General features: G+C 39.9%; 39 protein-coding genes (2 of these 39 only partly in view). 18 read left to right on the top strand and 21 right to left on the bottom strand.

Annotated elements, in window-relative coordinates; translation table 11 throughout:
- A protein-coding gene (locus tag BUA96_RS09435) for a metallophosphoesterase family protein (protein WP_072982533.1) crosses the window boundary here: on the bottom strand, window positions 1-2,445 show its 5' portion. It extends 1,227 nt beyond the left edge of the window; the window shows 2,445 of its 3,672 coding nt (coding positions 1-2,445); its start codon is at window positions 2,443-2,445; its stop codon lies beyond the left edge, outside the window.
- Window positions 2,446-2,641: 196 nt separating this feature from the next.
- Between BUA96_RS09435 and BUA96_RS09430 the strand changes: the two genes are divergently transcribed.
- The 5 genes from BUA96_RS09430 to BUA96_RS09410 all read left to right on the top strand — a co-directional run bounded on the left by BUA96_RS09430 (window position 2,642) and on the right by BUA96_RS09410 (window position 5,701).
- A complete protein-coding gene (locus BUA96_RS09430; protein WP_072982532.1) occupies window positions 2,642-2,833 on the top strand; it encodes a hypothetical protein in 192 nt (63 codons plus the stop codon).
- Window positions 2,826-4,163: a 2TM domain-containing protein gene (locus BUA96_RS09425; RefSeq protein WP_072982530.1), complete on the top strand. Its 1,338-nt coding sequence runs from the start codon at window positions 2,826-2,828 to the stop codon at window positions 4,161-4,163. The genes BUA96_RS09430 and BUA96_RS09425 overlap by 8 nt, the downstream gene beginning before the upstream one ends.
- Window positions 4,164-4,266: 103 nt before the next feature.
- The gene (locus BUA96_RS09420; RefSeq protein WP_072982529.1) at window positions 4,267-4,581 is read left to right on the top strand and encodes a 2TM domain-containing protein; all 315 of its coding nucleotides are present in this window, start codon (window positions 4,267-4,269) and stop codon (window positions 4,579-4,581) included.
- Window positions 4,572-4,931 (top strand): 2TM domain-containing protein, encoded by a 360-nt coding sequence (locus BUA96_RS09415; protein WP_072982527.1) that lies wholly within the window; start codon window positions 4,572-4,574, stop codon window positions 4,929-4,931. The genes BUA96_RS09420 and BUA96_RS09415 overlap by 10 nt, the downstream gene beginning before the upstream one ends.
- 11 nt (window positions 4,932-4,942) lie before the next feature.
- Complete coding sequence (locus BUA96_RS09410; RefSeq protein WP_072982526.1) at window positions 4,943-5,701, top strand: LytR/AlgR family response regulator transcription factor; 759 nt, start codon at window positions 4,943-4,945, stop codon at window positions 5,699-5,701.
- On the opposite strand, the gene BUA96_RS09405 is transcribed toward BUA96_RS09410, so the two are convergent.
- The 6 genes from BUA96_RS09405 to BUA96_RS09380 form a co-directional block, all read right to left on the bottom strand.
- On the bottom strand, window positions 5,698-7,029 hold the full coding sequence (locus BUA96_RS09405; RefSeq protein WP_072982524.1) for a DUF2254 domain-containing protein: 1,332 nt from the start codon (window positions 7,027-7,029) through the stop codon (window positions 5,698-5,700). The two genes, BUA96_RS09410 and BUA96_RS09405, sit on opposite strands and share 4 nt — an antisense overlap.
- 57 nt (window positions 7,030-7,086) lie before the next feature.
- The gene (locus BUA96_RS09400) at window positions 7,087-8,304 is read right to left on the bottom strand and encodes an LETM1-related biofilm-associated protein (RefSeq protein ID WP_072982520.1); all 1,218 of its coding nucleotides are present in this window, start codon (window positions 8,302-8,304) and stop codon (window positions 7,087-7,089) included.
- Between the two features lie 471 nt (window positions 8,305-8,775).
- Entirely contained in the window at window positions 8,776-9,585 is an 810-nt protein-coding gene (locus tag BUA96_RS09395; RefSeq protein WP_072982518.1) for an anti-sigma factor, read from the bottom strand.
- Window positions 9,586-10,116, bottom strand: a complete 531-nt coding sequence (locus tag BUA96_RS09390; RefSeq protein ID WP_072982516.1) for an RNA polymerase sigma factor — start codon at window positions 10,114-10,116, stop codon at window positions 9,586-9,588. It lies immediately after the preceding gene.
- A gap of 90 nt (window positions 10,117-10,206) precedes the next feature.
- Window positions 10,207-10,794, bottom strand: coding sequence for a superoxide dismutase family protein (locus BUA96_RS09385; protein WP_072982874.1), 588 nt, complete (start codon window positions 10,792-10,794; stop codon window positions 10,207-10,209).
- 89 nt (window positions 10,795-10,883) lie between these two features.
- The gene (locus BUA96_RS09380) at window positions 10,884-11,774 is read right to left on the bottom strand and encodes a diacylglycerol/lipid kinase family protein (protein ID WP_072982515.1); all 891 of its coding nucleotides are present in this window, start codon (window positions 11,772-11,774) and stop codon (window positions 10,884-10,886) included.
- Window positions 11,775-11,838: 64 nt separating this feature from the next.
- Between BUA96_RS09380 and BUA96_RS09375 the strand changes: the two genes are divergently transcribed.
- Window positions 11,839-12,819 (top strand): App1 family protein, encoded by a 981-nt coding sequence (locus BUA96_RS09375; protein WP_072982513.1) that lies wholly within the window; start codon window positions 11,839-11,841, stop codon window positions 12,817-12,819.
- A gap of 139 nt (window positions 12,820-12,958) precedes the next feature.
- Here BUA96_RS09375 and BUA96_RS09370 read toward each other — a convergent pair whose 3' ends face one another.
- Window positions 12,959-16,177 carry a WD40/YVTN/BNR-like repeat-containing protein gene (locus BUA96_RS09370; RefSeq protein WP_072982512.1) on the bottom strand — a complete coding sequence of 1,073 codons (3,219 nt, stop codon included), beginning with the start codon at window positions 16,175-16,177 and terminating at the stop codon, window positions 12,959-12,961.
- A 179-nt stretch (window positions 16,178-16,356) separates the two neighbouring features.
- Between BUA96_RS09370 and BUA96_RS09365 the strand changes: the two genes are divergently transcribed.
- From BUA96_RS09365 to BUA96_RS09355, 3 genes are all read left to right on the top strand, one after another.
- Window positions 16,357-16,959 (top strand): fasciclin domain-containing protein, encoded by a 603-nt coding sequence (locus tag BUA96_RS09365; protein ID WP_072982510.1) that lies wholly within the window; start codon window positions 16,357-16,359, stop codon window positions 16,957-16,959.
- Window positions 16,960-17,138: 179 nt separating this feature from the next.
- Window positions 17,139-18,260, top strand: a complete 1,122-nt coding sequence (locus BUA96_RS09360) for a vWA domain-containing protein (RefSeq protein ID WP_072982508.1) — start codon at window positions 17,139-17,141, stop codon at window positions 18,258-18,260.
- 26 nt (window positions 18,261-18,286) lie between these two features.
- Window positions 18,287-19,750 (top strand): MoxR family ATPase, encoded by a 1,464-nt coding sequence (locus BUA96_RS09355; RefSeq protein WP_072982506.1) that lies wholly within the window; start codon window positions 18,287-18,289, stop codon window positions 19,748-19,750.
- A gap of 181 nt (window positions 19,751-19,931) precedes the next feature.
- Here the strand turns inward: BUA96_RS09355 and BUA96_RS09350 are convergent, their stop codons facing one another.
- From BUA96_RS09350 to BUA96_RS09335, 4 genes are all read right to left on the bottom strand, one after another.
- On the bottom strand, window positions 19,932-21,803 hold the full coding sequence (locus tag BUA96_RS09350; RefSeq protein WP_072982505.1) for an OmpA family protein: 1,872 nt from the start codon (window positions 21,801-21,803) through the stop codon (window positions 19,932-19,934).
- Between the two features lie 15 nt (window positions 21,804-21,818).
- Complete coding sequence (locus BUA96_RS09345; RefSeq protein WP_072982503.1) at window positions 21,819-22,763, bottom strand: PorP/SprF family type IX secretion system membrane protein; 945 nt, start codon at window positions 22,761-22,763, stop codon at window positions 21,819-21,821.
- A gap of 13 nt (window positions 22,764-22,776) precedes the next feature.
- Window positions 22,777-26,475 (bottom strand): T9SS type B sorting domain-containing protein, encoded by a 3,699-nt coding sequence (locus BUA96_RS09340; RefSeq protein ID WP_072982502.1) that lies wholly within the window; start codon window positions 26,473-26,475, stop codon window positions 22,777-22,779.
- A gap of 108 nt (window positions 26,476-26,583) precedes the next feature.
- A complete protein-coding gene (locus BUA96_RS09335; protein WP_072982500.1) occupies window positions 26,584-27,594 on the bottom strand; it encodes a pirin family protein in 1,011 nt (336 codons plus the stop codon).
- A 128-nt stretch (window positions 27,595-27,722) separates the two neighbouring features.
- Between BUA96_RS09335 and BUA96_RS09330 the strand changes: the two genes are divergently transcribed.
- The gene (locus BUA96_RS09330) at window positions 27,723-28,145 is read left to right on the top strand and encodes a secondary thiamine-phosphate synthase enzyme YjbQ (protein ID WP_072982499.1); all 423 of its coding nucleotides are present in this window, start codon (window positions 27,723-27,725) and stop codon (window positions 28,143-28,145) included.
- Here the strand turns inward: BUA96_RS09330 and BUA96_RS09325 are convergent.
- The 4 genes from BUA96_RS09325 to gndA form a co-directional block, all read right to left on the bottom strand.
- Window positions 28,131-28,952 (bottom strand): Cof-type HAD-IIB family hydrolase, encoded by an 822-nt coding sequence (locus tag BUA96_RS09325; protein ID WP_072982497.1) that lies wholly within the window; start codon window positions 28,950-28,952, stop codon window positions 28,131-28,133. The genes BUA96_RS09330 and BUA96_RS09325 overlap by 15 nt on opposite strands.
- Before the next feature lie 90 nt (window positions 28,953-29,042).
- Complete coding sequence (locus tag BUA96_RS09320) at window positions 29,043-30,545, bottom strand: S10 family peptidase (protein ID WP_072982495.1); 1,503 nt, start codon at window positions 30,543-30,545, stop codon at window positions 29,043-29,045.
- Between the two features lie 132 nt (window positions 30,546-30,677).
- The gene (locus BUA96_RS09315; RefSeq protein WP_072982494.1) at window positions 30,678-32,087 is read right to left on the bottom strand and encodes an amidohydrolase family protein; all 1,410 of its coding nucleotides are present in this window, start codon (window positions 32,085-32,087) and stop codon (window positions 30,678-30,680) included.
- Window positions 32,088-32,190: 103 nt separating this feature from the next.
- Window positions 32,191-33,603 carry an NADP-dependent phosphogluconate dehydrogenase gene (gndA, locus tag BUA96_RS09310; RefSeq protein ID WP_072982492.1) on the bottom strand — a complete coding sequence of 471 codons (1,413 nt, stop codon included), beginning with the start codon at window positions 33,601-33,603 and terminating at the stop codon, window positions 32,191-32,193.
- A 204-nt stretch (window positions 33,604-33,807) separates the two neighbouring features.
- Here gndA and zwf point away from each other — a divergent pair, with 204 nt between their 5' ends.
- Together zwf and pgl are read left to right on the top strand one after the other, a co-directional pair.
- The gene (gene zwf / locus BUA96_RS09305; protein ID WP_072982490.1) at window positions 33,808-35,346 is read left to right on the top strand and encodes a glucose-6-phosphate dehydrogenase; all 1,539 of its coding nucleotides are present in this window, start codon (window positions 33,808-33,810) and stop codon (window positions 35,344-35,346) included.
- Window positions 35,347-35,376: 30 nt separating this feature from the next.
- Window positions 35,377-36,087 (top strand): 6-phosphogluconolactonase, encoded by a 711-nt coding sequence (gene pgl, locus BUA96_RS09300; RefSeq protein ID WP_072982488.1) that lies wholly within the window; start codon window positions 35,377-35,379, stop codon window positions 36,085-36,087.
- Window positions 36,088-36,116: 29 nt separating this feature from the next.
- Here the strand turns inward: pgl and BUA96_RS09295 are convergent, their stop codons facing one another.
- The 4 genes from BUA96_RS09295 to BUA96_RS09280 form a co-directional block, all read right to left on the bottom strand.
- On the bottom strand, window positions 36,117-36,995 hold the full coding sequence (locus BUA96_RS09295; RefSeq protein ID WP_072982486.1) for a cation diffusion facilitator family transporter: 879 nt from the start codon (window positions 36,993-36,995) through the stop codon (window positions 36,117-36,119).
- 64 nt (window positions 36,996-37,059) lie between these two features.
- Window positions 37,060-38,166: a mechanosensitive ion channel family protein gene (locus tag BUA96_RS09290; RefSeq protein WP_072982484.1), complete on the bottom strand. Its 1,107-nt coding sequence runs from the start codon at window positions 38,164-38,166 to the stop codon at window positions 37,060-37,062.
- A 194-nt stretch (window positions 38,167-38,360) separates the two neighbouring features.
- The gene (locus BUA96_RS09285; RefSeq protein ID WP_072982872.1) at window positions 38,361-39,998 is read right to left on the bottom strand and encodes a RagB/SusD family nutrient uptake outer membrane protein; all 1,638 of its coding nucleotides are present in this window, start codon (window positions 39,996-39,998) and stop codon (window positions 38,361-38,363) included.
- A 28-nt stretch (window positions 39,999-40,026) separates the two neighbouring features.
- A complete protein-coding gene (locus BUA96_RS09280) occupies window positions 40,027-43,011 on the bottom strand; it encodes a SusC/RagA family TonB-linked outer membrane protein (RefSeq protein ID WP_072982483.1) in 2,985 nt (994 codons plus the stop codon).
- A gap of 429 nt (window positions 43,012-43,440) precedes the next feature.
- Between BUA96_RS09280 and BUA96_RS09275 the strand changes: the two genes are divergently transcribed.
- On the top strand, window positions 43,441-45,612 hold the full coding sequence (locus tag BUA96_RS09275) for a glycoside hydrolase family 43 protein (protein WP_072982481.1): 2,172 nt from the start codon (window positions 43,441-43,443) through the stop codon (window positions 45,610-45,612).
- A gap of 69 nt (window positions 45,613-45,681) precedes the next feature.
- On the opposite strand, the gene BUA96_RS09270 is transcribed toward BUA96_RS09275, so the two are convergent.
- Window positions 45,682-49,734, bottom strand: coding sequence for a hybrid sensor histidine kinase/response regulator transcription factor (locus tag BUA96_RS09270; RefSeq protein WP_072982480.1), 4,053 nt, complete (start codon window positions 49,732-49,734; stop codon window positions 45,682-45,684).
- 309 nt (window positions 49,735-50,043) lie between these two features.
- Here BUA96_RS09270 and BUA96_RS09265 point away from each other — a divergent pair, with 309 nt between their 5' ends.
- The 5 genes in view from BUA96_RS09265 to BUA96_RS09245 are tightly spaced (at most 17 nt apart) and all read left to right on the top strand, a layout consistent with a single transcriptional unit that may run on beyond the window.
- Entirely contained in the window at window positions 50,044-51,384 is a 1,341-nt protein-coding gene (locus BUA96_RS09265) for a BNR repeat-containing protein (RefSeq protein WP_072982478.1), read from the top strand.
- 17 nt (window positions 51,385-51,401) lie between these two features.
- Entirely contained in the window at window positions 51,402-54,515 is a 3,114-nt protein-coding gene (locus tag BUA96_RS09260; protein ID WP_072982476.1) for a beta-galactosidase, LacZ type, read from the top strand.
- 4 nt (window positions 54,516-54,519) lie between these two features.
- Window positions 54,520-56,478: a glycoside hydrolase family 97 protein gene (locus tag BUA96_RS09255; RefSeq protein ID WP_072982474.1), complete on the top strand. Its 1,959-nt coding sequence runs from the start codon at window positions 54,520-54,522 to the stop codon at window positions 56,476-56,478.
- A 1-nt stretch (window position 56,479) separates the two neighbouring features.
- A complete protein-coding gene (locus tag BUA96_RS09250; protein ID WP_072982472.1) occupies window positions 56,480-57,385 on the top strand; it encodes a glycoside hydrolase family 16 protein in 906 nt (301 codons plus the stop codon).
- 12 nt (window positions 57,386-57,397) lie between these two features.
- Window positions 57,398-57,671, top strand: partial view of a DUF2264 domain-containing protein gene (locus BUA96_RS09245; RefSeq protein WP_072982470.1) — the beginning only. 941 nt of this gene lie beyond the right edge of the window; only the first 274 of its 1,215 coding nucleotides appear in the window; the start codon lies at window positions 57,398-57,400; its stop codon lies beyond the right edge, outside the window.

The raw sequence follows: 57,671 nt of genomic DNA, 5'->3' as shown, positions 1-57,671 counted from the left end.
ATCGTCATCATCAAGACCGTAAATCCATATTTCTTCGGTTTCATTTGGAGTAAATTTTCGATCAAATAACTCGTAGCCATCTTCGCCATCCTTGATACGGTAGGCCTTTACGCCGGTGCTTCCATCTGCATTGCGTGTGATGTAGAAGTGATCATCTTTATCGGTTCCTTTCAAGGTTTGAAAACGAATGAAATAATCGTAATAACGTGATACAATGTCTTGAAGGTTCGCTTTTCGAGCCAAAAGATCTTCTTGAAGTTGCAACCAATTGTCATCTTGCACTTCAACAGGCATTTCTTTAAAAGCTTTAGTCACAACCTCTGGAGTGATATTTTGCTGGATATATGCTACAGCTTCAAACCAATCTTCTTTATTTGATTTTTGCAAAAGAGCGCGGTCTAAGCTTATGGCACTCTCACTAAATTTTTCTACATATTTTATATCTGGTCCATAGTTACCCAACTCGCGTGTTCCCGGCATAAACTTTTGCAGGAACGCGATCATTTTTCCATCAAATTTTGAAAATACCTGATCACGATCTCGTGGGATCGCGATATAATTGCGTACCTCGTTTTCATCTTCTTGCTCAGCCCAACGCCATTGATCTTCGTGACGGTCCCAATCTCCCACAAGCATATCAAATACGCGCGCTCTGATATAGTCTTTTTCAACAACTCTGTTTTTCTCATCTTCTCTAATCGCTTCAAATAGATCTGCGGTACTCTCTACATCTTCATTGAAGCCAAACATATGCGTGCCATTGAAGTCATCATCAGGCTTTTCTACAAGCATATACAAGCGATTTCCGTGAGTTTTATTAAAGTCACCTAATTCTTTATGCTGAGGGATATAAAAGACCTTAGGATGTGTATGATTGAGATCAGCCGCACCGGCTAGACGCGGAATAGCAAATGCCCCGTAAGGATGCGATGCTGTATAGAAATCTTCAATAATTCGGGCGGGAATCGTGCCTGAAAAATAGGATTCTGCATCCAGATTATCATAACCTGAGGATTTTAAGAATGCAAAAGGATCCTTTGCAAGAGCACGCATGTTATACTCTCGATCGTCCTCGTCTACCAGTCTTAGTGATTGCGTTTGGTGTCCGCCGCCTGCGCGTTCTACCTGCAATCCGCCATGTAAAGTATCTATAGTTGCTACTTGAGCATCAATCTCTAACCCGTAGAGATCACGATAATGTTTACCCCAAAATTTCTCATAGCGTTCAGTAACTTCTACTTCCTCTTTGGCATAAATACTCGCTTTTTGAGTAGCATTGAATTGTTGCGGCAAACTATCTATTGGAAATGCTTCGGGCTTATCGTAAGCTAATTTTGAAAAGCGTTCTTCTAACTGGTTTTCAGGGTTTATTTCGTAGTAATGTACTGAAGAAGCACCGTTTTTATACAAGCGTAATTCTGCAAATCCCGGTTGTACTGAAGCAAATTTTCCATCTTTGCCAAGGCGTACATATTCGGTTTTGCTACCGGTTCCCGAAATCATCTGGCGTATATTCTGATTCTCGATGTACTGCATAGAATGCTCGTGAGCAGAGAGTACAAACAATCGCGGTAAATCGATCGCCATTTTTTTGATCTCGCTCATCAGATCATTCATAAGCGGATTGAATTGATCTTGTTTAGAAATACCCCCTTGCGTTCTTGCGAATGCCCATAAAAAGCCGGCAAATGGTACGTAAGCATTCTCGGCAGTAGGTCTGTAGAATGCTCTTGTGCTCATTTCTCCGCCATAAATACCATTAGAAAATAGGGGATGATGCATCACAAGCAGCACATTTTTGTGTCTGGCCTTGCGCGCTTCATCTTTTAAAAGTGTGAGAAACTGTGCTCTTGTTTTAATGGCACACTTATCGTTAAATCCCGGATGTTTACTCCAATCTTCAATATACCATTGTGAGTCAACGATAATGATTTCGGTTTGCGCATCAACTGTAATGGTTTCTATGGGGCAGCCATTTTCTGGCTGATAATGATTGTCTTTCCCCATTTGTTTTTCTATATAATCTTCTATTTTTTCCAGACCTTCTACACCGTGATCATTCCAATCATTTTCTCCCGGAATGATCAGCGTCTCTCCTTTAAAAGCTTCGGTAAGGCTAACAATGCGCTCCAATTGTTGCTTGTTTTGACCTTCGTTCAGTTTATTAGCATAGACATTATCACCTAAAATTAAAAGGTAATCGTCTTTTTTTGCCATTTGCTTTTGATGCGCATTGAAGGCTTGTAGCAAGGTTTCATTGGGACCGGTTTTTCCGGAGCCTAAATTGCCTAAAAGGAAAACGCTTCGATACGTTGAGGTATCCGTTGCGGTGTTAATTATGGTGTTTTTGGGGTCTCTAAATTGCGTGCGTTTACTAGCGCAAGAATGGAGTAGACTTAGTGCTAAAAGTATTGAAAAACAGTAAACTATTCTGCGAATGAACATAGGTTAGGGTGTAGGTTTTCAGCAAAATTATTAAATACCCTGAGTGCTAAAAGTTTTTATAGGATTGTTAACGCAAATACCTAAAGGATTTCTAATTACAATTGGTCTTTAAAAATTGACAGTTCGGTATTTTATTCTGTAAGACCTCTTTGCGTTTGTACACTTTTACACTGCTTAATCAAAACATTATTAGGTTATGGTAAAAGTTATTCTCTTAATATTAGAGTGGGCATTGGCTTCAACCGGAGCACAGGCTAACTCAGAATTGCAATCTATAAAGAACAGTATATCGCAGGAAGTTACCGTAGTGGTTTACGAAGATTGTGATACTTTTAAAAGCGAGAGCACTATAGCTCCATCCATTTTTTTAATTGCAACTGATGAATAATCTGTTATCTGAATTTCTAAAGGCTGTCACCGTTGGCATTGCCATTTATATCGTGTTTTTACTCATTCACCTGATGGGAGGCAACACCATACAGTTTAATAGCGATTTAGCGCTGGACTTTGCGATAAGTATGTTGTATTCTGTGGTGTTGTATATGCTCAATATGCAGGTGTTTAAGTTTTTCTTTAAAAAGTATAAGCATCATCTATATAGTTTTAAACACCTGGTTAAAGCCATTCCGGCGAGTGTTTTTATCACGGTAATTGGGGTGTTTTTCATTCGACTATTCATTATTACCGTGCTTTACGGAAAGACGCTGCAATTCTTTTTCTCCCAGGAAGAAGTGATCGATTACAGCATTCCGCTTGTGGTAGCTTTGGTGTGTAATGCGATTTTTTATTTTTTCTTCTACTATAGATATAAAAAGGAGCGCCAGGTAAAAGAACAAAAAATCATTGCCGGCACGGCTTCGGCACAATTTGACGCTTTAAAAAATCAATTAGATCCGCATTTTTTATTCAACAGTCTAAATGTGCTTACCAGTCTTATAGAAGAAAATCCGCTGCAGGCACAAAAGTTCACCACTTCGTTGTCTAAAGTGTATCGGTACGTGCTCGAGCAGAAAAATAAAGAGCTAATTTCTTTAAGCGAAGAGCTTGCTTTTGCTAAAACCTATATGACGCTTTTAAAAATGCGGTATGAGGATAGTATTGTTTTCAAACTGCCCGAAGCTGTTGCAGATCCTGATGCCAAAGTGGTTCCGTTGGCGCTGCAGCTGTTATTAGAGAATGCGGTTAAGCATAACGTAGTGAGTGGAAATCACAAGTTGTACATAAGCATCGAAGAAGAAGCTGGTTATCTGGTGGTGCGTAACAATCTTCAGCCCAAAAAAGTAATGGCTAAAAGCAGTGGTGTAGGACTGATCAACATCAAACAGCGCTACGGCTTATTGACCTCAAGGGAAGTCCTCATTCAGCAAACCGAAAGTGAATTTATAATCAAAATACCAAAACTCAAACATCAATTAAAATCAACAGTTATGAATACAGAGCAGTACTTATCAGACAAAAAGTATACAATGGCTAAAAAGCACGTAGAAGAACTTAAAGGCTTCTATATTAATCTTAGTTTATATTGTATCATTATTCCGGGATTAGCGCTTTTAAACTATTATACGACCAGCTTTCCGTGGGCTATTTTCCCGGCTTTGGGTTGGGGTCTGGGCGTATTTTTTCACGGGATGGAAGTCTTTGGCTGGAATCCGTTTTTGGGAAAAGACTGGGAAGATCGTAAGATTAGAGAGCTTATGAAAAAGGATCAAGATCGTTAGTTACAATTCAGTATTAAAAAATGACAGTCGGGTAAGTTATAATTCAATTCTTTATGCAATTCCCGCAATTTTGAAGAGTAATTAATCATTAAAACGCTTTACAATGGAAAATTTTGACAAAGAAAACAGATACTTGCAAGCCAAAGAAAAAGTTGGGGAGATCAGAAAGTTTTATGGCGGCATCATCAGTTATATCATCGTGATCGGAGCCCTGGCCGGACTGAATTATTGGATTGATGGTTTGCGGCATCCCTGGTTTTTATGGGCTGCGTTAGGCTGGGGAATAGGCTTGATCTTTCAAGCTGCAAAAGCTTTTGACTGGAATCCTTTTATGAGCAGAGATTGGGAAGAGCGTAAAATAAAAGAATTTATGGAGCGCGATAAAAAGTCACAATCTAATATGGGAAGATGGGAATAATCAATATGGAAATTATGGAAAATCAAAAATCTTCTTTTGAACGTGCGCAAAAGCGTGTTAAAGACATCAAAGCTTGGTACAGTCACTTAAGTGTCTACCTAACTATAAATGGAGTCTATTTGCTGTTTTATTTTGGTCTCTTTGACCGTGGAGCCGTCAGCGGCTATATACCTTGGTGGTCACCGGTTTCTATGCTCGTAGGATGGGGAATAGGTCTTATGATTCATTACATTATGGTGCATAAAGGTAATTTTATCAATAGATCGTATAAAAATTGGGAAGAACGAAAAATTAAAGAATATTTAGATCGGGAAGAAGCGCAGCGCGCAGATCTGAACAAGTGGGAATAAAACATAAAGAAATGAATGTACTGGTCATTGAAGATGAAAAACCGGCAGCACGCCGCTTATCAAGAATGCTTGAAGCTTTAGAATTAAATGTTTTGGCTCAACTCAATTCGGTTGAGGAAGCTGTAGAATGGTTTCAAAAAAATGAGCATCCTGATCTGATATTTTTAGACATTCAGCTGAGCGACGGCTTGTCATTTGAGATTTTTGATGCCGTTGAGGTGACTAGCGCAATCATTTTTACCACTGCTTACGATGAGTATGCGCTTCAGGCATTTAAACTGAATAGTATTGATTATCTCCTGAAACCCATTGATGATGAGGAATTGGAAGCTGCTGTAAAAAAGTTTAAAAAGCAACAACCTCAAAAACAAGATGTCAAACTCAACTTTGATGATATCCGGCAGTTACTTGGGGTGAATCCTGTAGAACGGGAGTACAAAAAGCGCTTTACAGTTAAAATTGGGCAGCATATTAAAATGATCAATATTGAAGATGTTTGTTGCATTTATAGCGAAAATAAAGGCACCTATGCCCGTACGTTAGATAAACGGGATTATTTGTTAGACACCACCTTAGAAACACTTGAAGAAGAATTAGCTCCTGATGTATTCTTTAGAGTAAGCCGAAAATACTACGTTAATGTCAATGCCATTCAGGATATTATAAGCTATACCAACTCGAGACTGCAACTCAAATTAAAAGCAGCGGAAGATCAGGAGATTATCGTAAGCAGAGAGCGGGTTAAGGATTTTAAACTCTGGATTTCTTAATCGGCTAACTCTATTAAAGCGTTTTGAGTGCCATTTATCGCCTGCATTTTAGAACGAATACTAAAGATTCCTTTTAAATCATCTTTGTTTTCAATCGCAGTTTTGGCATCTTCAAGAATGAGATTGGCTTCGTTGATAAGTATAGTTTCAGCATCATCAAGCACGCTATCGCTCTGTAGCAAAAAGTAAAGTGCGGTAAGCATCTTGTGAAGCATAACCACATCGTGTTTGCAATACGCTCTTAAAGGAGCAAAAACAAAGTAAATAAGTTCCTTGAAGTCTATGGTGCGTAGTTTTATGACCGCCTCGTTGTCTTGATTTGCTATAAAACTGAAATCCTTTTTTTTAAGGCGCAGGGCGAACAATTCTGATAGATAATCAATGCAGGTAATTGCGGTGCCGGGGTCATTGATTCCCGGACTCATAGCTTTGACAGCGATTTCAGTAAGCTGCTTGAAGCCTAGAATATAATTGTGGGTGACGATTTCGCTTCGCGAAAAACCAAAACACGTCAGTAACTGTTCTTGATGCTCTTCATTGAGCTCTATACTGCATTTGGCAATGGGAATTCCCTTTAAGATAAATGTACCCTTAGGAACGCTAATTTCTATCTTACAATCTAAATTCTCGCAAAGTTCTAAGAGTGCATCTACGGCGATGGTTTGAAAATATCCCGTACGATTCACCTCAACTGCATGCCAATTTTCGGTATCTGGAAAATTACTTTGCATCGAATCCTCATCGGTTTGTTTGATGAGTTGCTCAAGCCGTGTTTTCGCTTTTTGATAAATAGATTCGATGATCTTATTGATCTGTATGGCTTCAGAAATAGAATGAATAAAATAGATAAACAGCGCCAAAACCAGCATACTTAAAACAATACCAACAAGTACAGCAAATCCCGGTAACTGATATTTGTTATCAGTTGGTTTAATACTCAACAGAATAAGAATGCAATAAATAAGCGTGGCGATGTAAAAGCCTAAAACATTCTGATGCTTTTTATTGGAAATCAGTCCGGGAAGAATACGAGGCGAATAGTTATTAGAGGCTTGATTGAGCAAAATCATTACCATCGAAAAGCTAAAAACCATAAGCGAAATAATGCCGCCAATAAAAGTACTTAACAGTGTTCGCGCGGTATCTGCATCGTTGATCACAAGCTGTGGCGCGTTTTCAATCAAAAACGAACTAACGCCTTGGTCTTCGGCATAGAGCATAGCGAAGCCAAAAAGTAAACCGCCAAAAGCAAAGAGCGAAGGGTAGAAGCCAATTTTGCCGGTGAGGTTGGCAATAAAGAGTTTGAATTTGGTTATAAGTTTAAGCATAAGCGAATTTCCTAAATAACTTTAGAAAGCCTTCGCTATTTGATAAACTGTTAACAGTTAGAGCGTATCGTGATCTTTATCAGCGGTTAGATCTATACGGTTATCATTAAAGGCGCTCGGGAGTAATTCTGGAATGAATTTAATGAGTAACGGTAAGAGAACACCACCGCCCGGAAGCATAAAAATGGCCAAAGAAGGCACGCTTTTACAAATGTCTAAAAGCTGTGTTTTTACCCGTTTTTTTTCTGCTTTACTCAGGTCTCGTACGGTAGATTGCCCAAGCAATACTACTAAATCTTTACTCTCAGCAAGTTCTTGTAGAAGCCGCTTTTTATTCCGGAGGATCAAGACTTTTACGGTTTGGCTGGTTTGATTATAAAAATGCTTTACCGGATTGCTGTAGTTGAGGTACGAAATACGATGCCTGTTGTCTTGAATAAAGTCGTGCACGTAGGTAGTCGATTGATCGATAATGTGTTTGGGGAGCTCTAAAATGGTACCAAAGGAATTCAGAAAAAGGAATTCTGTTTTATCTAACTTGGCATCATCCCAGATCGCCAGGGCCGCGAGATCTAGCGCATATCGCTTGGCAAATAGCGTATTAAAATGCTCAAAAGGCAGCTCTTGCAAGGTCTGTGCCTCTTGTTTCAAATTGCGATTGTAACGCAGTGATTTCTCAAAAAGTTTAAGCAACAGTTTATCATAATGCTCTTTTTCTTCTTTTTGCAAAAGCGCCATCCAGATCACATTCATCAACGTAGCCTCTAGCTGTATGGCATAAGCATTGAGATCTTCCGGATCTTTAAGAAAATGCTCAAAGCATAGCACATCTAAAAATAACAGCGCGTTTGTAATGAGATTGCTGAAATTTTTCTGAAGCGTTGCTTCATTAGTCTGAATGCGTTCTTGAATGATTTTTTCTAAGGAAGCCGCAGTAGGTTTTGGTTTAGAAAATCCTGAAAAGTAGCGATGCGCTCTTGGGTTGAGTTCGCTGTAAAATGAGGTTATTTTATCAAAAAAACCGGTTTCAGCTTGATATTGCTGGTAATAAACGAAATACAGACAGTCAAAAAAGTTGAGTTTGGTACGCTCAATTTCTGTCCAGCGAAGCGGTTCCTTGGCGCCGTAACTCATTGTAGTAACCGAAACGCCGTAGAAAAATCCGGTTTTAAGTATGCGATCGTACAGCTCTTGCGATTGCAAATGCTGTTGTGTAATAAGCTGATTTACAACCGGCTGATGCTTTGCGATCCACCCGGTAGAAGAAGGATTCATAAAAAAATGCCTTAAAAATTAATCTTGTATTTATCAGATAATCAAAGCGTTAAGTGATTTTAATTTCAAAAATTAAAAAAAAATTGCGTTGCTAAGAACCGTCCTCTTAAATACTTCGTAAATGTAGTAAATAAGTTAAGTTGGGCATTTAACTATTTTAAATTCCAAAGAATCCAAATCTCCTTTACTTTGGAGAATTATGGAAAGGAAGATTATCAATTGGTTAGTTGATTAGTTTTTTTGGATTTTTTGTTAGTTGAAGAATCACCTTGTTTTGGAGAAGGCAGGTGATTCTTTTTTTTATGCCCTTAATTCAAGAGATTCTTACTCGCTAAACTTATCCCCTATATAGTTTGAGCGAATTTTATACAAAAAGAAAGCCTCTCGATCGAGAGGCTTTTCAATTTTAATACGCAGTTTCTTTAATTTTCAATACTCACAATAAAATACTGTAAGCTTACAATATGTTATTTATGCATTATTTTCAATCACACCTAAGGTGTACAATTGTTCCATTGTAGGCGTTGCGCTACCACCTGCCGGTTCTAGAGTAATTCCGAAGGCTTGAGATTCATTAGGATTTTCTAGCGTAAATATCTTGTTCTCATCTTCGCTAAAATTATCTAAAAGTCCCATACTTGTTGGCGTAAGCGGGTCAAGGGTTAATGACCATACTTGGTATACCATACCTTCTGGAGGTTCCGGTAAGCCTAAAGCATCTATGTAGGCTTTGTTGTTTTCTTTGTTCCAAAACACGGTAACATAAGCATCGGGTGCAACCTGCTGTCCTGCAAGCGGAACCTTAGTAACCTGTGGATCACGAATTACTGCAAGGATCTCTTTAGATTCTGTCAATGCTTCTTCAGAATACTGAAGTTTGCTTTCTAACTTAGTATTTTCGATCTGAACAACTTTCAGTTCATCACGCAAATTGTTTGTTCGATTGAGTAAGATAAAAATTCCGATTAGGAATATAACTGAAGCCGCCACACTTATAAATGAGAGTAAGCGGGTACGTTTGTTTGCTGCTGCCGGTTGTAATTGAACCACACCTTTTGAGTTTAGAAGTTTTGCCTTAATCGCGGCAAGCATTTCTTCTGGATTGTATGGTGCGGCTGCTGTTGCCAGCTGTTGTAAAGCAGCTTCTATTTGTTCTACTTCCTGTTGTACTTCAGGATATTGTTTAAGCACTTTTGAAACCTCTTCACTTTCCTGTGGGGTCAAGGCGCCATAAACATATAGCTCTAGAATTCCTGATTCTATGTATTCTTGAATGTCCATTTAATTTACCAATATAGCTCTAAGTTTGTTTATACAAAGTCTGTTACGGGTTTTAATAGTACCAAGTGGAATATCTAACTCTTCTGAAGCCTCTTTTTGTGTGTACCCTTTGAAAAATAAAAGGTGGATCACATTTTTACAATCTTCGCCCAATTTTTTAATGTACTTCTTGATACCTATCGCATCGACTTTACTCGAAAAACTTGTTTTGTTTTCAAGAATATCTACGAAATATTCTTGAGTAAGGTTTTTCTTTTGATTCTTAAACGATTTAGACCGTGTTTTATCAATAGCGGCATTTCTTGCGATATTGAGAAGCCAAGTAAAGAATCTTCCTTTGTTAGAAGAGTAGGATGCGCAGTTATCCCAAACTTTAATAAAAACATCTTGTAATACTTCTTCAGATGCTTCGGTATTGTGAAGAACGCTGTTGATCACACCAAAAATACTTTCAGAATACATGCTGTACAGTTGCTCAAAAGCTTTTTCGTCTTTCTGCTGTAATCTTAAAATTAAATCATCGGGTTGCATAATGGGCTTTTAGTAGATTCTAAATGTATTAAATATAAAAGAAAAAGCAGCCATAAGGCTGCTTTTATTTAATGCTGTAGCTAAGTGATCTTATTGAATAATTCCACCGCAGCTTACACGTGCTCCGGCAGCACCACTAGGCTGGCTTGTAAAGTCATCAGCACCTTGGTGTACAATAACGCCTTTGCCTACAATATTTTTAGTAGCATCTTCACAATCTATACACCACTCATCAGTGGCCATGGTGATTGTTCCGTTACCGTTGTCGTCTGCTTCAAAGTTACCAATGTCACCTTTGTGATAACCTTCGGCATCTCCCCATTTTCCGTGTTGTTCTTTAGTTGGATTCCAGTGTCCTCCTGCTGAGGTTCCGTCGTCTGCAGAACAGTCTGCATTCTCGTGAATATGAATGGCGTGCATTCCCGGTTCTAATCCTTCAAAAACAGCAGTCATACTAACTTCACCGTCTTCTTCAGTAAATACTACATTACCGGTTGCCGTGCTTCCGCTTTTTGAATCTAAACTAATAGTTAACTTTTTTGATACAGGTGCTTCTTCTTGAACTTCAGTAGCATCGGTAGTCATTGTTTCGTCCGTTTCTTTGTCTTTGTTCTCGTTTTTACAAGAGGTAAATCCTAGTGTAAGGGCAAGAGAAAAAAGAAGTGCGTAATTTTTCATAAATGTGTGATTAGTTAATTCGTGGTCTAAATTAAGGTTTTGATTGGCCGTAGCCAAAAGATTAAAGATAAGCTTAACATTAGTGTTAACTAGCGTCTAAAGCTTTTTGGGATCGCCAAGTTCAATTTATGAGGTGTCATTTTTGCCTCAATACGCTGCTCATCTCCTATAAATTCACCATCGATTTGAAAGGCGATCGACTTTTTAGATACAATGTTAACATCCTTACACGGAATGACTTTTACAAAGTCAGGATCTAATTCAGCATCGTCATAAAAGGTTTCTAATATGCCTTTAATGCTGAAATTTTTAAACACTAAAACTTCAAAAATACCATCATCCATTTTTCCGGTAGGGTTGATTTGAGCTCCGGTACCAAACTTATTTGCGTTAGCGATTGCAACCAGAATGCCTTCTTCAGAAATGGTTTGATCATCACATTGAATCTCTACTTCAAACGGAAAATCGCTGCTAAGCAGGGTAGGAAAAGATTGTATTAAATAGCCTAATTTCCCTCTGATCTCTGACTTTTCATAGTTTTTGATCAGCTGAGCATTAATGCCCAGGTCAGCGATATGCAAGCACGTGTAGCCGTTTATTTCGATCAAATCCATTGCGATGAAGTGATTTCCTAAAGCGATATCAAGTTGCTCTTCTAAACTGTCAGGAATATCAAAATTAGTTGCAAGACCATTTGCCGAACCTGAGGGTAATAAACCAACTTTTACAGATGCTCCTTTTATGGCATCGGCAACTTCACGTATAGTACCGTCTCCGCCGCTTACCACAATGCGATCGGGATTTTGCTCTTTTATAAGCTCCTGAATGGCCTCTTTGTCGCGGTCTCCGGTAGTCTCATAAATAAAACTCTGGTTGCCATCTTGCGAGACATGTTTTTCAAAAGCATTTATAATGGGCTGCTTATCTGTGCCGCCTGCAATGGGATTTATGACCAGTAAAATGGTGTTTTGTGTTTTCATTAAGGCTCTTTCGAGCTAAAATTAGGTAATTTCAAAACCTGTTATAGTTAATAAAATACCAATAGTGAAGTTAGATTTACAACTCTACCGCGGGTATGCCAATGATGAAGAACTTGTAGTTTTTGGACATTTGTTTAAATCCTGGGCGCCTGATAAATTTCAAACCGACCGTAAAGGTTTTAAACATGCATTTTCTGTATTGCATATGTTTAGGATCTCGCCACTAAAAAATGTTGAAGTGCGTTTGCGTTTTAAAGATATTGACGTGACCACGCGAACGATGGATGACGGATTCTTTAGGTTTAATGTACCGTATGAAAACACCCTAGAAAGTGGTTGGCATACGTATGAGATCACGTGCAAACCCAAAGAGGTTGATTATGGGATCATTGAAAAGGCCGAATTTCTTAAACCATTTGAAAGCAAACTGAGTATTATCTCAGATATTGATGACACGTTTTTAATCTCGCATAGCGGAAACATTTTTAAAAAACTCTATGTGATGCTCGCCCGAAACGTAAATCATAGAAAGACCTTTGAAGATGTTGTGAGGCATTATCAGTCCCTCAGTACGAGCGGTCACGACGAAGAAGGCAAACGCAATTCTTTTTTTTATGTGTCTAGCAGTGAATGGAATCTTTATGACTTCATCGTACAATTCACCAAGCTACAAGAATTACCCAAAGCAGTACTGAAACTTAAAAGTATAAAAACCGGTATTTCAGATTTCTTAAGAACTGGCGGCGGAAATCACGATCATAAATTCATCAAGATCAAAGATATCATCGCCTTTTATCCGCAGCAGCATTATGTTTTGCTGGGCGACGACTCCCAGCAGGATGCTTTTATTTATGAGCGAATTTGTAAAATGTTTCCGGTTAATATTTCTGCGGTTTATTTAAGACAGACCCAAAAGCATCAGCATAAAAAAATCAGCAAGGTTTTAGAGAATATTGAAGAAATGGGCGTTGCTACCTGTTATTTTAAAAAGAGTAGCGAAGCCATTAAACATTCCAAAGAACACGGTATCATCAAAGCAGAGTAATTTATCTCAGAGCAAAACCGCTAGGTTTTCGACTTGAATAACCTGCTAATTTTGTGTCAAAGTATTTGACATTTCAGCATAAAAAAATTCCCGAAAATAACTTCTCGGGAATTTTAAAAAACAGTTTTACAGTTACAGTTTATTCTAGCTGAAAACTTTTAATCTCTTTAAATGGAGATAATTCTACTTGTTTCATTTGTGTTTCGTAAGCAGCCCAATCTTCGGTAAAAAAGGTGTTTACATTTTTTAAAGCGGTTTTAAGTTCCTCTTCAGCGTGTGCTAGAAGTTGGTTTTCTGTCGCGGTCAAACCATTAGGTCTGCTGTTTACATAACTACTAGCCAAATAAATTCTGTTCAGCACGGTTACTTCAGCGTTACGCGTTATACCTTGACGATCATCTTCTTTTCCTAAAAAGGTTGCGATATGTGCGTCAAGTTTCTTCACAATGGCTTTAGAGCTATCTATCTGGACTTCATATGCATCTTTATCTTTCTTTTTAAAATCTGCTAGAAAATCTTCGGCAATGGTTTTACTCTCAACCAATTGTTTAACGGCATCTGCAGCAACTTGAGTCATACGCTCAATTTCTTTTTCAGCTTCATAAATTTCGTTAGTCGCAGCTGTAGAAATATCCAATCGTGGATCGCTTTTAACCGTTATCGTTTCAGTATCCTCCAGAGTTCCGTAGTTTAATACTACTTTATATGTGCCAGGTTTTACGGTTGCACCTCCGGGTTCATAGTTGCGATCTCGTACTCTGCGAGAAGGTCTGTCTACTCCTTTTTCGTCCAGAAACCATCTAAAATGATACATCCCGGCAGAATCCGGGGCTTTGGTTTTTAAGGTTCTGATCAAGCGGTCGCCGTCATAAATGGTCAAAGCGATACTGTCCCACTTAGGTGCATTTTCATCGGATTCTGTGTTGGTTTCATTTGTTTCATCCTCAGTTTGCTTTTCAGCTTCTTTCGGGTTAAGCATATACTTGATAAAAGCGCCACGATCTCTATTGGCCCCACCGTATGTAGCATCTGCGCCAAAACGACCTCCGGTAGGCTGTTGCGAAGCATTCTGATATGCCACCACTGGCGGAATCACTTCTAAGACCATTCCTTTTTTCATACTTAAATTCATACCCAGATCTGCATTTGCAGCTAAGGCGCGCAACGGCTTGATGTCATCTAATACCCAAATTGAGCGTCCAAATGTTGCAATAGCTAAATCATCCTCTCTTGGGTGAATGATTAAATCTTTAACAGGAACTGTTGGGAATCCGTTGGTCCATTTTTGCCAATTTGTCCCGGCATCTATAGACACGTAAAGGCCATCATCAGTACCCAAAAACATCAAATTAGGTTCTTCTTTATCTTCTAAAATTGCTAAAGCATAACTGCCGACATCTTCGCTATCTACGATGCTTTTCCAGGTTTTTCCGTAATCTGTTGTACGATATACATACGGTTTATAGTCAAAGCGTCTATAATTATTGGCTACAAGCAGCGCTTCTCCTTGATTAGTAGCAGAAGCTTTAATTTGGGCAATCCAGCTGCCTTCTGGTAAGCCTTTGATGTTTTTAGAAACATCGGTCCAATCTTCTCCGCCATTTCTGGTGTAAAATACTTTTCCGTCGTCAGAACCTGTCCAGATCATATTTTTTTGAGCCGGGCTGGGTTCAATAACAAGAATCGTGGTATGATTTTCTGCCCCGGTAGCATCCATGGTTAAACCACCGCTTTCGCTTTGTTTTTGTTTCTCAGGATCGTTAGTAGTAAGATCAGGCGAAATCACCTCCCAAGTCAGTCCTTTGTCAGTTGACTTGTGCACATATTGACTTCCAAAATAAATCGTACTATTATCAAAAGGATCAATGTTGATCGCAGAATTCCAGTTGAAGCGCAAATCTACCTCAGGGTCTGGATGCGTAGGACGTACGAGGTAATTCGCACCAGTTACCCAATCGTAACGGCTTACATAACCTTGCTGACTCATCGTCCAACCGTATTGCGAATCGTCACGATCTGGAACCACATCAAAACCATCGCCAAAAGAAATCTCTTGCCAGTATGAGTTGCGTATTCCTTGAGCTTTCCACACATACGCTGGACCGCGCCAGCTTCCATTATCTTGCATTCCTCCATACACATTGTAAGGAAATTCATTATCAATTGCGATATGATAAAACTGACCTACCGGAATATTCTCAGCAAAACGCCATGTTTCGCCGCCATCTCGAGAAAGGTATAAACCACCATCATTTCCATCGATCATAAAATCAGGATTCTTCGGGTGGATGTACATCGCGTGATGATCAGGGTGTACGCCATTATCTGCGCCATAGGCAGGCATCAACTCTTCAAAACTTTTACCACCATCTTCAGACACGTTTACATAGGTAAAGACGCTATAGACACGGTTTTCATTATCAGGAGCAACATAGATTTCGGCATAATAAAATGGGCGATTGCCTATTTCATTCATATCATCATTTACCAACTTCCAGTTTTGACCACCATCTTCAGAACGATAGAGGCCGTTCTTTTTCGCTTCTACATAAGCATAAACGATGTTGGGTTTGCTGGGAGCGATAGCAAGCCCCATACGCCCAAGATCACCTTTAGGCAATCCGTTTTCTGAAGTGATCTCTTTCCAAGAATCACCACCATCATAAGTAATATACATTCCAGAACCTTTGCCACCACTGGTAAAAAACCAAGGATCGCGTTTGTGTTCCCACATAGCCACAATAAGTTTATTAGGATTTGTAGGATCCATTACCAGTTCTGCAGGCCCTGTTTTCTCATTAACGTAAAGAATTTTTTCCCAGGTCTTTCCGCCGTCTTTGGTTCGGTACACACCGCGATCTTCATATTCACCCCAAGGCGAACCTATAGCTGCGGCATACACAATGTCTGGATTTGAAGGATTAATACGTACCCGATAAATGTGACGGGTGTTTTCTAACCCCATACACTTCCAGGTTTTACCGCCATCTAAAGATTTGTAGATACCAAATCCGCCATTAAGACTATTTCGTGGATTTCCTTCACCGGTACCCACCCAAACAACAGAAGGATTAGATTGCTGAATTGCAACAGCACCAATTGAAGAAGTAGCTTCGTCTTCAAAAACAGGGGTCCAAGTAACACCGCCAGAAGTGGATTTCCATAGTCCGCCAGAAGCAGAACCTGCGTAAATAATGTCAGGATTGTCAGTTACCGCATCTATAGCTGTAATACGGCCGCTCATTCCTGCGGGGCCTACATTACGCGGTTTCATGTCTTTAACTAAGTCAAGATTGAGCTGCTGGGCGTTGCCAATAAGGCTAATACCCAACAAACAGAGAAGTAGAATGTTTTTCATTAAATAGGATTAAAGTTTTTCTAAAGTTAAGAAAAACTAAAACTTATGCTTGACTATCAGCATTGATTCAACAGATTAACATAATTAAAATACAATTAACAAAAGCTTACCGAAGCTTTTTAAAATGTTTAGGGTTCTGCTGATATCTTTGAACAAAAGAAAAACCAAAAAATTTAATTATGAAAAAGTTAGTTTTAAGTATGGCTGTTCTTGCTTCAATAGCATTTACATCTTGTAAAGACAGTGAGAAGAGCGAATCTGAAGAGCCGATGGCTCAAGAAGAAATGGCAATGGAAACCACAGAAACTTCTGCGGAAGCTACAATGCCTGAAGAACAAACTATTGCTGAAATCGCAATGGCAATTGAAGATTTTAGTACGTTAGTAACTGCAGTAAAAGCTGCTGGCCTTGCGGAAACATTAAACAGCGAGGGGCCTTACACCGTATTTGCACCTACTAACGCGGCTTTTGACAAATTGCCTGAAGGTACTGTAGAAAGCTTAGTTGAGCCAGCAAACAAAGAAAAATTAGCGGGAATATTGACCTATCACGTATTAGAAGGTGAGTATAAAGCGGCTGATATTGTAAAAGCGATTAAAGACAACAATGGTAGTTTTACCGTAGTAACTGTAGAAGGTGAAAGTTTAATTGCCATGTTAGATGGTGAAAACGTAGTATTGACCGATGCTGCCGGAAATGAATCTACAGTAGTTATGACAGACGTCGAAGCATCAAATGGTGTGATTCACGCGATTGATGCAGTTGTGATGCCTAAATCATAATTACGTAAATGATTATAGATCAAAACCCTTCAGTGATGAAGGGTTTTTTTATACGTTGATTTCTCTGAATCGCGCTTAGCGCAATTCAAAACTTCTTAGTTATAGTAGGCGTTCAGCCCTAAAACTTTTAAGATACTTCCTAAGGTTAGGACTTTAAAATGCTGTAATTTTAATACACTATGAAAAAGGAAACACTACGAAAAGGATTTGTGTTCAAAAGCTATGAAGCACCACAACAATCCTTATTTGACCGACTCTTTGAGATCTTTAAAGAACTGATCACGCATACCTCAGGTGATTTTGATGAGGCGATGGATTGGCTCAAGGAACTTGACAAGGAGTACAACTTGACTACCGAGGATTACACGCTTGATGATTTTGTACAAGAATTAAAAGATAAAGGTTATATCAGAGAAGAGATTGAGCCTGATGGTAATGGCGGTATGGCTATTACAGCAAAAACAGAACGTGCGATCAGGCAACGTGCTCTTGACCAGATCTTCGGAAAATTAAAGCGCGGTGGCGCCGGAAATCATAAAACCAATCGCATAGGTCGGGGTGACGAGCATACCGGCGAGTACAGAGAATATCGGTTTGGCGATGCGCTAGAACGTGTTTCTATGACCGAAAGTTTAAAAAATGCACAGATCAACAACGGTATTGGCAATTTTGACCTAACGGAAAAAGACTTAGTGGTTGAAGAAACTCAGTTCAAAGCACAAATGAGCACGGTTTTGATGATCGATATCAGTCACAGTATGATCTTGTATGGTGAAGATCGCATCACACCGGCTAAAAAGGTAGCGATGGCTCTCGCCGAACTGATCACCACACGCTATCCAAAGGACACACTTGATATTATCGTTTTTGGTAATGATAGTTGGCCGATTGCTATTAAAGACTTACCGTATTTGCAAGTGGGACCGTACCACACGAATACAGTGGCGGGTTTACAACTTGCAATGGATATCTTACGTCGCAAACGCAATACCAATAAACAGATATTTATGATCACAGATGGGAAACCAAGTTGTGTGCGCGAACCAGACGGATTTTACTATAAAAATAGTGTGGGGCTAGACGACTACATCGTAAATAAATGCTACAGTATGGCGAGTCAGGCGCGCAAAGTTAAAATACCTATTACCACATTTATGATTGCTCAAGACCCTTATTTGATGAAGTTTGTGCGTCAATTTACGCAGGCCAATCAAGGGAAGGCATTTTACACAGGGCTTCAAGGTCTTGGGGAAATGATCTTTGAGGATTACGAGACCAATAGAAAAAAAAGAATACGCTAGAGAAAGAATAAAACTAACAGTAAACTATGAGTAAACCAGCAATTAAAACCCTAGGTGAACTAAAAAAAACAGATTATAAAAGTCGAAGCATTAAAGAGGAACTTCGTAGCAATCTGGTTAAAAATATCAAAGAAGGAAAAAACTCTTTTGAAGGAATCCACGGTTATGAATATACCGTTATACCTGAGCTAGAGCGCGCAATACTCTCTAAACACAACATCAATCTTTTAGGATTACGTGGCCAGGCAAAAACACGCTTGGCGCGCTTGATGGTGCAATTATTAGATGAATGGATTCCGGTGGTTGAGGGTTCAGAACTTAACGATGATCCCCTAAAACCATTATCAAGATATGCGCAGCAATTGATCGCAGAGAAAGGTGATGAAACCCCCATAGACTGGATGCATCGCGAGGAGCGTTTCGCAGAAAAACTGGCTACGCCTGATGTAACTGTTGCTGATCTTATTGGTGATGTAGATCCTATAAAAGCTGCGAATTTAAAACTGAGCTATGCTGATGATCGCGTCATTCATTTTGGTATGATTCCGCGGGCAAATCGTTGCATTTTTGTAATTAATGAATTGCCTGATTTACAAGCGCGTATTCAGGTGGCCCTATTCAATATCCTACAAGAGGGAGATATACAAATCCGCGGATTTAAATTGAGATTGCCGCTAGATCTTCAATTTGTATTTACGGCAAACCCCGAAGATTATACCAATCGCGGAAGCATTGTTACTCCGTTAAAGGACCGTATTGGCTCTCAGATTTTAACGCATTATCCTGAAAATATTCAGATCGCGAGAACCATTACTGAACAAGAAGCAAAGCGAGACGAGCGTAATGAAGAACAGGTGTATGTGCCTTCTTTAGCAAAAGATCTTTTAGAACAAATAAGTTTTGAAGCTCGCGAGAGTGAATACATTGATGTAAAAAGTGGTGTGAGTGCTCGAATGAGTATTACAGCTTTTGAAAATTTACTAAGTACAGCAGAACGTCGTGCGCTAATGGCGGGTGACGAAAAAACCACTGTACGTCTTGGAGATTTTATGGGAATGATCCCGGCGATTACCGGTAAAGTCGAATTGGTTTATGAAGGAGAGCAGGAGGGAGCTGCGACCGTGGCACACACCCTAATAGGGGATGCGATACAGACCTTGTTTATTACCTATTTCCCCGAAATCAAAAAGCTGGAAAAACAGAATGAAAAAAGTCCGTATGATGAGGTGGTCACTTGGTTTTTTGACCAAAGCGACTTTCAATTGTTAGATGATTTAAATGAAGAAGAGTATAAAAAAATGCTTGATTCGGTAACGCCGTTGCAAAATTTGATCAATACGCATCAACCTGATTTACCGAAATCTGATCAATATTTTATGAAAGAGTTTATCCTTTGGGCACTGGTTGAATTCAAGAAATTGAGTAAATACCGAATGACCGATGGAATACGCTTTAAAGATCTCTACGGAAGTTATATAAGTGGTCTGTAAGTTCAGTGTAAATAAATAAAAAAACCCGTTAGTTTAAAACTAACGGGTTTTTTATTGGCACCTCCAAAGTGTTTAATTTTCTGTCCCGAAAGCTTTCGAGATGCCTCGAAATTGTAAAGTTGTTTCCAACTAATGCCTCACGGGCTTGCTTTGAAAAAGTTTACTTGATAAAGGTTTAGTATTATTTCAAGAGTGTAAATTCACTTCTGCGATTTTCATCAAATTGCGCTTCGGTACAATCTCCGGAAGGGCAGGCGTGAATAGGATCAGTCTCTCCATAACCTTTAGCTTTTAGCCTGTTACGGTCTATTCCTTTAGATACTACGTAATCAACGGTAGATTGTGCTCTGCGTTGTGAAAGCGCAAGATTGTAACTGTCAGAGCCACGTTGATCTGTGTGTGAAGCAACTTCAATATCCATTTCAGGATATTTCTTCATAAGTTGCACTAATTTATCCAGAGTCACCGCTGCGTCAGGACGGATGTTAGCTTTATCAAAGTCAAAATAGATTTTTTCAAGATTCACCTGTGTCAACTGGTTGCGGTCATTTACAGTCACGATCTCTTCAGAATCAGCGTATGCGGACATCTGTAATTTGATAAGCGTTTTAGTGTTCTGTGCGTATTCTATTTTAATCTCTTTTTCTACCGGTGCATACAAAGCTTTTGAAGCTTTTACTTTGTAAGTACTATTAGGATGCACTTCAAACTTAAAACTCCCGTCTGCTAAAGTGGTCATTTTTTGCGTACTACCGGTTTCTGGGCGATAGAGCGTGACTTCGGCACCTTCAATGGGTTCTAGAGTTTTCTTATCATCTACATTACCAATGATTTGATAATCTAAATTAGGGAATGTAGTAAACTGATAAATCTTGTCTTTTCCGGTTCTGTTTGAAGACATATAACCGCTTGCCTGTCGTTCTTTGATTATTAAAGAAAAATCATCTGCATTAGAATTGATTGAGCTTCCTAGGTTATACGCTTCCGCAAAAGCATCACCCGAAGCATCACTGCTGTAAAGGTCTAGTCCGCCAAGCCCTTCAACGCGATTAGAAGCGAAGTAAAGATTTCCATTTTCAGAAACATATGGAAACTGCTCTAGTTTATCTGAGTTTACATTTTCGCCCAAATTAACAGGAGTACCAAAAGTATTGTTCCCGTTGATACTCACTTTATAAATATCAAAACTACCATAACCTCCCGGCATATCGCTAGAGAAATAGAGCGTTTGCTCATCTGCACTCAGTGCGGGGTGTGCCACAGAATAGCTGTCAGAACTTATAGAAAGTAACTCGATATTTCCCCATTTACCGTTTACCAATTCGGCACTATAAAGTTGAAGCGGCGCGACTTTGGCACCATCTATTTTCTTGAATTTATTACTGGTTCGGGTGAAATACATTTTTGTACCGTTTGCAAAAAATACGGCGTTGCTTTCGTGTGTGTCGGTATTAATTGAACGCGAAAATGTTTGGTATTCAGAAAGTGTGTCAGCAACAGGTTGCGCGTAATACAGATCTAAAAAAGGTTTTCCCGTCCAAGGGTAGGTGGGGCGTGCAGCATTGCGGTCAGAAGCAAAAACGAGTTGACGGTCGTAATATGCCGGCGCAAAATCTGCATAAGCGGATGCAGCATCCATCACTTCAGGCATAAAAAATTGCGATACTTCCATATCGTTTTTTTCCATAGCCTTTAAAATATCAATTGAAGTACCGCTATAAGTGGTCAGAATCTCATTAGCCTTGTCATACGCGTTGCTGCGTTTTAATGCATCTGCATATCTAAAATGCGCATCCATAGACCTTCCGGGATTAAGTTCCCAAGCCTTTGCGTAAGCTTTAACCGCTTCTTCAGCATTGGCGTTGTAATACAGTGCATCTGCCAGATTGAGTGCAGCGTCGCTGTCAAGTTGATCTGCTGCGCTATATAACGCAATAGCTTCGGCATAAGCCTGACTCGCAAAAAGTTTGTTTGCTTTTTCTATTGATTGGTTCTGTGTAAATCCTACTTGACAAACTGCTAGCAGAATAATGAGTAGCGTATAATTTTTCATAGTCGAAGTTGTAGGTTAGAAGAAACGAGGTGATTTGCGATACGATGGAAGCTTGCCAAGCAAGTCGAAGTCAAATAATACCATGACCTCGTGGCTTCCGTTATTATATTCACCCAGATTAGATGTGGTGTAGTCGTATGCGTAGCCTACGCGAACACCCGGAGTAACTTCAAAATTTACCATTCCGGTTACGGCATCATCCAGACGATAGCCTATACCTGCTTCAAAACGCTGATAAAATCTTACGTTAGCATTAAGGTCAAGACTCACGGGAGCACCATTTACCCAACGCGCCATAAAAGAAGGCTTGATCTGAAAATCTGCCGAAGGTTCAAAAACATATCCACCGGTTAAAAAATAATGTGTGTTCTCGCTTCCTAAACGCTGGACTCCATCTTCGTCCTCAATATGCCGAGAGGCCACGAGGTTAGGAGCAGAAAGCCCTATGTAGTAGCTTTCAGAAAAATAATAAGCTCCAATACCAATGGTAGGGTAGGTTTGATTAATATTCTGCGCAAATGAGGGGTCTGTTGCAGGGCCACCGCTTCCTAATTGCAATCTGCTAAAATCTGTGCTAAAAAAGGAAGCACCGGCTTTTAAACCTAGAGCTAAGGTTGCATTTTCTTGAACAGGAAGTTTGTAAGCAAAATCAGCATTTAAATTGGTTTCCTGCACCACATCGCCAATCTCATCATGTACCAGATTGACACCGATTTCTACTCTTTCAGACATTGGTAAATGCCCAAAAAATGTAGCGGTAGTAGGAGCACCGTCTATGCCCACCCATTGTGCACGGTAGAGGCCGCCTAATTTAGCTTGATTCACTGTAGAATACGCCGGGTTTATCACACTCATATTATACATATACTGCGTGTATTCCGGGTCTTGTTGCCCAAAAATGCTTCCACAAAAAAGGACAAAGGCTGCAAAAAACGTAAGTTTTGAAGTTGAATTTTTCATCGGGATTATCCTTTTATCGGTTAAGGTAAACTTTACCTTGTTTTGGGCTAGTCTGGCCATCATTATAATTTATTATGTAGAAATACACACCGTTAGGCAAGGTGTTTCCGCCCAGTCTGCTTCGGTTTGCCTGACCGTTCCAGAACCCTGTAGAAGCGTTGCCTTTAAAGACAACTGCGCCGTTTCGGTTAAATATTTCTATCGTGTAGTTGGGATAAACAATATTTATATTCTGCATTTCAAAAACGTCGTTGATTCCGTCACCGTTTGGAGAGAATCCATCAGGAATAAAGACCGAATCACAACCGCTTAGGTCAGCAGTAACTGCTAGTCGTTGTGAACCTTCACAACCGGTTGCGGTATTTTGAGCCGCGATGTAATATGTGGTATTTTCCATAAGTGGTGTGGTAGGGCTAACTACCGAACCACCGCTTGCAGCATCATAAGTAATGATGTTGAAAGACGAACTCACATTAGTTTCAAGATCTGCTACGGTAGGGTTGTCATTGATACAAAATACTCCGCCATTAGTTGCCAGGCTAGGCATCGCCGGATCTTCTACAGAAAAGTCAGTAAAAGCGGCCCCAAGATTGGTAGCACTACAACCCGAAGTTTCATTTTGAATATCAAGCAAGCTGAATGTGGTTATTCCGCCGGCGGTAAATACGTTAGCGTCAAGAACAATACTTGCTGCACCATTAGTGATATCTACGTTCTCAGAAGTTACCTCAGAAGTTGTAGCTCCGGTGATCTGATAGGAGATCAAGTAGGTGTTGTTTTGTAAAGCAGAAGCTCCTGACAGCGTTACAATAACCTGCTCGCCAAAACAAACATCTGTTGCAGTTACAGTCACTCCGGTTGCATTGGGCAACGGATTTACTTCAAAACTAGTACTTACTGCAATAGGTAATGAAGTACATCCTGAAGCACTGCTGATTAAAGTCGCAGTGATACTGGTCGTTCCTGTGGCTGCTAAGGTAGTAGCAGGAATGGTAAAGCTACCAACGCCATTACTGACTAACGCTGTTGCGCTTTGAGCTAAAGCAGTGTTTGCTCCTGCAAGCTCGTAATCAATAGTGTATTCCCCATCAGCTAAATCTGATGAAGTAATCGTGACCAAGCCATCTTCTGCTAAGCAAATATCGGAAGCGCTAAGATCACCGTCCATCAAATCAGGTATAGGGTTTACGTCAAATGACACAGTAGTAGCGGTATCATTGAAGCAAAGTGATGCGGGATTCGCTATGCTGATTATTGAAACTGTTACTGACCCTGGAGTTATCAGAAGTTCGCTATCAATAGTAATTGATGCTTCGCCTCCAGCAAAAGTTACATTTTCGCTTGGCGCTAGAGTACCTTCACCAACTTGGTAAGTAATGATGTAGCTACCATCGGCAAGATCAGAATTAGTAAAAGAAATTAAAGCATCTTCGCCTAAACAAACAGAATCCACACTAATTGTGGTATTTTCTAAAGTAGGAACAGGCAACACTTCAAAATCAATAGTAATGGGTAAGCCTGTTGCATCACAACTTTGAGAAGCGGTGGTAAGTTCTTCGATCGTGAGACTCGTGGTTCCGGCTTCTGCTAGCGTTTCAGCAGCAAGTTCAAATTCGGCAACACCTGCTGTAAACGTAACATTGGTCGTTGTTTCAGCTAAGGTATTAGCGCCGCTTAAGGTGTAGGTAATTACATAATCTCCATCTTGAATAAATGTAGCATCTGTGGTTAAATTAACCGTTGCACTGCGATCTTCACAAGAGTCTGTTACCGTTCCCACGAGGTTAGTAGCATCCGGAGTCGCCACAATATTGAAAGTTGCAGTCGGCATTGTAAAATTCTCTGCCTCACAGCTACTGATTGAGTTCAAAAGCGAAGTCAACGTGAGTGTTGAAGAACCATTAGCTAGTAAAGCTTGCGGAAGATCAAATGAGCCTGTTCCGTCTGTAATAACAACGGTTGCAGTTTGATCAGTCACACTGATAGCACCAGAAATGTCGTAAATGATCTCGTAAGAACCATCAGCTAAATTGGGCGTTTCAGAAGAATCGGTTAAGGTTACCGAAACAATTTCATCTTCACAAGTATCCGCAATAGTAACACCTAGCGTCTGCGCATCAGGTTTGGGAGATACGGTAAAAGTTGTGCTCAGTTCTACAGCAGTCGTACACCCATTGGTATTAGTAATGCTGCTAAGACTAAACGTATAGTCGTCTGCCGTAGGTAAGTTTTCAGCAAGTAAATTTAAAGTTGCAGTTCCTGCTGCTACGGTAATAAGTTCTGTGTATTCTTGAGAAGTATTAGTGTTTGAAAGCGTGTAGGTAATGGTATAATCTCCATCAACTAACTCAATTTCCGGGGTAGTGGCAGCATCAGAAAAAGTAAGCACCCCGTTTTCTTCAAAACACAACGGCTGTACAACACTTAATTCGGTGTCTGTTACATCAGGCAGCGCTACGATGGTTAGCGTGTCACTTAGGTCGCCTAACTGTGCGTCGCATACGTTTTGTGTAGTAGGATCTATGATTTGCAATACACGAACTTCAGCAACTCCGGCACCAGTGAAAAAGTCAGGATTTATAGGGAAACTACCTATCCCATCGGTCATGGTAATGGTAAGTGTTTCGGTACCAGTATTTGGCGCCGGACTAACTTCATAGGTAAGTGCGTAATCCCCATTAGGAATATCGTCCAGTTCACCGGTTATAGTCGCAATGGCTTCTATAGGAAGTATGTCTTCACAAATAATATCCTCTTCTTCAGTAGGAAATGTCAACTCAAATGTCGCATTTGAAAAATCAATTACTTCTTCAATAATGATAGTAACAGTAACTTGGCTCAACGTACATAATGGATTGGTCGGCTGAACGGTATAGGTAAAGGGATACGAGCCGGGACCGTAAGTATCGCGTATATTTTCAATATTGATAAAGCTATCGTTGAATGCGGTAATTTCATTAGTAAGAAACCCTTCACTCCATACTCCGTTAGTATCTTCACCAACAATGGCATCTCTAAGATTAAAATTGGTCAAGCTGCTTAGATCATCGGTCTCACAGAAAATAGTAGTCACAGCAGGATCTACCGTACCTGCCTCAGGTGCTTCTACCACATCAAGATTGACCGTGCTCATAGTTGCAGGGCAGCTGCCTTGCGCATCCACTGTGTATGTAAAGGTGTAACTTCCCGGGCCTGCAATCTGCGCATTAAAGGTAGGCCCATTTAGCGCACCTGCGGGACCGCTGGTAATTACCCAAGTTCCAAATAGTGTAGGGTTGGGACCACTACCTATAAATTGAAAAAGGTTTACATTGGTTTCATCTTCACAAGCAACAGCATTGTTGTTGTCTCTACCGGCATAACCAGCAAGGGTCACCGTGACAATGGCATCGGTATCGGTGCATCCTGCTTCTCCTTCAACCGTGTAAGTATAAGTAAAGGTTCCACCACGATTTATAAGCCAGGTGTTGAGTTGTCCGGTTGCCGTGTTTAAACCACCACTATTGTCCTCGTCAGTCCAAGTGCCCCCGGGAACGGGAGTTCCGCCCAGTGCTGCATAGAGATCGATAAACTGGTTAGTTTCTTTGTCGCAGGAAGTAAGAGAAGCATCTTCGCCGGCACATTGGCCATAACTTTTAGATGAAATTCCCGCATTAAATAAAAGGAAAAATAGGCATGCTATTTTCCCTAAAAACGTAATTGTTTTATGCATAGGAGTTGGGTTAGTAAAATTTGATACAAGTATAATCGATTAATTGCAAATAATTACGATTAAATGTAAAAAATTTATTAAAATTATCGTAACACAACTCCTGCTAATTTACGGTTTCTGCAAATTTCCGTCGGGAAAAAGTGCAAATCTACCCCGATCAGCAGCGTGGGTATGCTCGTGAGAATCCCAAGGCCATCCACCAAATTGCGTCTGCTGATAATTCATAAAAGCAGTCTCAATATCTTTTCGGGTATTCCCTACGAAGGGTCCGTGTTTTACAACTGGTTCGTTAATGGGTTTGCCCTCTAGAAGAAGTAGTTGGGCTTTTTGGTTTCCATTTTTTACTACAAGTTCTTCAGTAGGATCTGCTTTAATTTGATGCATCGGCGGAATTTCAAATTCTTCAGCATAAAGCATTTCGCCTTCATAAAAGTAAAGTGAGCGATTGGCTCCGGCAGCACCTTTAGGAAGTGTGAATGTTGCTTCAGGCTCAAGACTGATCAGCCAGATATTGATTCCGTTTTCCGGGTTTGCCGCCCAAGAATCAGGTGCCGGTGCTAAAGCTTTAGTGTCTTTATAATTTCCGGCAATAAGTTTAATTTGAATATGCTTACCCTCGTTATCTTGTGTCGAAACTACCGGAATTTTTTCATTCCACATCATTCCAAAATAGGGTTCAACATTTTTACTTGCAGCAGGAAGATTTAACCAAATTTGAAAAAGTAATAGCGGATTTTCTTCTTCGGTATTTATAAGAGGAAACATTTCGCTATGCTGAACCCCTTTTCCGGCGGTCATCCATTGCACATCACCTTGACCAAATCTGCCGGCAGCACCTAAAGAATCGGAATGGTCAACAAAACCTTCTTCAGCAATGGTAACCGTTTCAAAACCCACGTGAGGATGCCCCGGAAATCCAGGTACTTTTGAACCGTGATACATTGCCCAACCGTCTTTCTGAACAAAATCTTGTCCCAGATTGCGGCCTGCTAGCGAAGTAGCCGGACCAAGTTGACCGTTTCCTTTAGGGTATTTATCGTTATGAAAAGCACAAAACAAAAAAGGATCTTGTGTATCCCATTGCGCGTGTAATTGTGTGATTTTTTGAATAGCTGCCATTGTTGATAATTTAGATGGAATACGAAGATACGAGTCAAAATCGTAATGCGAAAGCTTCTTCTTAGGCCTTTAGAAGCTTAGGAACGCATAGTGTTTTATAAATTTGTAGGCTCAACAAAAGAATAGCTATGCGATTTTATCAAAAGGAAATACGGTTACAATCCAGAAGCCGTGGATTTCATCTTATTACGCAAGAAATAGAACGTAATCTTGATGACTTGAAAAACATTAAAGTTGGTCAACTTCAGGTATTTATAAAGCATACTTCGGCAAGTTTAACGATCAATGAAAATGCAGATCCAACGGTACGCCAGGATTTTGAAAGTCATATGAACAAAATGGTTCCTGAGAATGCACCGTATTATATTCATACCTATGAAGGCCCAGATGATATGCCTGCGCATATAAAAGCGTCGCTGATGGGCGCTTCGGTAACTATTCCGGTCACTAACGGAAGGTTAAATCTGGGTACTTGGCAAGGTATATATCTTTGCGAGCACCGCAATCACGGCGGAGCCCGCAAAGTTGTGCTTACGTTATTTGGTGAGTAGGGCTTCTTTAGCTGCGATAAGTTGCTCTAGAATATGCTCTACACCGCCTTCATTGTTGCTTTTGGTAGTATAATTTGCTGCTTTAGTAACATTAGGATGTGCATTTTGCATCGCAAAACTGTAATCAGCTTGCTCTATCATTTCAAGGTCGTTATTATAATCTCCAAAAACCATAGTTTCGGCCTTAGACACTTTTAATTGATCTTGAAGAATTTTAAGCGCGCGGCCTTTATCAGTATCCAAGTGACTGATGTCTAACCAGTATTCACCGCTAACTTTTACTTTAACTTCTTTTTCTAAAGCTTTTGCAATAGGGTAGGTAGTTTCTTCTGAACCGCCAAAGCTGTACACAGCAATTTTAAAGAAATGGTCGTCGTTAATTTCGGTGAGGTCAGGAACGCGCTTGAATTTGGTATAATATTCTTGAAAAATTTCAATAAACGGTTCGTGATCAGATTCAACGTATGCTTGTTCTTTTCCGCATAAAACAATGTGCGCATCTTCGATCTCACGCATTTGCTTGATAAGATTATGCACGGTTTCGGTATCTACGGTACAGGTATCTAAAACTTCAGTTTTTTTGATCGTGATTCCACCATTTTCTGCAACTACGATGATCTCATCTTTAATTGCGTCAAGCTTGTGAATGATACTGTAATATTGACGACCGCTGGCCGCGATGAATTGCACATCGTGCTTTTGCAGCTGTTTAAAAAGATCAAAAAATTTAGGGCTTACTTTTCCTTCGTCATTAAGAAGGGTGCCGTCCATATCAGAAACGACGAGTTTTACTTGTGTTAAATCCATATTTACAAAAATAACCCATAAACACGAGCCGTGTTTATGGGTCTTATTAATTGATTCTTAAATTATCGCTAAGCGATAGTGGACCTGCGCTTACTTATACATTGCTCCCTGATCAATACCTTCACTGGCTTTCTCAATGAAATCGCGAAGATCTTGATTGGCGTTTTTTAAATCTTCAGCACGCAGGTACATCATATGGCCGCTGCGGTATCCTTTAAAGTCCATTCGGTCTGAAAATTTCCCGTTGATGTTGATCTGGCTCATAATATATTTTGCATTAAAATACGTACATGCCCCGTCATAATAGCCAGACTGAACCATCAAGTGCAAATTAGCGTTCATTCCCATCGCGTCTCTAAGATCTGCACCGGTGTGATTATTAGAGCGGTCCCAAGGATGCACGTTGCCAAACATATCATAAGTGAGGTCTGTTTTAAAGCCTAATTCTTCAGACATATAATAGTTGATTGCCGGGGTAAAACTGTGCAACCAAGACGTCAATTCACTATTGTAATCCGGGCGCTCGCCGGCATCTGCGATGTCTAAACCTTTGTAACGCGAATCTAGACGACCTATGGTATAACCTTCTTTATCACGTAGCAAGTCTTTCCAGAAATAATTAAAAGGAACCGCCAGGTTATTTTGGCTCACTGTTCTTTCTGAAAGTCCGGAGTAGTAAGCAGTTTTCTCTATTGCTTGTTGTTTTTCGGCTTCAGAAGCATAACCTCCTTTTGCCAAAACCGGCAGCAATTCTTCCACAGCATATTTTTCAACTTCCGGAAGCATTTCTGTTAAATCCTTATTTTGAAGGGCAGGAGGCAAGGCGTTATGATACCAAGCTGCCGCGGCAAAATACGGTAGACGGTTTGCGATCTCTACTGGACCGGCAAAGTCAAAACCTATTTCGGTAGGAGAAACTAAAATCACACCGTTTAAATACATCCAGTTTCCTTGTTGTAAGGCTTTGGCTAAGCCTGAAACACGTGTAGTACCATAGCTTTCACCAATGATAAATTTAGGAGAACGCCAGCGGTTATGACGTGTAACAAAAGTATTCACCCAATCTGCGAGATAAGATATGTCTGCATTTACTCCGAAGAACTGATCACGCTTGGGCATTTCACCTGCTGCGTTAGGAACCATTCTGCTATAGCCGGTATTTACCGGATTTACATAAACGATATCCGCCACATCTAAAACCGAATTTGGATTGTCTTTAATTCCATACGGTTGAACCGGATAACCTTCGTCGGTGATTTTTAAAATACGCGGACCGGTATACGCAATATGCATCCAAACCGAAGCAGAACCAGGACCACCATTAAAACTGATCAGCAACGGGCGCGTTTGATTGTCTTTTACATCTGTTCTGGTGTAATAGGTATAATTTAGAGTAGCCACAGGATTCCCGGAATTGTCCCAAACCGGTTGAAAACCAAGCTCTGCCTTATACGGAATATTCTGACCTTTTATGGTCACACTGTGAGTTGAAGTAATTGTAGTATCAACAGGGGCTTTTACTTGTTGTGCGCGTAGGGCGGAAGCGAAACACACGAGAAGCGCAAGTGCGCTAAGAGTAGTTTTTAGATTCATAGAAGATTAATTATTCGTAATTCTTAAAAATACGGATATGGTTTAGTTTTTTAATAAAATGCAACGATAAATCCTTTTACTGCAATTAAAATTTAGTGCTTAGAAATTTTTAATCTAATTATTGAAGAATTATCAATTTTTGACGGTTGAATTTAGCAGTTCTGATAGTTGATTACTGTCAAAGGTTTTTCCATTTTTTACTACCATAAAGATATCTTGGGTATTTTCAATATTTTTCAACGGATTAGCATTAAGTAATAGCAAATCAGCCTGCGCACCTGCATTGATTTGTGGCAGTTGCTTTTTGAGAAAAACGGCTCCGTTTTGCGATGAGGTCTGTAAAGCTTCAAGCGGAGATAAGCCGGCATCTACCAAGGCTTGTAATTCTTTATGCAGTGAAATCCCGGGATACGTGTAGGAGTTGAATGCACCACTATCTGAGCCGGCAAGTAATCCCACTCCGTTATCTGCTAAAGTACCTGCAAGTTTTACAAATGCCGAATCTAGATTTTTACGCATAACCACAAACTCCGGTGAAGCATTTTTTGCACTGTTAATGCGACCCGCATAGGTTTTTTGAATTCCGTTGCCTATATAGTTTAAGTATTCATCTTGCGTATGATCTACTTCGTCAAGATAGCTCAGGGTATGACCAATATGAAGCGTAGGAACCACAAAAACATTACGTTCTTTGAGTTTATTGAATGTCTGCGTCGCAACCGAATCTGAATAGGTTTGCATTACACGATCTAGAGAGGTCCAAAAGCCGGCTTCGTTATTCTTTACCGCTTCGGTGATGGCAAGTTCATCAGAAGAACAACCTTTTAAAACATAATACAAATGTTCAATCGCATCGATTCCTGCACTTGTAGTTTCATCAACCGTCACCGAGTAGGGCATATGACCACTTGTGATCATGTTGCGTTTTTCAGCTTCTGAAATCACTTTTAAATAATTTTCTCCAGAAATGTTACTGTCGTAGATCTTGACAAAATCCACGTTCAATTCCTGCAGACTATCTAGCGCCTGCTCGATGTCTTGATCATTTTCCACTTCAAGCGAACCTGCCCAAGTTGCGCCGGGTCCGTCAATTTTTGGTCCGCTGGTATAAATAGTTGGTCCCACAAGCGTGTTGGCTGCAATTTCCTTTTGCCACTTTTGAACCGCGGTAGTTAGATCGCCGCCGGCATCACGTACGGTGGTGATTCCGTTTGCGATAAAAAGTTTCAGTAAATCTTTATTTTCTTCAATTAAATCAGCACCACCTCTAAAATGCACGTGATTATCCCAAAGACCAGTCATCAGGTATTTACCGCTTCCGTCAATTTGCTGCTTGGCTGCACTGGTCATCAAATCTCGACTGTTTACAATAGAGTGAATCGTATCACCCGCAATAAAAACTGATTGATCTTGTGCAACTTTTCCATTTTGCAGGTTGATAATGTTCACATTATGAATGGCAATATCAAATTGTGGAGGAGGATTTCCGCAGGAATTTAGAAGAGTTATTAAAATAAGTAGAGGAAGTAAAGCTCTTTTCATAAATAGGGTGTTGTGATGCTTTAAAAATAGGAATAAAAAAAGAGCCTCGTTAAAGGCTCTTTTCAATTTTATTGGCACCGCCAAAGGATTTATTGCTCTTTGATTATTTTCCCCATTCTGTATGGAAAATACCTGAACGGTCGATACGCTCATAGGTATGTGAACCAAAGTTATCGCGTTGCGCCTGAATCACATTCAATGGAAGTCGGCTTGAGGTATAAGCTTCAAAATAATTTAAAGCACTTGATAAACCGGGAACCGGAATTCCGCTTTGCGCCGCATAAGCTACCGTCTCACGAACAGACTCCAAAGTACCTTGTACTTTTTCTACAAAAGATGGCGCTAATAATAGGTTAGGCAATTCTTTATCTGCAGTATATGCTTGAGAAATGTCTTCTAACAATCCGGCGCGAATGATACATCCTGCTCTCCAAATCTTAGCGATAACAGACATGTCAAGATCGTACTCGTACTCTTTAGAAGCGTCTGCCAATTGATGTAAACCTTGAGCGTAAGCGATGATAAAAGAGAAATACAGCGACTCTTCGGCCATTGCGATGATTTTGTCTTTATCAATAGGTTTTGGCTCTGGTCGGCTGTATAATTTATCAGCAACGATGCGCTCTTCTTTTAATGCTGAGATCTCACGCATACTCACTGCAACATCAATGGTAGGAACAGGAATTCCTAAGTCCATTGCATTTTGTGAGGTCCATTTACCGGTACCTTTTTGCTTGGCTTTGTCGAGGATCATATCTACTAATCTTCCATCACCTAGATCATCTTCTTGCTTGAAAATTTCCGCGGTAATTTCAACTAAAAAAGATTGCAAGCGTCCTTTATTCCATAGGTCATAGACTTGATGCAATTCATCATTATCAAGACCAACAGATTTTTTCAAAAGATCATAAATCTCAGAAGTCAACTGCATAAGACCATACTCGATACCATTATGCACCATTTTTACATAGTTACCGGCAGATTTAGGTCCTAAATGCGCCACACAAGGTTCACCATTAAATTTAGCCGAAACCGCTTCAAATATAGGTTTGATATGGGTATATGCTTCTGCGTTTCCGCCGGGCATAATACTTGGTCCTTTACGAGCACCTTCGGCACCACCGCTAACTCCGGCTCCAAAGAAGTTAATTCCTTTTTCTTTCAAATAAGCTTCACGACGGTCTGTATCTGTGAAGAATGAGTTTCCACCATCTATGATAATATCACCTTGGTCTAGGTGAGGTAAAAGTGTCTCAATGACTTGATCAACAATTTTACCGGCAGGTACAAGCAACATGATTTTGCGGGGAGCGGCAAGCGCCTCTACAAAAGTTTCGATTTCGGTAGAAGCATCAACCTTGTTTAGGTCTCCACCTTCTTTTTTTAGGGCATCTACTTTTTCCTGATCTAAATCGTAACCAAAGGCCTTAAAACCGTTGTCTGCGACGTTTAAAATAAAGTTACGTCCCATTACGCCCAGACCTACCAGTCCAAAATCATAATTTTTATGCTCCATAATAATTAGTTATTGTTCTTTTTAATTTGACACCATAATGTTTTTATAAAGACCCCTGTGTGCCGTCAAGATGCCTTATTTTTGTATTGGTTATGGTCAAAATTAAATGATAACATTGACTTTTTACCCCTTTATTCTATAAACTCATGTTATAATTGTAAATAACCACCTAACGAATCAAAAAATAGAAAAATAATTATTCTTATGAATAAAACATCTAATCAGCTCCTGGTCATTTTTGGAGCTTCTGGAGATCTAACTGCCCGTAAACTTATTCCTGCTTTGTACAACTTATATGAGGGAGGACATTTTCCCGAAAATTTTGCAGTGCTAGGAGCGAGTAGGAGTGATATGAGTGATGAAGAATTTAGAAAACGCGTTGTTTACGAGAGTCCGTTTTTAAAAGATAAACTCAAAAAGAAAGATGACGAGTTCATCAAGAAATTTGCAGACATGATGTTTTATTCAGATCTAGGCGATGATTATGATTCTGAATACAGCAAACTCAACAAACGTATTACCTCACTAAACGAGGAGCACGGTCTTGATGGTAATTATTCCTTTTACCTTTCTACGCCACCAAGTTTGTTTGAGCCCATCTCAAAAAATCTTTCTGACCAAGGGTTAACAAAAGGTTCCGGGACTGACAAAGGATTTAGACGTATCATCGTTGAGAAACCTTTTGGTTACAGTCTGGAAACTGCAAAAGAGCTTAACGCCGGGTTGCAGAAGTATTTTAAAGAAAAGCAGATTTACAGAATAGACCATTATCTAGGTAAAGAAACCGTACAAAACTTAATGGTCACCCGTTTTTCAAACTCTATTTTTGAACCGCTTTGGAACCGTAATTACATTCACCACGTAGAAATCACCAATGCTGAAACTGTAGGTGTAGAAAAGCGTGGAGGCTACTACGACAAATCTGGAGCTTTACGTGATATGTTTCAGAGTCACCTGCTGCAGATTGTTTCGTTAATAGTAATGGAACCACCCATAAGCGCTGACGCTGACGAGATCCATAACGAAAAGGTAAAAGCACTGAAGTCTATACGCAGAATGACTGATACGCAAACGCTTTTTGATCACACGATGAAAGGACAATATGTTGCTTCTAGCATCGATGGAAAACGCGTAAAAGGCTATCGTGAGGAAGAAGGAGTAGATCCTGATTCTAAAACCGAAACCTACGCAGCGATCAAATTCTTTGTAGATAACTGGCGTTGGAAGGATGTTCCGTTTTATGTTCGTACTGCTAAGCGTATGCCAACTAAGGTTACCGAAGTGGTAATTCATTTTAAAACACCGCACCACCAGGTGTTTAAAGAGCAGGACATCAATAATAAAGACAATAAACTGGTAATTCGTATTCAGCCAGATGAGGGTATTTTGATCAAATTTGGGGTAAAAGTTCCGGGGCAAGGCTTTAAAGTAGAGCGTGCGAATATGGACTTTTACTACAGCAGTCTTGCCGACAAAAATATTATGGATGCTTACGAGCGTCTATTGCTGGATGCGATGCAAGGAGATACAACCCTTTATGCGCGTGCCGATGAGGTTGAGGCGGCTTGGGCATTTGTTGATCCTATTCTAGAATATTGGGCAAACGACAAAGATGTACCAACTTACGGTTATCCTGCCGGAACCTGGGGCCCTAAGAATTCTGATGATTTGATCGAAGATAGTAATGGTTGGAGAAATCCGGGAGAGTTACTTACCGATGAAACCGGATTCTGTATTATCTAAACTAAATTTTTAATTAAAATTATTCCAGAAATGGATTTACATATTAAAGAAACGAAGCAGCTTGTTGCTGAAGAATTTTCTGAATTTTTTAAAGAAAAATGTACCACCGGAGAAGATGTGCATATCGCACTTTCCGGCGGAAGCACTCCAAAGATTGTTTTTGATCATTTAGCCAAAGAATACGGTGCAGATATCGATTGGTCTAAAGTGTTTTTATATTGGGGAGATGAGCGTTGTGTGCCGCCTTCTGATGATGAGAGCAACTACAAAATGACGGTAGAACACCTGATTTCTAAAATTGATATTCCTGAAGAAAATATCTTTAGAATCAAAGGAGAAGATGATCCTGAAGAGGAAGCAAAGCGCTATTCAAAAGTGCTTGATGAGCAATTGCCAAAAGCAAATGGAATACCATATTTTGATGTTGTCATGTTAGGAATGGGAGATGATGGGCACACCGTTTCTATTTTTCCGTACAATATTGAATTATGGGATATGCCAGAGAATTGTCGTGTGGCTAAACACCCTGATTCTGGGCAAAAGCGCGTGACCTTCACCGGTAAGATCGTGAACAATGCTAAAACCATTGCGTTTTTAGTTACCGGAGCAGGAAAAAAAGAAAAGGTAACTGCGATTCATAAAAAGCACGATGGCTATAAAGAATTTCCTGCGAGTTTAGTAGCGCCTAAACAGGGCGAATTGCATTGGTTTTTAGATCAAGACGCTGCAGCGGGTTTATAACGTCTAGCTAATTCAATAGCTTAAATTTTTTAGGGATTCCCAGGCTCAACGTGTATTAAAATAAAGTTGAGGTTGGGAATTTCTTCTTTTAAATAGTCTTGTAATCGATGGGCGATCTCGTGCCCTTTAGCCACCGAAATGCTTCCGTCTACAATGGCGTGCAAATCTAAGTGATAACTCATTCCGGCTTTTCGAATGAATGCTTTTTCGGTATCTAAAACTCCCGGAACTTCTAATGCTTTGATGCGTACCAATTCGATAATATCATCATAGCGATTTTCGTCCATAATTTCGCCTAAAGCAGGCCTGAAAATGAGATAGGCGTTATACAGAATAATACCCGAAGCAAAGAGGGCTGCCCAATCGTCTGCAGTCTCAAAACCTTCCCCAAAAATCAAAGCAACAGAAATTCCTATAAAAGCCATTACTGAAGTGATCGCATCGCTACGGTGATGCCAGGCGTCAGCTTTAAGTGACGAACTATTGGTTTCCTTGCTGCGTTTTAGTACAATTCTAAAGGAGATTTCTTTCCAAATTATGATTACTGCCAGCACGATAAGTGTCCAGAGTTTTGGTGGTTTTTGAGGAGTTACCAGTAAAATATTTTGAACGCTCTCGTAAGCGATCACCGTTGCAGATGTCACCAAGAAAGCAACGACCATAAAGGTAATGAGCGGTTCAATTTTACCGTGACCGTACGGGTGATTGTCGTCTGCAGGTCTTTCAGCATATTTTAAACCAAAAAGTACCAGAAGCGATGCAAAAATATCTGCGGTAGACTCGATGGCATCAGCGATCAAAGCATAAGAATTGCCAAAGATCCCGGCCAAAGCTTTAGCGATAGCCAGCACGGTATTGCCAACGATGCTGAAGTACGTAGCGCTTACTGCAGATTCTGTTTTACTCATAATTTAAATCTAAGGGGAGTGCAAAGTTCTGTTATTTAAATTGCCTATCCCGTTAAGATCTCAATTATTTATCTCTGAGTAAATCTGATTTGTCTGGTTCTTTAGTTGCTTTTTCAACCTTATCACTATCCTTACGCGATTGCATTTCTACACGAGTACGCGGTAAACTATGCGGATAATTTTCTTGGATAAAAATGACCAATTTTTCTCTTACGTGTACACGTAGATCCCAGGCAGTAGGGGAGTCAATGGCGCTCATTAGGGCTCGGGTTTCGACCATTTCGTTATTGGTATCAGTCACCTGAAGCACGTTAACTTCACCATCCCATAAGTCAGTATTCTTAAGAATTCTGGTGAGCTCTTTGCGAAGTGCATCAAATGGTACGTTGTAATCTGTATAGATAAAAACAGTACCTAAAATATCAGAAGAATTGCGCGTCCAGTTTTGAAAAGGTTGTTCGATAAAATAGGTTGTAGGCAGTACCAGACGGCGTTTGTCCCAGATTTTTACAACCACATAGGTAAGATATATTTCTTCTATACGTCCCCACTCTCCTTCGACGACCACGACATCATCTAGACGAATAGGCTGCGTAAACGCAATTTGAATCCCCGCCATCAAAGTACCTAGAGCTTTTTGTGCAGCGAAACCAATGATGATCCCAGCGATTCCGGCGGAAGTCAACATACTCACACCTATAGAGCGAATGCTATCAAAACTCATCAAGGCGATACTTACCGCAAAAAGAATGATCAAAAACATAAGCACGCGCTCGAGTACGGTAAATTGCGTATAGACTTTACGCGCATGAACATTGTCTGAAGCACTCATATCATATTTTAAAAGAATATTTCTTTTAAATGCTTTGAGAATGACGATTAAAATCCAAGTGATGCTTAAAATAAAGAGCAATGTACTTACGTGACTCAAAAAGTTCTCCTCTATAAATTCTAAAATGCGATCGTTAGTTTTGATGATTTTGAGCACAAGCGCCAACATAAACAGCGCGAGCGGAAGTCTCATTTTTCCAGCGAAATTGACCGGTAGAATATTCTTAGGGCTTTTGCCCAATTTCTTTAGAAAATAGAAAATCAAGCCGAAAAAGACCATTCCTGCAAGAATGGTAATGAGCAAAAATTTTGAGGTTTGCGAGTCAAAATAGTCTAACATAAGCCCAGTGTTTTGTAGAATTTACTTTGAAGTTAAGCGGAAGCAGGACATATTTCCGTTAAGGATATTTAAAACTTTTGAGATCAAGATACTATAACGATAGTAAATTAAAGAACTGCTATGCTCAACTAGCATTAATAAAAAAAGCGCTGTTTTTACACAGCGCTTCACACAAACAAATTTTAACCCAATGATTAACTCCCAGTATAACCAGGATTCTGAGTTAACTCTGCTTCTTTATTAAGTTGAATCTCGCGAAGAGGTATGGGGAACAACTCGTGAAATTCTTGCAGTCCTTCAATGCGCATTGTTTGAGGTAACGGAATACTCTCATCTTGAATGTTAAGTCGTGTAGCACGCTCTACGAGCATTTTGGTTCGCATTAAGGTCATTCTTCGGTTTTCCTCAGCGAGCAATTCACGTACGCGCTCATCGAGTATAAAATCAAGGCTCATTTCTCCTGCAGTTACCTGAGGAGCATTTGCGCGTGTTCTTAAAATATTAATAGTAGTTGCAGCACCACCCGGATTGTTCTGAGCCACTTGCGCTTCTGCCTTTAGTAAATAGGTTTCACCTAAACGCATAATCATGAAATCTTTCCACATCCCAAAACCAAATACATCTGCAGGATCAAAATGTCCCCATTTTAACGAATAAGGTTGAATTCTGGCAAGCGTATCAATCCCTTCATAAGGCACGAGTTCGCCATAAATATCAGAAAAATTAGGATCAGGATTATTGTATCTAAATCGCTTATGGATGTTATGTTTAGAGTTACGCATGTCTCCTTCATCATATAGATCATAGATGACCCAGTTGTTAAGACGAATACGTGCAATTCCTCTACCACCTAACGAATCTGCCGGGATCATACCATTTACGTTATGGTAGCCAGCACCCCAAATACGACGTTGTTGAGGAGAACCACTTGAACCACCACGCACATCTGCAGGGTTCTCATTTTCTAAGACCCAAATAGCTTCAGTATTTCCTTGTGAACGGCGCTGATTTCCCTTAAAGAACATATCAGAAAAAGGATCTCCTTCTTCACCTGCTTTCACACCATAACGTTCTGTAACTAATTGAAAGGCATTGCTATTTATAATAATATCGGCTTGATCTTCAGCGAGATCAGGTTGTCCAGATCTTAGGTAGAATTCTGCAAATAATTGATGCGCCACATACTTATGCACGCGTGCTTCAAATTGAGGAGCGTTTGTGGGATCTGCAAGATTTGCGGTAGCGTATTGCAAATCTGTTTCAATCTGAGCATTTATTTCTTCCAGAGAATTCCTGGTGTAATCAAAACGAGCTTCAGTAACCGGTTCTGTAATCAGGGGAACTCCACCAAAAAGCGTTGCCAGATTATTATAAGCATAAGCTCTAAAAAAGCGCGCTTCGGCATTAATAGCATCTTTTTCTTCTTGAGAAAGTTCTTCTGAAGTATTGGCCTCAATGCTGGCGATAATACTGTTAGTATTTTCAACCATATTGTACCAAAGCTCCCAGCTTTGATATGCTGCACTATCATCTGTAGTTAATTGATTGTACTTGTAATACGGTACTTCAACTCCTTGCGGTGCTGTAGGCCATACGATATCTGTACCGGCTTGCCATACAGATAACCAACCTTGTTGCCCGCTTCGGGTATAAAAAGTACTCAGCATTTGATAAAGTCCCACGAGCTGGGCTTGATACCCCAATTCATCGTTAAGTGTTTCTGGAGTAAAGTCAGAACGAATTTCTTCTTCTAGAAAGTCATCACCGCAAGAACTAAATATGAAGATATTTAGGCTAAGCAGTATAAGTGTAAGTTTAGATATATTTTTCATAAAGTGTATCTTTTTTCGATTAGCCATTTTAAAGCGAAACATTAAGTCCTATAGAGTATGTTCTCACAACTGGGTAGTTGTTAGTCCAATCTCCAGACCCTCTATACGATTGGCTACTTTCTGGATCCCAGCCTATCCAATCTGTCCAGGTATATAAATTTCTTCCGGCTACGTAGATCATTAAATTATCAAGGCCAAAACGCTCAATTTTTTCAATAGGAAATCTGTAGCTGAGACGCGCATCTTTTAATCTTACGTAACTTGCATCTCTAGGATAGCCGTAGCCCAAAGTATTACGATAAACAAGAGAAGGAAATTCATTGCTTTGGTTTTCAGGTGTCCAGTACCCTACGTTAGAAGGGGTGTTACGTCTTGATAATTCATCCCCGTAGTTGATGTCAGGATTACCTTTTAAAACTCCTTGAACGGTCTGAATAAAGAACGATAAATCAAAGTTTTTGTAAGAGAAGGTATTTGTCAAACCGCCGGTCCATTTAGGAAGGCTTGAGCCTAAATAAACGCGATCGTTTTCTGGCTCAATCACTCCATCACCATTAATGTCTTCAAATTTTAAATCTCCTGGATTGGCATTAAAGCTACCTGTGTCTTCACCTTCTTGCCATACACCAACCATTTTGTAATCATAAATAGCACCTAGTGATTTACCAATAAACCATCTACTTGGGATGTCATCTTCGCCATCGCCATAAAGATCAAGAATCTCATTTTTATAGGTAGAGAAGTTGATGTTGCTCTCCCATCTAAAATCACCGGTGTCAATATTGGTGCTGTTTACAGTAAATTCAAAACCTCTGTTTTCTACCGCACCTATGTTTTCAATAATACTAGTAGTACCTGTCAGAGCCGGGATGCTTCGGTTAAGAAGAAGATCTTCGGTTTTTGATTTATAGACTTCAAACGATCCGTTAATCCGGTTATTTAGTAAGCCAAAGTCAACACCAAGGTTCCCAGAAACCGTAGTTTCCCATTTTAAGTTCGGGTTACCTAAACCGGCGATGTAAGTCCCGGTATAGGACTGCCCACCAAATGGATAAAGCAATGTACCTGCACGGGTTTGAGTTTGGTTAATTCCTACCCCACGGTTACCCGTTTCACCAATAGAAAATCTTAGCTTCAAATTGTTAATGACATCAGCATTTTCCATAAATGCTTCCTTGTGAATATTCCACCCTAATGCTGCAGATGGAAATACACCATATTTACTGGTATTTGAACCAAAGGCTGAATACCCATCGCGACGTACCGTAAACGTAAGTAGATAACGACTGTCATAATTATAATTAAGTCGTCCCATTTGTGATAAGAGCGTAGATCTAGTGCTATAGGTATCACCAGTGATATTTTCTGCTGCCGAAATATTATTGTACGATAACTGGTCGTTTACAAAACCGGTACCTGTAAGAGACTCTTGGAAAAACTCATTGGCTTGCGCACTATATAAAGCGGTTAAATCAAAATTATGTTTCCCGAAGCTCTTAGAGTATTTTAGGATATTTTCAATAATCCATACTTTTTCTTCATCACCGCCTACATTTGCTGTACCTCTGTTATTATTTGCAGCACGACCGGTATAGTTGCGATATAAATACGGATTAAACGTGTACGAAGCGTTAATTCTATAGCTCAAACCTTCGGCAAATGCCGGAGTAACTTCAGCAAAAACATTACCTGATAAAGTACGCTCGCGCTGTACGCGGTCTGTAGTTAGACCCAACAACGGATTTTCATAAAGCAACTCTGGCAACATAGGGTTGATTATGAGTTCGCCGTTCTCATCATAAGGAACAGAGTAGGGGCTCATAGCTGTTGCCAAAAGTAAATTTGCGCGACCACCATCAAAATTGTTATTGGCAAAAAATGCATTAAGGCCAACCTTTAAATAGTCGGTGAGTTGAACGTCTATATTAGAACGCAGGGTGAATTTTTGATAATCATAACCTTCAATAACCCCTTTTTGATCCAAATAACTTCCGGATACAAAATATTTGGTTTTCTCGCTTCCACCGCGAATACTTAAGTTATGCTCTTGAATAACACCGCTTCTGGTCGCAATATCAAACCAATCTGTAGTGATCCCTGCATTATAATTGTCTATTTCAGACTGATTTTCAAGAATACGATCTTGTTCTGCTCCAGGATTATTTTGGCTGAAAAAATCTGCGTATTTCTGCACATAAGCATCAGGACCTAAAGGTTCAAGCACATTTGCAAATTCTTCAATCGCGCCATACGTGCTGTAATTGATCACAGGATCACCGCTGGTTCCTCTTTTAGTTTGAATAAGGATAACTCCGTTAGATCCACGTGTACCATAAATTGCAACGGCAGAAGCATCTTTTAGAATTTGAATAGACTGAATATCTCTAGTGTTGATATCGTTTAAAGTACCTGTAAACGGAACACCATCTAAAACAATAAATGGACTCGTACTTCCTGTGATTGAATTGATACCGCGCACTTGAATAGATCCGGTAGAACCTGGCACCGAAGAACCCTGACTTATATTTAGTCCGGCAGTAGTACCTTGAATAGCTTGAGTTACGTTAGTCACTGGTAGGTTTTCTAGACGTTCTTCAGGAACAGAAGCCACAGAGCCCGTGACATCAGACTTCTTTTGACTACCATACCCAACGACAACGATTTCGTCTAAAACACCAAGATCTTCTTCTAGCTGGGCATTAATCGTAGATTGACCGTTTACAGGAATATCAATCGTTTTCATTCCTACATAAGAAAAAGAGAGCACAGCGTCTGCAGCAACTTCAAGTTCGTAATTTCCGTCAAAATCAGTTGTGGTACCGTTAGAAGTACCTTTTACAACAACCGTAACTCCGGGAAGTGGCATACCATCTGCCGCTGTTGTAACTGTACCGGAAACAGTCTGTTGTGGTTGCGATATCGTTGTAGCTTTAACATCAAAAGAAAAGCCTAACAACAACATTACAAGACTGCAAATCGCAATTGATTTTAATTGTAACATGTTTTGTTTCATAGAATAAGTATTAGTTGAACATCTAGCTTAATGTGTTTAATTGTTTATAAGCGTTTAATCAGAGTTCAATGTTCTATAAAATGCGTTTTGTGTATCGGGGGCTTATCAATTAATAATAGGGGGTTGATGGTGCAGGATAGGTATAATGGGGACTTTTGGCCCTAATTCTATGCATTTGAAATGCATAACTGATAAAAATGAGCTTTAAGAATTTGCTATTTTAAGCCTAAATTTTTTGTTATAAATAAACTTTTAGAGTCGTTTTGATGAGGAATAAAAAACCGCAAATTTAAATTTTCGCATTATAAATGTATAAAACACATTTATTTTTGTTTTATTTGTAAAGCCGATTTTAGAATTTTTGAAAATCGGTTTGAATTTGGTTTCAGAACTTTCTGAGAATTATACAAACACTCTAAATTTTATAACATGTTTAAATTTCGATTGGTCTTTATTCTCGCGCTGCTCGTTTCATCTCAAGTCTTTTATTCTTGCGATACTACAAAGACTGCCGACGATTACACCGCGTATCTTTTTGTTTACTTCACTGGTAATAGGGCTGGGGAAGAAGCCGTGCATTATGCTTTAAGTAGAAATGGCTTTGATTATTACGCTTTAAATGATGACAAACCTATTGTGAGTACAGACAGTATAAGTACTACCGGTGGTGTTCGCGATCCGCATATTTTAAGAGGAGAGGATGGAAATTTCTATATGGTTTTAACCGATTTAAAAACCGATAACGGCTGGAGCAATACCGAAATTATTTTGGCAAAGTCTAAAGATCTATTAGACTGGGAAACGTCGCAAATCAATCTTGCTGAAGAATTTTCTGAGTTTAGTGATATTAGCAGAGCTTGGGCTCCGCAGACCATTTACGATGCAGAAGCAGGTAAGTATATGGTGTATTTCTCTATGTTACAACCGGGCGGGTATGATATCATTTATTACGCGTACGCTAATGAAGATTTTACAGCGTTAGAGAGCACTCCCAAACAACTTTTTTACAGTCCGGATGAGAAATCCTGTATCGATGCAGACATCATCAAAAAGGATGATAAATACTATATGTTCTATAAAACAGAAGGAACCGCGACCAAAGGAATTCGTGTGGCTGTTTCAGACAGTTTAACATCTGGTTATGTGCCTGAAGAGGGCTATAAAGATCAAACTGATCGCGCAGTAGAAGGTTCTTCAGTATTTAAAATGATTGATAGTGATAAGTATATTTTGATGTATGACATGTATGTTGATGGAAAATATCAATTTGCTGAGTCAACCGATTTATTAAACTTTAAAGCTTTGGGCGCAGATAAGGTTTCTATGAATTTTCATCCGCGTCACGGGACGATCATTCCGGTGACAGAAGCCGAAGCAACGCAGTTACTAAAAGCTTTTCCATCAGAAAATTTACCGCTGGTAGTGGGCTCAAAGTCGGGTGCTGTACGCACTCAGAATATGGTAACCAACGCAGAGAATGCTTCGGTATATTTACCGGTTTATACAGATAGCAGCGTAGCAGCTCTTGATCCGCAATTGATCACTTTTCCGGGAGTTAAATTGATAGATTCAGGAGCTAAAGATTTCTCAAGTGCGGCACAGTCGTATACGCTTGAATTACCTGACGGAACTCAAAAAACCTACTCGGTAGAAGCAGCAGTAGCGAATAATCCGGTTCTTGATGGGTATTATGCTGATCCCGAAATCATTTATTCATCTAAAGATCAAAAGTTTTATTTATATCCTACCAGCGACGGTTTTGACGGTTGGAGCGGAACTTATTTTAAGACCTTTTCTTCAAAAGATCTGGTACATTGGGAAGATGAAGGTGTCATTGTAGATTTACTTGAGGATGTTTCCTGGGCTAACCGTAACGCTTGGGCGCCTTGCATTGCTGAAAAAGAGATTGATGGGGAGTTGAAATACTTCTACTATTTTTCTGCTGCACAGAACATAGGTCTTGCTACAGCAGATGACCCGGCCGGCCCATTTACTGATTCTGGAAAAGCTTTTGTAGGGGAGAAGCCCGAGGCGATAAAACGCGGTGGCGGTCAAATAATTGATCCTGATGTTTTTGTAGATCCAAACGATGGGAAAGCTTATTTTTATTGGGGTAACGGCTATATGGCTGGTGCAGAACTCAATGACGATATGATGTCTTACAAAGAAGAAACACTAAAAGAAATGACTCCTGACGGCACTTTTAGAGAGGGGACCGAAGTGTTTTTTAGAAAAGGTAAATACTACTTCCTGTGGTCTGAAGACGATACCCGAAGCCCCAATTATCGTGTGCGTTATGCGACGGGAGATACTCCGTTAGGACCTCTAAATATTCCGGAGGAGAATTTAGTGATCAAAAAAGATGAGGAAAATGAAATTTATGGAACCGGTCATAATTCGGTGATCAATGTACCGGGTACAGATGATTGGTATATTGTGTACCATCGCTTTACACGTCCACGTGGAATCACAATGGGTGGTCCGGCTGGCTTTCACAGAGAAGTTTGTATAGATAAGCTGACTTTTGCTGAAGATGGTTCGATTCTCGAAGTAACGCCTACCGTTGAAGGAATTAATCCCGTGACGATCCCTGCACAGTAAAAACTTTGATAATTTAAAATGTAAAAGCGCTCTGTATTGAACAGAGCGCTTTTTTTATAATGTTATGTTTTAGTTTGGTTTAAAGGCAGAGGGAGTCTTCCCAAATCGTTCCTTAAAGATTTTTCTAAAATACTTGGCATCACCAAAACCTACTTCGTACGCTGCCTGTGAAATTGTAAACTGTTCTTTTTCGATGAGTTGCGCAGCTTTGTCCAGTTTGATATTCCGTATATATTCGTTGATGTTTTTGCCGGTGATCGCTTTGATTTTTCGGTATAGAGAGGAGCGGCTCATACCTATTTCTTGCGCTACAACTTCAACGGTTTTAATACCTTGTTGCATTTGCTCCTCAACTATCTGATGGAATTCTACTAAAAATTTCTTCTCAACATCAAGCAGTCGTTTTTGATCATCATCTATGGTTTCTAGCGTATTTTCATTTTCAGAATATGCTTTTAAAAGCCGCTTGCGCGAATCTATTAGATTCTCTATCCTGGCTTTCAATAGCTGTAAGTTAAAAGGTTTTAAAATATAATCGTCAGCACCTTCAGTATATCCTGTTGCGATCATCTCAGTATTGCTTTTAGCCGAAAGTAAAATGATAGGAATATGCGAAGTTTCTTTTCTGTTCTTAATATAATTACACAGATCTATTCCATTTTTTATGGGCATCATAACGTCGCTAATAATTAAATCAGGAACGTGTTTGCAAGCTTGCGCAATACCTTCTTCACCATTTTCAGCTTGAATCAGATCATAATCCTGAGAAAGCGAAGTGTCAAGAAAGTCTAATATATCCGGATTGTCATCAATCACTAAAATGAGTGCGCGCTGACTTTCTGGTTTAATGCGCATAGCTTGTGTGGTCTGCGTTTCAATACCATTCTCGGTGGCACTTTGAATAGATGCTTCAATGAACTTTTTGTTTTCAGTAGCGTGTTTATCTCCTTCGAGATAGGCGTCTACTAAACTATCATCTTTAGGTAGTTTGAGGGTAAATGTACTTCCTGCGCCTAATTTACTTTCTACGGCTAAGGTGCCGTTATGCAGTAAAGCAAACCTTCGGCTGAGGGCCAGCCCAATTCCGCTTCCGTCTTTTTTTAAAGTGGTATTGGCTTGATAGTACCATTCAAAGATGTGCTCGAGATCTTGCCTATTAATACCGCTTCCGTGATCAATAACTTTTAAAAACACCGCTTCTTCATCTTGAGAAAGTTCAATATTGATCGTGCTGTTTTCGGGACTATAATTGATAGCATTACTGATCAGATTGTTCACAATCACCTGAATTTTCTCCAGATCACAGTAGATATAAATAGGTGTTTGTGACATTTGAATCACCAGGTCTAAATTTTTCTTTTTTAGCAGCGGTTCATAGACCCCAAGCCAATTAGACAAATTTTTAGTTAGGTTATAATTGTTTAAGGTCAATTGACTGAGTCCTTCTTCACTTTTTCTGAATTCTAGAAGTTTGTTGATAAACTGATGTAGATTATGCGCATTACGCTTAATCAGTTTGAGACTTTTACGATGTTGTTTGTGAACAATTTCATCCAGTAGATTTTCTAAGGGCGCGAGAATAAGGGTCAGGGGAGTTTTTAATTCGTGACTGAAACCCGTGTAAAACCGTACCCGCTCTTCATTCAATTCGTGTTCTAATCTGCGTTGCTTCTGCTCAAAGTGCAACGAGTTTTTGAGGTAAACGCGTTCTGAATAGTATCTTAATCCGCTGTAAATTAAAATGATTAACGTGACGATATAGAAGAGATAAGCAGGCCAGGTTTGCCAAAACGGAGGTAAAATGGTTAAAGCTAATTCTTTATACAAAGGAGTTGATGCGAGTGTTTCGGCTTTAACTTTTAGCGTATAATAACCCGGAGAGATATTGCTGAAGTTGATGCGGTTGCTGTTTTTGAGATCGATCCAGTGGTCGTTGTAACCCTCTAAAATATATGAGTATTGGGTATTGTTAGCGATCGGAAAATCTAAACTTGTGAAATCTATAGAGAAGACGGTATTTTCTGCGTTTAATTGTATCGATTCTTGAAAAGGCATTGCCTGATTGAGTATGGCCTTTTTATTCGTGGGTTCTATTGCAACCGATTCATTAAAAACGAGTAAGTCTTTAATAACTAAGGCTTCAGAAGTGGTGTAGTTTTTTAAATTTTCAGGGCGAAATTGATTCAGACCTTTATTACTCCCAAAATAAAGCGCTCCGTTTATAGCCTTGAGCGCAGCACCGGGATTATACTCACTTTTATGAATATTATTAAAACGGGTTAGATTTTCTATTTTATGACTAATGGGATCGTATTTACTAATTCCCTTAAAGGTTCCCAGCCAAATAGAGTTGCTATCGTGCGCAATGATGCTGTTGATGGTATTATTGCTCAATCCGTCATCTTCTCTAAGATTGAGCGCTTTTTTCGATTCTGGATTAAAATGAACAAGACCGCCGTGCTTAGTACCGGCAATGATCGCATCATCTTCTGTGACCACAATACTAAATACCACATTGGTCGTTAACCCCTCAAGATTTTCTGAATTATAATGTGTGCTACGTTCACTTTCTAAATTATAATGAATGATCCCATTGCCATAGGTTGCCAACCACAGATTGCCTCGACTATCTTCAGCGATATCGCGTACATCAACCTTTCCCAGTTCAGCAATGTATTTGAAGGCGTCCCGCGCGTTGTCATATACAAATAGGCCACCTCTGTTTGTGCCTACCCAAATAAGTTCATTTTTAGCCTGGTATAACACGCGAACATCATTCCCATCTTTTTGTTCTCCTTGTAGATAATGCTGCCATAGTTTAGTGGTCTTATTATACCTGCTTAAACCACCCAGGTAGGTGCCAATCCATAATTGATTGTCAGTGTCCTGAAGTAAACTTAAAACGTGGTTACTTTTTAGGGCGTTAGCTTCGTTAAAAACAGCATACGCATAAGTATTGGTTTTAGGATCGTATTGATCCACACCGCCGCCGTCTGTACCTATGAACAATTTTCCGGAAGCATCTTCTGCAATGGCATTAATGCGGTTGTGCGTTATGCGTTCGGTTCCATTTAAACTGTTTGTGATCAATTTCACCGGCTCGCCCCGGGGATTCACATAGTTTATACCGGCATACGTGCCCAGCCACATATTTCCACTTCGGTCTTTTTTAATCGAAAAAACGGTTGCGTTAAACACACTGGTACCATCATCTTTCGGTAAATAATTGGTTATACTAAGATCATTGAATCCTCTTAGTGGTTTAGATTTACTTATGATCTTAAGTCCTTCGTCATAAGTACCTACCCAGATTCTTCCATAGGCATCCTCCTCAAAACTTGTAATGTCGCTTCCTACTAAACCTTCTACAACTGTTGGGTTAAGAGCAGTGGTTTGGGTTAGTATTTTGATTCCTTCATTCGTGCCTAACCACAAGTGATCATCGCGATCTATAAAAAGTGCATTTACCCTAAAGTTTGTGCGGCCTTGTATTGGTATTCGAGAAACCTCTTGAGTTTTTAGGTTTATTTTGTTCAAGCCGTCGTGACGCGTACCTACCCAAAGGATCGAATCATTTTGCACGTGAAGTGAAATGATTTCATTTGAGGACAAGGAGCGAAAATTTTGAGCTTCGTGTTTAAATACTTTTTGTTGACTTTGATCTTTAAAAACACGGATGCCAATTCCAAAATCTCCGGCGTAAATCGTTCCCGATTTTGTGAAGGCGAATGAATTCACACTGTTAGAAAGAATGGTGTTTGCCGCATTATAATGCTCAAATGAATTGGTTTTTAAGTTAAAAAGGTCAAAACCACCATCACTACCTATAAGAAGATTTCCTGTATTGGTGTGATGTACAATATTCTGAAGATAATTGTTTGCAAGCGCCGAATTTTCTTTTCTAAAAACCGTAAAATCATTACCGTCATATCTGTTGATACCATCGGCGGTGCCAATCCAAATAAAGCCAAGCGTATCTTGTTCTATTACACGCACGAGGTTGTTAGAAAGCCCATCTTCGGTATCGAGCTTATAAAAGGTAAGTTGTCTGTCGTGATTATCATATTGGCCAATGCATACCTGTGTAAAGAGTAGTATAAAGAGGCTTATTTTCTTAAACATAAAACTTGAGATTACGTTATACTTGAGATCAGCCACCGGCTAGTCTTGCTTTGTGTTCCAGTGTTTATAGCGGTTTGAACAGTTAACCCCCTATAAAAAATCATTTCCTACCCTTTAATAGCCAAAAGGTTTTAAGAAAATTGTACAATGACTTTAAAACTATTTCGATTTCGTAAAAAATAGTTTTGAGTAATCAAAATCAGTATTTAGATAATATACTATAATTCACGTTTTCTTAAAGAAACTATCTTGGGAAAACAAGTATAGTCAAAATTTATAAATGTTTTCGATACATTTATAAGCCAATATATGAAAAAACAAAGATTTTTAATTGTTCTAGTTTTAGCAAGTGCGCTTGCCCTCAACGGCTGTAACGCTATAAAACCTAGTACAACTTTACAAGAAAAGGAAATTGGTCTTGGCTGGTCTGCAAATTCTGTAAACACGGTAATTTTTAGACAGAACGCGGTTACCACATTTAATACCACTCAGTTTACCGCTTATTACGATCAGGATGCGCATGTAGTTCTGGCCAAGCGTAGCTTACCTGATGGGGATTGGGAACTCAATAAAACCGAATATACCGGTAAAACTACAGATGCGCACAATGCGATAAGCCTGGCGGTAGATGGTGAAGGCTATCTGCACGTAAGCTGGGATCATCACGACAACTCGTTGCGGTATGCAAAAAGTGTAGCTCCACTGAGTCTTGAGTTAGGCGAAAAGCATGAAATGACAGGTATTGAAGAAGAAAAAGTTTCTTACCCGCAATTTTATAATCTTCCTGATGGGGATGTACTGTTTATGTATCGGTCTGGGCAGTCAGGTAGAGGCACTTTGATTTTAAACAGATATGACACAGCGCATAAAACGTGGCGACAGTTGCACAAGAATTTAATCGATGGGGAAGAGCTGCGTAATGCCTATTGGCAAGCCTATGTAGATGTTCAAGGTGCGGTGCATCTTTCTTGGGTCTGGCGCGAGACTTGGGACGTAAGCACCAATCACGACATCGCTTATGCGCGATCTCTTGACGGAGGCGAAACCTGGGAGCGCACTACAGGGCAAGTCTATGATGGCCCCATAACTGAAAGCACTGCTGAATATGCCTATAGGATTCCGCAAAACAGCAGTTTGATCAATCAAACCTCGATGACTACTGATAAAACGGGAAATCCATTTATTGCCAATTACTGGAATGAAGAAGGAAAAACGCAATACCAAATCGTTTATCTAGAAGATGGAATCTGGAAAAAGGAGAATACGGCATTCCGTAACTCTGGTTTCGAGCTTGGTGGTGGCGGTACTAAGAAAATACCGATCTCTCGCCCCGAACTTTTTATCTATGAGAATCAAGGGAAGAAGATTTTGGGGTTAATTTTTAGAGATGATCTTCGAGGAAGCAAAATTTCTCTGGCCTACAAGGATCTCAAAACCGATACTCAATGGCAGGTAAAAGACCTTTCTGATGAAAACATTGGGGATTGGGAACCCAATTTTGACAAAGAATTATACAAGCACACCAAAGCGCTTCACCTCTTTAAACAAAAAGTTACTCAGATAGATGGAGAAGGCCTCTCTAAAGCGCCTGCAACTCCCGTTTCCATATTAGAAATTAATTTACAAAATATACTCACTAACCCTAAATAAGCCCAATACGCGTTTCAATGAAAAAAACAGTTTTAAGTTTACTAAGCATACTATGTTTGTGGGGAGCTACCGCCCAGCAAGCACAAAATGAATGGGAGAATCCCGAGATTATAGACCGCAATAAAGAAGAAGGCCGAAGCGCTTTTGTGCTTTATGAGTCTACGCAAAAAGCAAAAACACGCGAAGCCACAGCATCGCAACTTTACAAAAGTCTCAACGGTACGTGGAAGTTTGATATTGTAAAAACTCCGGCTGAGCGTCCTACAGATTTCTATGAGGTAGATCTTGATGATAGTGCGTGGAGCAACATTCAAGTACCGTCAAACTGGGAGACCGAAGGTTTTGACATTCCTATTTACACCAATGTAAGCTATCCGTTTCCTAAGAATCCGCCATTTATTGACGATGCTTACAATCCTGTCGGCAGTTATCGTACTACATTCAGAGTTCCTGAAAACTGGGAGGATAAAGAAGTTTTATTGAGTTTCGGATCTATTTCGGGATATGCCCGCATTTTTGTGAATGGCGAAGAAGTGGGGATGACCAAAGCTTCTAAAACTCCTGCAGAATTCAATATCACCGAATTTTTAGAGGAGGGTAAAAACCTTCTTGCGGTGCAGGTGTTTCGCTGGCATGATGGTAGTTACCTTGAAGATCAGGATTTCTGGCGTTTAAGCGGAATTGAGCGCGATGTATTCCTTCAAGCGATGCCAAAAACGACGATTTGGGATTATAAGGTCGTTAGTGATTTGACTTCAGATTATAAATCAGGCAAATTTTCAGCGGAAGTTGATCTGCGCACTTTTGAAAAAAGTAAGATCAAAAAAGCACGCGTAGAAGTAGCGCTTTTTGATGCGGAAGACAATTTGGTTTTTGCCGAGAAAAAAGAAGTTCCTAAAGATAGAGGTACACTTTCTTTTGAAAAATCATTGCCAAATATTCAATTATGGAGCGGAGAAACTCCAACTCTGTATACCTATACACTTGCAATAGAAGATAAAAAGGGTAATCCGCTTGCGGCTACTTCAGGCCGCACCGGCTTTAGAAAAGTCGAACTCAAAAACGCGCAACTTCTCGTAAACGGAAAAGCGGTAACGGTACACGGAGTAAACCTTCACGAGCATCACCCTGATAAAGGCCACGTTCCAGATCTCGAAATCACGCGCAAAGATTTTGAGTTGATGGCACGCAATAATATCAATGCGGTGCGTATGAGTCATTATCCTCACGGCCAACAGGTTTATGATCTGGCTGATGAGTTTGGTTTTTACATCGTGGATGAAGCGAATATTGAAACGCACGCAATGGGTGCTGAGTGGCAAGGAAATTTTGATAAATCAAAACATCCGGCGTATTCAGAAGAATGGGCTGCGGCGCATCTAGACCGCATAAAAAGAATGTATGAGATGGATAAAAACCATATTTCGATCATTTTATGGTCTATGGGTAATGAGTGTGGTAATGGTCCTGTTTTTTATGACGCGTACGATTGGTTGAAGGAAACTGACCCAACCCGTTTGGTAACTTTTGAACAAGCAGGTCAAAACCGAAATACAGACGTGGTTGCACCTATGTATCCGGGAATAAAACATATGAAAGAATATGCGGCACGTACCGATGTGACTCGCCCTTTCATCATGTGCGAGTATTCTCACGCAATGGGAAACAGTAGCGGAAACTTTAGAGAATATTGGGACATTATTGATAGCAGTCCGCATATGCAAGGTGGATTTATCTGGGATTGGGTAGATCAAGGACTACGTGCAGAGACTGAGGATGGTCGCGAGTTTTGGGCCTATGGTGGAGATCTTGGCGGTGAAGATCTGCAGAATGATGAGAACTTCAATGCAAACGGACTCATTACAGCAGATCGTGAAGCGCATCCTTCTTTAGCCGAAGTAAAAAAGGTATATCAAAACATTGATTTTACTTTAGCCGGATCAAATTTAAGAGTGGAAAATAAATACAACTATACCAATCTGGAGGCATTCGATTTTAAATGGGAGCTTCTAGAAAATGGCAATGTGGTTAAAACAGGAACTTTTGATGCCGCTGTTGCGCCCAATTCGTATAAGTTGATCAATTTAAACCTTCCGCAAACTGCTGATGCTGAATATCTCTTGAATGTTTATGCAACTACAAAAGCTGCTACAGCTTTAGTTCCGGCCGGTTTTGAGTTGGCTAAAGAACAATTCAAACTAGGAGAAACCGATTATTTTGCTGAAGAAACAATTTCATCAACCGAGACTCCACTTAGTTTTAAGAAAGATGGAGACCAACTCCGTTTTACTGCTTCTGAGGTTTCGGGTGTATTTGATCTGAAAAAAGGAAAATTAAGCAAATACCAGTTGGCAGACGGTTCTGCGGTGATCGCTCAATTTCCGCAGCCGTATTTCTGGCGTGCGCCAACGGATAACGATTTTGGGAACGGAATGCCAGGTCGTTTAAAAGCTTGGAAAGACGCCACCGCAAATGCTGTGGTGACCAAAAGCCAAGTAGGCGTGCAGACTAAAGAAGGACTACCTGTTTTAGTAACTTATCAACTTCCGGAAATTGATGCAGTCTATACCGTCGAATATTTCATCGAAAATTCGGGTGACATAAAAGTTACCGCTTCGATCAAAATTAATGATGAAAAAACTCCTGAAATTCCACGTTTTGGAATGCGTATGGTTTTAAACGAAGACTACGATCAATTGCAATATTACGGTCGCGGACCTTGGGAAAATTATTCAGATCGAAAAGAGTCTGCCTTCTTGGGAGTGTATCAAGACGATGTGAAAAATCAATTTACGTGGACGTACATTCGTCCGCAAGAATCAGGTTACCATACAGATACGCGTTGGTTAAGCCTTTCTGACGGAAACGGCAACGGTTTAAAAGTTACCGGAGCACAACCTTTAGGGTTTAGCGCGTTGCATATTTCAACCGAAGATCTTGATCCCGGAGCGACCAAAGATCAGAAGCACCCTACAGATTTAACCGTTGAAGATGAGGTTTATCTGCATATTGATTTAAAACAACGCGGCTTAGGAGGTCTCAACAGTTGGGGACAATACCCTTTTGAACAGTATCGCCTGGAAGATCAAGAATATACGTATAGCTACACTTTATCTCTTTTAAACAACTAAAAGCATGCAGAAATTTAGAATAGCAAGTTTAGTAAGTCTTTTTTTTATACTCACTGGTCAAACTGCGTGGTGCCAGCTTCCGGTAAAAGTTAGTAGCCCTGACAAACATATTGGCGTTGAAGTAGGGCTACAAGATGAAAAGCCTGTATATTCCATTCATGTAGATGATGTGCTCTTTATGGAAGATTCCCCTTTAGGGTTAAAAACTTCGATAGGTGATTTTTCTGAAGGCTTGTCGTATGCGGCACAGGGTTCTTCAGCAATAAAGGAAGCGTACGATCTTAAAAAGGCTAAAGTAAGTCACGTAGAATATCATGCGAATGAGCTGATTGTAAAGTTCGTAAATGCAAACGAAGATACTTTGGCGGTTCAATTTAGAGTGAGCAATAGTGATGTGGCTTTTGCTTACAAACTCACCGCAAAGGAGCGCAATACTAAAGTCAAAATCTTAGAAGAAGCAACTGGTTTCAATTTACCTGATGATGCTACTTCTTTTATCACTCCTCAAGCTTTACCTATGACAGGCTGGGAGCAAACCAAACCTTCGTATGAGGAAGAATATACCTTTGATGAAGCTTTGGGAACTCAATCTCAGTATGGTGTGGGCTATACTTTTCCGGCTTTATTTAAAAATGCTGAAAAGGGATGGATTCTCATTTCAGAAACCAATGTAGATGGAAGCTATCCCGGGGCACGCTTAGGAGAATCAGATAAAAACGGATTGTTTCCGATAGCGTTTCCTCAAGAAGGAGAAAATAATGGTTTAGGAGATGCTTTTGCCGCTATGGCGATGCCGGCACAAACGCCTTGGCGAACGATTACTCTGGGAAAAACTTTAAAACCTATTGTAGAAACAACTGCTTCGTTTGATCTGGTAGAACAACGCTATGAGGCTTCGCAAGATTATACAATGGGAAGAGCGACGTGGAGTTGGATTGTATGGCAAGATAACAGCATCAATTATGAAGATCAGGTAAAATTCATTGATCTGGCTGAAGCTTTAAATTTTGAATATGTGCTTATTGACAATTGGTGGGATGCTAATATTGGCCGCGAGAAGATGGAAGAATTAGTGGCTTATGCCAATTCAAAAAATGTGGATGTGGTGCTTTGGTACAACTCCAATGGATTTTGGAACAATGCTCCACAAACGCCGCAAGACTTTATGAACACCGCCTACAAGCGCCAGCAAGAGATGGCGTGGTTACAAGAAATAGGCGTAAAAGGTCTGAAGATCGATTTTTTTGGCGGAGACAAACAGATGACAATGCAGCTGTATGAAGATATTTTAAATGATGGTAACGATTATGGTTTAGCAATTACTTTTCACGGCTGTACGCTTCCCCGAGGCTGGGAAAAAATGTATCCCAACTATGTCACTTCAGAAGCGGTTAGAGCTTCAGAAAATTTGATTTTTACGCAGTATGCGCTAGACAAACACGCGTATTACAGCACGATTTTACCCTTTACACGTAACCCTGTGGGAGCGATGGACTTTGCACCGGTGTTTTTAAATAAGCGCTTAAGCAAAGATCAAAAAGGAGGAACTGTGCGTAAAACTACGGATGCTTTTGAACTGGCTACAGCCGTACTTTATTTTTCACCTATTCAGCATTTTGGCTTAACGCCAAACAACCTTGACGAGCAGCCAGAATTTGTTTTAGACTTTTTAAGAGCGGTCCCCACCGTATGGGACGAGACGGTTTATGTTGGCGGCGAACCCGGTGATTATGTTGCAATTGCCCGAAGAAAAGGAGATACATGGTATCTGGCAGTCACTAATGGTGAGCAAGAAAAGAAGACACTTGAACTAGACTTACCGATGTTTAAAAATGCTGAAGCAACGTTTATCTATGATGCAAAAGATAAAACCGCAGCTCAAAAAACAGTGAAGGTCAAATCAAGCGGAAAATTGAAAATTGATGTCCTTGGTGAAGGCGGCGCATTATTGATCTCAAAATAAAATGAAGCTATCCATCCTACATACCGCTAGATTAACAAGAGTACTGTTTACGTTAGTGTCAATTGTTTTAGTCAGCAGCTGTAAATCTTCGTCAGAAAAGTCAACCGAAGATTCTATTCAGGCTCCCAGGGGTTATGAGTTGATCTGGCACGATGAATTCGATTCTGGTGATAAGCCAAATGCGGCTTCTTGGAGTTATGAAGAAGGATTTGTCCGCAATGAAGAATTACAATGGTATCAGAAGGATAATGCTTCGGTAGCGCAGGGTAATTTAGTCATTACTGGAAGAAAGGAAAAAATCCCTAATCCAAATTTTAAGGCAGATGCTACGAACTGGAAACAGAACCGCCAGCAGGCCGAATATACTTCGTCAAGTATCAATACTCGAGGAAAATTTCAGTTTAAATATGGAATTCTAGAAGTGCGTGCAAAAATTGATACGGCAAGCGGAATGTGGCCGGCGATCTGGACTTTGGGTGTCGAAAAAGGTTGGCCTTCTAATGGAGAGATCGATGTGATGGAATTCTATCAAATAGGCGGTAAGCCTCATATTTTAGCAAATGCCGCGTGGGGGCCTGATTGGAGAAATGTATCGTGGGATAGTGCTAAAATTCCCTTTTCTGAATTTATAGCGAAAGACCCGCAATGGGCTGAAAAATTCCATATCTGGAAAATGGATTGGACATCTGAGTTTATCAAACTCTATCTCGATGATGAATTACTAAACGAAATTGATTTAGCAGATGCTATTAATCCTGATGGATCTAACGGTTTTCAGCAGCCTCATTATATTTTGCTCAATCTCGCGATTGGTTCTAACGGCGGAGATCCTTCAAAAACCGAATTCCCAAAAGAATACCTGGTAGATTATGTTAGGGTTTATCAGAAAACAGATCAAAACCAATAATCAACATCTAAAATGGTAAAATTTAAAGGCTTATTTATCTTTAGTTTTATAGCAGTTAATCTATTCAGCTTTAAAATTCTTGCTCAAAAGGAGGAAAGAGAGTATATGGTTGAGACGCTGCTTAAAATAGCCGACCCTGTTTTAACTAATCTTGCTGAAGAAAAGCTAAAAAAGAATATGCCGGTAGAGCGTTCTCCTGGTGCTTGGGATGATCGTACTCACGTGACGTATTTGGAGGCTTTTGGCAGATTGTACTCAGGGATGGCTCCTTGGTTAGAATTAGGCC

It is taken from the genome of Leeuwenhoekiella palythoae (assembly GCF_900130045.1).
In the GTDB taxonomy this organism is placed as follows: Bacteria; Bacteroidota; Bacteroidia; order Flavobacteriales; family Flavobacteriaceae; genus Leeuwenhoekiella; species Leeuwenhoekiella palythoae.
This window is presented reverse-complemented; position numbering and strand designations above follow the sequence as displayed.

Bases quoted from the DNA above. Each gene is read 5' to 3' on its own strand.
- BUA96_RS09430 (WP_072982532.1), top strand. From the start codon at position 2,642: ATGGTAAAAGTTATTCTCTTAATATTAGAGTGGGCATTGGCTTCAACC.
- BUA96_RS09425 (WP_072982530.1), top strand. From the start codon at position 2,826: ATGAATAATCTGTTATCTGAATTTCTAAAGGCTGTCACCGTTGGCATT.
- BUA96_RS09420 (WP_072982529.1), top strand. From the start codon at position 4,267: ATGGAAAATTTTGACAAAGAAAACAGATACTTGCAAGCCAAAGAAAAA.
- BUA96_RS09415 (WP_072982527.1), top strand. From the start codon at position 4,572: ATGGGAATAATCAATATGGAAATTATGGAAAATCAAAAATCTTCTTTT.
- BUA96_RS09410 (WP_072982526.1), top strand. From the start codon at position 4,943: ATGAATGTACTGGTCATTGAAGATGAAAAACCGGCAGCACGCCGCTTA.
- BUA96_RS09405 (WP_072982524.1), bottom strand. From the start codon at position 7,029: ATGCTTAAACTTATAACCAAATTCAAACTCTTTATTGCCAACCTCACC.
- BUA96_RS09400 (WP_072982520.1), bottom strand. From the start codon at position 8,304: ATGAATCCTTCTTCTACCGGGTGGATCGCAAAGCATCAGCCGGTTGTA.
- BUA96_RS09395 (WP_072982518.1), bottom strand. From the start codon at position 9,585: ATGGACATTCAAGAATACATAGAATCAGGAATTCTAGAGCTATATGTT.
- BUA96_RS09390 (WP_072982516.1), bottom strand. From the start codon at position 10,116: ATGCAACCCGATGATTTAATTTTAAGATTACAGCAGAAAGACGAAAAA.
- BUA96_RS09385 (WP_072982874.1), bottom strand. From the start codon at position 10,794: ATGAAAAATTACGCACTTCTTTTTTCTCTTGCCCTTACACTAGGATTT.
- BUA96_RS09380 (WP_072982515.1), bottom strand. From the start codon at position 11,774: ATGAAAACACAAAACACCATTTTACTGGTCATAAATCCCATTGCAGGC.
- BUA96_RS09370 (WP_072982512.1), bottom strand. From the start codon at position 16,177: ATGAAAAACATTCTACTTCTCTGTTTGTTGGGTATTAGCCTTATTGGC.
- BUA96_RS09365 (WP_072982510.1), top strand. From the start codon at position 16,357: ATGAAAAAGTTAGTTTTAAGTATGGCTGTTCTTGCTTCAATAGCATTT.
- BUA96_RS09360 (WP_072982508.1), top strand. From the start codon at position 17,139: ATGAAAAAGGAAACACTACGAAAAGGATTTGTGTTCAAAAGCTATGAA.
- BUA96_RS09355 (WP_072982506.1), top strand. From the start codon at position 18,287: ATGAGTAAACCAGCAATTAAAACCCTAGGTGAACTAAAAAAAACAGAT.
- BUA96_RS09350 (WP_072982505.1), bottom strand. From the start codon at position 21,803: ATGAAAAATTATACGCTACTCATTATTCTGCTAGCAGTTTGTCAAGTA.
- BUA96_RS09345 (WP_072982503.1), bottom strand. From the start codon at position 22,763: ATGAAAAATTCAACTTCAAAACTTACGTTTTTTGCAGCCTTTGTCCTT.
- BUA96_RS09340 (WP_072982502.1), bottom strand. From the start codon at position 26,475: ATGCATAAAACAATTACGTTTTTAGGGAAAATAGCATGCCTATTTTTC.
- BUA96_RS09335 (WP_072982500.1), bottom strand. From the start codon at position 27,594: ATGGCAGCTATTCAAAAAATCACACAATTACACGCGCAATGGGATACA.
- BUA96_RS09330 (WP_072982499.1), top strand. From the start codon at position 27,723: ATGCGATTTTATCAAAAGGAAATACGGTTACAATCCAGAAGCCGTGGA.
- BUA96_RS09325 (WP_072982497.1), bottom strand. From the start codon at position 28,952: ATGGATTTAACACAAGTAAAACTCGTCGTTTCTGATATGGACGGCACC.
- BUA96_RS09320 (WP_072982495.1), bottom strand. From the start codon at position 30,545: ATGAATCTAAAAACTACTCTTAGCGCACTTGCGCTTCTCGTGTGTTTC.
- BUA96_RS09315 (WP_072982494.1), bottom strand. From the start codon at position 32,087: ATGAAAAGAGCTTTACTTCCTCTACTTATTTTAATAACTCTTCTAAAT.
- gndA (WP_072982492.1), bottom strand. From the start codon at position 33,603: ATGGAGCATAAAAATTATGATTTTGGACTGGTAGGTCTGGGCGTAATG.
- zwf (WP_072982490.1), top strand. From the start codon at position 33,808: ATGAATAAAACATCTAATCAGCTCCTGGTCATTTTTGGAGCTTCTGGA.
- pgl (WP_072982488.1), top strand. From the start codon at position 35,377: ATGGATTTACATATTAAAGAAACGAAGCAGCTTGTTGCTGAAGAATTT.
- BUA96_RS09295 (WP_072982486.1), bottom strand. From the start codon at position 36,995: ATGAGTAAAACAGAATCTGCAGTAAGCGCTACGTACTTCAGCATCGTT.
- BUA96_RS09290 (WP_072982484.1), bottom strand. From the start codon at position 38,166: ATGTTAGACTATTTTGACTCGCAAACCTCAAAATTTTTGCTCATTACC.
- BUA96_RS09285 (WP_072982872.1), bottom strand. From the start codon at position 39,998: ATGAAAAATATATCTAAACTTACACTTATACTGCTTAGCCTAAATATC.
- BUA96_RS09280 (WP_072982483.1), bottom strand. From the start codon at position 43,011: ATGAAACAAAACATGTTACAATTAAAATCAATTGCGATTTGCAGTCTT.
- BUA96_RS09275 (WP_072982481.1), top strand. From the start codon at position 43,441: ATGTTTAAATTTCGATTGGTCTTTATTCTCGCGCTGCTCGTTTCATCT.
- BUA96_RS09270 (WP_072982480.1), bottom strand. From the start codon at position 49,734: ATGTTTAAGAAAATAAGCCTCTTTATACTACTCTTTACACAGGTATGC.
- BUA96_RS09265 (WP_072982478.1), top strand. From the start codon at position 50,044: ATGAAAAAACAAAGATTTTTAATTGTTCTAGTTTTAGCAAGTGCGCTT.
- BUA96_RS09260 (WP_072982476.1), top strand. From the start codon at position 51,402: ATGAAAAAAACAGTTTTAAGTTTACTAAGCATACTATGTTTGTGGGGA.
- BUA96_RS09255 (WP_072982474.1), top strand. From the start codon at position 54,520: ATGCAGAAATTTAGAATAGCAAGTTTAGTAAGTCTTTTTTTTATACTC.
- BUA96_RS09250 (WP_072982472.1), top strand. From the start codon at position 56,480: ATGAAGCTATCCATCCTACATACCGCTAGATTAACAAGAGTACTGTTT.